This is a genomic window from Proteus columbae, from assembly GCF_002777965.1.
Lineage (GTDB): Bacteria > Pseudomonadota > Gammaproteobacteria > Enterobacterales > Enterobacteriaceae > Proteus > Proteus columbae.
On the sequence record NZ_NGVR01000023.1, the window covers coordinates 1 to 57,671 of the forward strand.

Annotated in this window: 52 protein-coding genes; 9 read left to right on the forward strand and 43 right to left on the reverse strand. The window is 38.8% G+C overall.

Annotated elements, in window-relative coordinates:
• Window positions 1-116: 116 nt before the first annotated feature.
• From CBE70_RS11030 to CBE70_RS11045, 4 genes are all read right to left on the reverse strand, one after another.
• Window positions 117-464, reverse strand: a complete 348-nt coding sequence (locus CBE70_RS11030) for a YfiM family lipoprotein (protein WP_100159388.1) — start codon at window positions 462-464, stop codon at window positions 117-119.
• 129 nt (window positions 465-593) lie between these two features.
• Entirely contained in the window at window positions 594-1,952 is a 1,359-nt protein-coding gene (gene pssA / locus CBE70_RS11035; protein ID WP_100159389.1) for a CDP-diacylglycerol--serine O-phosphatidyltransferase, read from the reverse strand.
• 178 nt (window positions 1,953-2,130) lie between these two features.
• Window positions 2,131-4,800, reverse strand: coding sequence for a bifunctional acetate--CoA ligase family protein/GNAT family N-acetyltransferase (locus tag CBE70_RS11040; protein ID WP_100159390.1), 2,670 nt, complete (start codon window positions 4,798-4,800; stop codon window positions 2,131-2,133).
• Between the two features lie 28 nt (window positions 4,801-4,828).
• Window positions 4,829-5,530 carry a tRNA-uridine aminocarboxypropyltransferase gene (locus CBE70_RS11045; protein ID WP_100159644.1) on the reverse strand — a complete coding sequence of 234 codons (702 nt, stop codon included), beginning with the start codon at window positions 5,528-5,530 and terminating at the stop codon, window positions 4,829-4,831.
• Window positions 5,531-5,761: 231 nt separating this feature from the next.
• Between CBE70_RS11045 and CBE70_RS11050 the strand changes: the two genes are divergently transcribed.
• A complete protein-coding gene (locus CBE70_RS11050) occupies window positions 5,762-6,925 on the forward strand; it encodes a tRNA/rRNA methyltransferase (RefSeq protein WP_100159391.1) in 1,164 nt (387 codons plus the stop codon).
• 97 nt (window positions 6,926-7,022) lie between these two features.
• On the opposite strand, the gene emrB is transcribed toward CBE70_RS11050, so the two are convergent.
• The 8 genes from emrB to CBE70_RS11090 all read right to left on the reverse strand — a co-directional run bounded on the left by emrB (window position 7,023) and on the right by CBE70_RS11090 (window position 16,576).
• Window positions 7,023-8,540, reverse strand: coding sequence for a multidrug efflux MFS transporter permease subunit EmrB (gene emrB / locus CBE70_RS11055; RefSeq protein ID WP_100159392.1), 1,518 nt, complete (start codon window positions 8,538-8,540; stop codon window positions 7,023-7,025).
• A gap of 15 nt (window positions 8,541-8,555) precedes the next feature.
• Window positions 8,556-9,734, reverse strand: a complete 1,179-nt coding sequence (gene emrA / locus CBE70_RS11060; protein ID WP_100159393.1) for a multidrug efflux MFS transporter periplasmic adaptor subunit EmrA — start codon at window positions 9,732-9,734, stop codon at window positions 8,556-8,558.
• Window positions 9,735-9,926: 192 nt separating this feature from the next.
• The gene (gene mprA, locus CBE70_RS11065) at window positions 9,927-10,454 is read right to left on the reverse strand and encodes a transcriptional repressor MprA (RefSeq protein WP_023581117.1); all 528 of its coding nucleotides are present in this window, start codon (window positions 10,452-10,454) and stop codon (window positions 9,927-9,929) included.
• A gap of 491 nt (window positions 10,455-10,945) precedes the next feature.
• Window positions 10,946-12,154: an MFS transporter gene (locus tag CBE70_RS11070; RefSeq protein ID WP_100159394.1), complete on the reverse strand. Its 1,209-nt coding sequence runs from the start codon at window positions 12,152-12,154 to the stop codon at window positions 10,946-10,948.
• Window positions 12,155-12,320: 166 nt separating this feature from the next.
• On the reverse strand, window positions 12,321-12,728 hold the full coding sequence (locus CBE70_RS11075) for a hypothetical protein (RefSeq protein WP_100159395.1): 408 nt from the start codon (window positions 12,726-12,728) through the stop codon (window positions 12,321-12,323).
• Window positions 12,729-12,738: 10 nt separating this feature from the next.
• The gene (locus CBE70_RS11080; protein ID WP_100159396.1) at window positions 12,739-14,070 is read right to left on the reverse strand and encodes a phosphatase PAP2/dual specificity phosphatase family protein; all 1,332 of its coding nucleotides are present in this window, start codon (window positions 14,068-14,070) and stop codon (window positions 12,739-12,741) included.
• Window positions 14,071-14,174: 104 nt separating this feature from the next.
• Window positions 14,175-15,944, reverse strand: a complete 1,770-nt coding sequence (locus CBE70_RS11085; protein WP_100159397.1) for a bifunctional alpha/beta hydrolase/class I SAM-dependent methyltransferase — start codon at window positions 15,942-15,944, stop codon at window positions 14,175-14,177.
• On the reverse strand, window positions 15,941-16,576 hold the full coding sequence (locus CBE70_RS11090) for a CDP-alcohol phosphatidyltransferase family protein (RefSeq protein ID WP_100159398.1): 636 nt from the start codon (window positions 16,574-16,576) through the stop codon (window positions 15,941-15,943). The genes CBE70_RS11085 and CBE70_RS11090 overlap by 4 nt, the downstream gene beginning before the upstream one ends.
• Window positions 16,577-17,125: 549 nt before the next feature.
• Here CBE70_RS11090 and CBE70_RS11095 point away from each other — a divergent pair.
• On the forward strand, window positions 17,126-19,459 hold the full coding sequence (locus CBE70_RS11095; RefSeq protein WP_100159399.1) for a TonB-dependent hemoglobin/transferrin/lactoferrin family receptor: 2,334 nt from the start codon (window positions 17,126-17,128) through the stop codon (window positions 19,457-19,459).
• Window positions 19,460-19,564: 105 nt separating this feature from the next.
• Here CBE70_RS11095 and CBE70_RS11100 read toward each other — a convergent pair whose 3' ends face one another.
• The 8 genes from CBE70_RS11100 to nrdH all read right to left on the reverse strand — a co-directional run bounded on the left by CBE70_RS11100 (window position 19,565) and on the right by nrdH (window position 28,124).
• A complete protein-coding gene (locus CBE70_RS11100) occupies window positions 19,565-19,915 on the reverse strand; it encodes a ribonuclease G (RefSeq protein ID WP_100159400.1) in 351 nt (116 codons plus the stop codon).
• Between the two features lie 283 nt (window positions 19,916-20,198).
• Window positions 20,199-21,194, reverse strand: a complete 996-nt coding sequence (proX, locus tag CBE70_RS11105; RefSeq protein WP_100159401.1) for a glycine betaine/L-proline ABC transporter substrate-binding protein ProX — start codon at window positions 21,192-21,194, stop codon at window positions 20,199-20,201.
• Window positions 21,195-21,328: 134 nt separating this feature from the next.
• Window positions 21,329-22,528, reverse strand: a complete 1,200-nt coding sequence (proW, locus tag CBE70_RS11110) for a glycine betaine/L-proline ABC transporter permease ProW (RefSeq protein ID WP_100159402.1) — start codon at window positions 22,526-22,528, stop codon at window positions 21,329-21,331.
• The gene (proV, locus tag CBE70_RS11115; protein ID WP_100159403.1) at window positions 22,521-23,720 is read right to left on the reverse strand and encodes a glycine betaine/L-proline ABC transporter ATP-binding protein ProV; all 1,200 of its coding nucleotides are present in this window, start codon (window positions 23,718-23,720) and stop codon (window positions 22,521-22,523) included. The genes proW and proV overlap by 8 nt, the downstream gene beginning before the upstream one ends.
• 623 nt (window positions 23,721-24,343) lie before the next feature.
• Entirely contained in the window at window positions 24,344-25,312 is a 969-nt protein-coding gene (gene nrdF / locus CBE70_RS11120) for a class 1b ribonucleoside-diphosphate reductase subunit beta (protein ID WP_100159404.1), read from the reverse strand.
• 24 nt (window positions 25,313-25,336) lie between these two features.
• Entirely contained in the window at window positions 25,337-27,463 is a 2,127-nt protein-coding gene (nrdE, locus tag CBE70_RS11125) for a class 1b ribonucleoside-diphosphate reductase subunit alpha (protein ID WP_100159405.1), read from the reverse strand.
• A gap of 5 nt (window positions 27,464-27,468) precedes the next feature.
• Entirely contained in the window at window positions 27,469-27,888 is a 420-nt protein-coding gene (nrdI, locus tag CBE70_RS11130) for a class Ib ribonucleoside-diphosphate reductase assembly flavoprotein NrdI (protein ID WP_100159406.1), read from the reverse strand.
• A gap of 11 nt (window positions 27,889-27,899) precedes the next feature.
• Complete coding sequence (gene nrdH / locus CBE70_RS11135; RefSeq protein ID WP_023581131.1) at window positions 27,900-28,124, reverse strand: glutaredoxin-like protein NrdH; 225 nt, start codon at window positions 28,122-28,124, stop codon at window positions 27,900-27,902.
• Between the two features lie 283 nt (window positions 28,125-28,407).
• Between nrdH and CBE70_RS11140 the strand changes: the two genes are divergently transcribed.
• Together CBE70_RS11140 and cspE are read left to right on the forward strand one after the other, a co-directional pair.
• Entirely contained in the window at window positions 28,408-28,881 is a 474-nt protein-coding gene (locus CBE70_RS11140; protein ID WP_100159407.1) for a methylated-DNA--[protein]-cysteine S-methyltransferase, read from the forward strand.
• A gap of 197 nt (window positions 28,882-29,078) precedes the next feature.
• Window positions 29,079-29,288: a transcription antiterminator/RNA stability regulator CspE gene (cspE, locus tag CBE70_RS11145; protein ID WP_023581133.1), complete on the forward strand. Its 210-nt coding sequence runs from the start codon at window positions 29,079-29,081 to the stop codon at window positions 29,286-29,288.
• Window positions 29,289-29,387: 99 nt separating this feature from the next.
• On the opposite strand, the gene crcB is transcribed toward cspE, so the two are convergent.
• The 10 genes from crcB to rsfS all read right to left on the reverse strand — a co-directional run bounded on the left by crcB (window position 29,388) and on the right by rsfS (window position 38,303).
• Window positions 29,388-29,762: a fluoride efflux transporter CrcB gene (gene crcB, locus CBE70_RS11150; protein WP_023581134.1), complete on the reverse strand. Its 375-nt coding sequence runs from the start codon at window positions 29,760-29,762 to the stop codon at window positions 29,388-29,390.
• Window positions 29,763-29,775: 13 nt separating this feature from the next.
• Window positions 29,776-30,741: a lipoyl synthase gene (gene lipA / locus CBE70_RS11155; RefSeq protein WP_100159408.1), complete on the reverse strand. Its 966-nt coding sequence runs from the start codon at window positions 30,739-30,741 to the stop codon at window positions 29,776-29,778.
• Window positions 30,742-30,842: 101 nt separating this feature from the next.
• The gene (gene lipB / locus CBE70_RS11160; RefSeq protein ID WP_100159409.1) at window positions 30,843-31,487 is read right to left on the reverse strand and encodes a lipoyl(octanoyl) transferase LipB; all 645 of its coding nucleotides are present in this window, start codon (window positions 31,485-31,487) and stop codon (window positions 30,843-30,845) included.
• A gap of 160 nt (window positions 31,488-31,647) precedes the next feature.
• Window positions 31,648-31,911, reverse strand: coding sequence for a DUF493 family protein YbeD (ybeD, locus tag CBE70_RS11165; RefSeq protein WP_036912266.1), 264 nt, complete (start codon window positions 31,909-31,911; stop codon window positions 31,648-31,650).
• 200 nt (window positions 31,912-32,111) lie between these two features.
• On the reverse strand, window positions 32,112-33,323 hold the full coding sequence (dacA, locus tag CBE70_RS11170) for a D-alanyl-D-alanine carboxypeptidase DacA (RefSeq protein ID WP_100159410.1): 1,212 nt from the start codon (window positions 33,321-33,323) through the stop codon (window positions 32,112-32,114).
• Between the two features lie 122 nt (window positions 33,324-33,445).
• Complete coding sequence (rlpA, locus tag CBE70_RS11175) at window positions 33,446-34,441, reverse strand: endolytic peptidoglycan transglycosylase RlpA (RefSeq protein ID WP_100159411.1); 996 nt, start codon at window positions 34,439-34,441, stop codon at window positions 33,446-33,448.
• A gap of 10 nt (window positions 34,442-34,451) precedes the next feature.
• The gene (gene mrdB, locus CBE70_RS11180) at window positions 34,452-35,564 is read right to left on the reverse strand and encodes a peptidoglycan glycosyltransferase MrdB (RefSeq protein WP_100159412.1); all 1,113 of its coding nucleotides are present in this window, start codon (window positions 35,562-35,564) and stop codon (window positions 34,452-34,454) included.
• A 5-nt stretch (window positions 35,565-35,569) separates the two neighbouring features.
• On the reverse strand, window positions 35,570-37,465 hold the full coding sequence (gene mrdA, locus CBE70_RS11185) for a peptidoglycan DD-transpeptidase MrdA (RefSeq protein WP_100159413.1): 1,896 nt from the start codon (window positions 37,463-37,465) through the stop codon (window positions 35,570-35,572).
• Between the two features lie 38 nt (window positions 37,466-37,503).
• On the reverse strand, window positions 37,504-37,974 hold the full coding sequence (gene rlmH / locus CBE70_RS11190; protein ID WP_100159414.1) for a 23S rRNA (pseudouridine(1915)-N(3))-methyltransferase RlmH: 471 nt from the start codon (window positions 37,972-37,974) through the stop codon (window positions 37,504-37,506).
• Between the two features lie 2 nt (window positions 37,975-37,976).
• On the reverse strand, window positions 37,977-38,303 hold the full coding sequence (rsfS, locus tag CBE70_RS11195) for a ribosome silencing factor (protein ID WP_006537732.1): 327 nt from the start codon (window positions 38,301-38,303) through the stop codon (window positions 37,977-37,979).
• A gap of 559 nt (window positions 38,304-38,862) precedes the next feature.
• On the opposite strand from rsfS, the gene CBE70_RS11200 reads away from it, so the two are divergent.
• Entirely contained in the window at window positions 38,863-39,567 is a 705-nt protein-coding gene (locus tag CBE70_RS11200; RefSeq protein WP_232797393.1) for a YbgA family protein, read from the forward strand.
• A 10-nt stretch (window positions 39,568-39,577) separates the two neighbouring features.
• Here CBE70_RS11200 and nadD read toward each other — a convergent pair whose 3' ends face one another.
• The 8 genes from nadD to CBE70_RS11240 all read right to left on the reverse strand — a co-directional run bounded on the left by nadD (window position 39,578) and on the right by CBE70_RS11240 (window position 47,893).
• Entirely contained in the window at window positions 39,578-40,249 is a 672-nt protein-coding gene (nadD, locus tag CBE70_RS11205) for a nicotinate-nucleotide adenylyltransferase (RefSeq protein ID WP_100159416.1), read from the reverse strand.
• A complete protein-coding gene (gene holA, locus CBE70_RS11210) occupies window positions 40,242-41,276 on the reverse strand; it encodes a DNA polymerase III subunit delta (protein ID WP_100159417.1) in 1,035 nt (344 codons plus the stop codon). Before holA ends, nadD begins: the two co-directional genes overlap by 8 nt.
• Window positions 41,273-41,821, reverse strand: a complete 549-nt coding sequence (gene lptE / locus CBE70_RS11215) for an LPS assembly lipoprotein LptE (protein ID WP_100159418.1) — start codon at window positions 41,819-41,821, stop codon at window positions 41,273-41,275. Before lptE ends, holA begins: the two co-directional genes overlap by 4 nt.
• Before the next feature lie 12 nt (window positions 41,822-41,833).
• Complete coding sequence (gene leuS, locus CBE70_RS11220; protein ID WP_100159419.1) at window positions 41,834-44,416, reverse strand: leucine--tRNA ligase; 2,583 nt, start codon at window positions 44,414-44,416, stop codon at window positions 41,834-41,836.
• A gap of 326 nt (window positions 44,417-44,742) precedes the next feature.
• Window positions 44,743-45,468, reverse strand: coding sequence for an amino acid ABC transporter ATP-binding protein (locus tag CBE70_RS11225; RefSeq protein ID WP_099075883.1), 726 nt, complete (start codon window positions 45,466-45,468; stop codon window positions 44,743-44,745).
• On the reverse strand, window positions 45,469-46,143 hold the full coding sequence (gene gltK, locus CBE70_RS11230) for a glutamate/aspartate ABC transporter permease GltK (RefSeq protein WP_006537724.1): 675 nt from the start codon (window positions 46,141-46,143) through the stop codon (window positions 45,469-45,471).
• Window positions 46,143-46,883, reverse strand: a complete 741-nt coding sequence (locus tag CBE70_RS11235) for an amino acid ABC transporter permease (RefSeq protein WP_100159420.1) — start codon at window positions 46,881-46,883, stop codon at window positions 46,143-46,145. The genes gltK and CBE70_RS11235 overlap by 1 nt, the downstream gene beginning before the upstream one ends.
• 116 nt (window positions 46,884-46,999) lie before the next feature.
• On the reverse strand, window positions 47,000-47,893 hold the full coding sequence (locus tag CBE70_RS11240) for an amino acid ABC transporter substrate-binding protein (protein WP_100159421.1): 894 nt from the start codon (window positions 47,891-47,893) through the stop codon (window positions 47,000-47,002).
• A 365-nt stretch (window positions 47,894-48,258) separates the two neighbouring features.
• Between CBE70_RS11240 and CBE70_RS11245 the strand changes: the two genes are divergently transcribed.
• From CBE70_RS11245 to CBE70_RS11260, 4 genes are all read left to right on the forward strand, one after another.
• Complete coding sequence (locus CBE70_RS11245; protein WP_100159422.1) at window positions 48,259-48,648, forward strand: metal resistance protein; 390 nt, start codon at window positions 48,259-48,261, stop codon at window positions 48,646-48,648.
• A gap of 84 nt (window positions 48,649-48,732) precedes the next feature.
• A complete protein-coding gene (locus tag CBE70_RS11250; RefSeq protein ID WP_100159423.1) occupies window positions 48,733-50,772 on the forward strand; it encodes a protein-disulfide reductase DsbD family protein in 2,040 nt (679 codons plus the stop codon).
• Window positions 50,772-51,503 carry a DsbA family protein gene (locus CBE70_RS11255; RefSeq protein ID WP_100159424.1) on the forward strand — a complete coding sequence of 244 codons (732 nt, stop codon included), beginning with the start codon at window positions 50,772-50,774 and terminating at the stop codon, window positions 51,501-51,503. Before CBE70_RS11250 ends, CBE70_RS11255 begins: the two co-directional genes overlap by 1 nt.
• Entirely contained in the window at window positions 51,503-52,006 is a 504-nt protein-coding gene (locus CBE70_RS11260) for a protein disulfide oxidoreductase (RefSeq protein WP_100159425.1), read from the forward strand. Before CBE70_RS11255 ends, CBE70_RS11260 begins: the two co-directional genes overlap by 1 nt.
• 86 nt (window positions 52,007-52,092) lie before the next feature.
• Here the strand turns inward: CBE70_RS11260 and lnt are convergent, their stop codons facing one another.
• The 5 genes from lnt to miaB all read right to left on the reverse strand — a co-directional run bounded on the left by lnt (window position 52,093) and on the right by miaB (window position 57,560).
• Window positions 52,093-53,619, reverse strand: coding sequence for an apolipoprotein N-acyltransferase (lnt, locus tag CBE70_RS11265; RefSeq protein ID WP_100159426.1), 1,527 nt, complete (start codon window positions 53,617-53,619; stop codon window positions 52,093-52,095).
• A 7-nt stretch (window positions 53,620-53,626) separates the two neighbouring features.
• Complete coding sequence (gene corC / locus CBE70_RS11270) at window positions 53,627-54,508, reverse strand: CNNM family magnesium/cobalt transport protein CorC (protein WP_023581153.1); 882 nt, start codon at window positions 54,506-54,508, stop codon at window positions 53,627-53,629.
• Window positions 54,509-54,579: 71 nt separating this feature from the next.
• Entirely contained in the window at window positions 54,580-55,047 is a 468-nt protein-coding gene (gene ybeY, locus CBE70_RS11275; RefSeq protein ID WP_100159427.1) for an rRNA maturation RNase YbeY, read from the reverse strand.
• Window positions 55,040-56,101: a PhoH family protein gene (locus CBE70_RS11280; RefSeq protein ID WP_088493440.1), complete on the reverse strand. Its 1,062-nt coding sequence runs from the start codon at window positions 56,099-56,101 to the stop codon at window positions 55,040-55,042. The genes ybeY and CBE70_RS11280 overlap by 8 nt, the downstream gene beginning before the upstream one ends.
• A gap of 28 nt (window positions 56,102-56,129) precedes the next feature.
• Window positions 56,130-57,560 (reverse strand): tRNA (N6-isopentenyl adenosine(37)-C2)-methylthiotransferase MiaB, encoded by a 1,431-nt coding sequence (gene miaB / locus CBE70_RS11285; RefSeq protein WP_100159428.1) that lies wholly within the window; start codon window positions 57,558-57,560, stop codon window positions 56,130-56,132.
• Window positions 57,561-57,671 lie beyond the last annotated feature (111 nt).

Consider the following 57,671-nt stretch of genomic DNA (forward strand, 5'->3'; position numbering starts at 1 on the left):
CATGTGAGAGTAGGGAACTGCCAGGCATTAAATAAGACGAGAAAGCCAACCCACTGGGTTGGCTTTTTTGCGTTTGGGGTTCTATATCTCTATTTTACTTCTTGGGAAATAAAGCGCTATTTTAATTGCTGATAAAGCAATGAGCCCGCAGTAGCCCCTGCAACATCGTAAGCAAAATCATGCCAGCTCCAGCCTGTTCCTTCAGGCCTGCTATCGTAAAGTTCTTTTGCTACGCCTAAACTAATCGAAAATGATAGCCCAATTAATAAACCTTCTCTATGACCATAATTTTGATGATCCGCATAAGCGTTTGCCCCTGCAGATGTAGCCATAGAGAATAAAAAATGTTGAGCTTTATCTTTGCCTTGCCAATTATCATTGGCAAAATGAAAAGATTGGCATCCTGTTAAAGTCATTATTGAGAATACAATAATTGGAAAGCTATCTTTAAGCTTTAGTTTCATAAAAATAAAAGCCTTCTCACTGAAAGTTAATATTCTTAAATAAGATATATAGAGTATAGAAGTGGATTATTGATATAAAAAAGCCTTACTGATATTTAAGTAAGGCTTTAAGACAGGAAGTGTTAGCGTTTAAAGTATACGGCTAATTAGTCTATCAACACGAATACGTCGTAATCGTTTGATTAATTTCTTCACTTTTAGAGGATAAAGTTTAATACTTTCTAGATCTTGGTAATGTTTTACGACAATAGTATGTTGGCGAATACACGCTAACTCATTGTGTCGTTGCTCATGTAATTCATGTTTAGGATCATGAATTAATATGGCATTTTCTAAATCTAATCCCCATGCACGTGGATTAAGATTATTACCAGTAATTAATTGCCAGCTATCATCTACCCACATACCCTTTAAGTGATATGTATTATCGTTATCTTTCCATAGTCTTACTGTTAATTGGTCATTATCAATAAATCGTTGGAAACGTTGAGTAAATTTACGCAGATTGATCTCATAGAGATAAGGCAGAGCACCAATAATTTTAAATGGCTCTTCTGGTGGAATATAGAAGTCATTTGCGGTTTTATCACCAATAATAATTTCGACTTGCTTTCCATTTCTTAATAAATGACTGATTTGGCGTACAAGGATCGCAGGCAAATTAAAATAAGGTGTACAAATAACAAGCTTTTCTTCAGTCGAAGCCATAAGGTGAGAAATCGTCTTATTTAAGATATTTTTCTTACCTAAACCCATTAAAGGTGTTACTGCCAGCTCGTTGTTAGACGCATTGGCTTGAATATCATAGCCATCACGAGTGCGTAAATTGAAACGAAATTGGCGAATAGAGTTTTTAATTTCGGCACAACGAACTCTATCTTTGATATCCAATCGTTGAATTGCTTCTGATTGTAAAAGATCAGTCACAATAAATTGCTTCATTGTGGAGGCTAATTCATTATTTTGGATGATGTGGTATCTGTCATAACGATATTTATCTAGCTTGTGCAAGTAAACATTATTAATACTTGCGCCACTATAGATAACCGTATCATCAAAGATAAAGCCTTTAAGGTGTAATACACCTAATGCTTCACGAGTGTTTACGGGAATGCCGTAAATAGGGATCTCAACATCAGGATGTTGCTGTGCAACATGGTAGTACCAATCTGCATTCGTCGCATCAGCAGAGACACCAATACGCCCACGTTGAGCACGGTGCCAGTCAACAATAACAGTAATGGATAATTCAGGACGTTGTTGTTTTGCGCTGTAAAGCGCATCAAGGATCTCTTCACCAGCCTCATCGTGCTCTAGGTAAAGAGCCGTAATAAAGATCTCTTTCTTGGCTTGAGCAATATATTTCAATAAGGTGCTGCGAAACGCGGACGTCTGATAAAGCGTTTCAACATCAGCAACTGACTGAGCTAATTTAGGCAGTTGTGCAAGGTGTTGTTGATGCTTAGCAAGTTTTAGTTTAGACAACATCACAGTGCTTAATTCTCTTGTTTATGATGGCAGATGGAGCCATCGTCCATGTAGATTTTCTTTAACCGATCTTCTGATCATAACATTAGTTATATGGGATGTACGCATAAAATCATCATATATAGCTAATTTATCAAAGGATGCGTGAACAATCACATAAAGAAACTTTCTCTTATGATTATAGCATTGGGCTATCTTTTGATGACCCAAGCTGTAAATCAAGATTGACTATTCCTTCATCAAATTGTACTTCAACAGAAAATCCCAGTTTTTTCGCTAAACTTATCATATTGCGATTTTCAGGCATTGTTATCGCGGTTAAACGTTTGATGCCATGTTCTCTAGTATAGTTGATAAGTTTAGTCATAAGTTGATGACCTAAAGTATTTCCTTTTAAATCAGAACGCACAAGAATAGCAAATTCTGCATGCTGATTATCAGGATCCGCCATTGCACGGGCAACACCAATGATTTCAGGCTGATCTTCTGGATTTCGGATTGCAACAAAAGCCATTTCTCGATCGTAGTCAATTTGCGTCATATTAGCGAGATCGTCATGTGTAAACTCACTGATCTCACTAAAATAGCGATAATAAAGATCTTCTTTTGTTACTTGGTTTATAAACGTTTTCAGTAGTGGCTCATCTTCCGGCAAAATTGGGCGGATAAAGCAAGGATTGCTATCTCTTAGAAAGAAGGTTTCTTCTAATTCATTGGGATAAGGGCGAATAGAGAGTCTTTGATGAGGATCGCCTTGTAGAGGAGCTAACTCCATCGCGACATCGAGTAATGTAAAATCATTGCCTGAAGCCAGAAGAGGATGAATATCCAATCTGACAATTTGTGGACAATCTAGAAGTAAGTGAGAAACCTGCACCAAAAAATGACTTAGACTTAATATATTTAGAGGCTGTAAAGCGCTTCTAGGCTGTATCTTCCCACTTTTTATTGCATTAATAACTAGATAACGGGCAAGCGCCATATTAAGAGGTGGTAAAGCAACGGCAGCTTTAGTTTCTATTTGCCACTCAACTCCCCCTTCACCCAATACAATTAATGGACCAAAAATAGGATCTTGCTCTATCGCGACTCGTAATTCTTGAGAGCCCGCGCGATTTGCCATACTTTGCACCAATAAACCCTGAATTTGAGCTTGAGGATAGAGTTCTGTTACACGCTCTATAATGGCATGAGCTGCTGATGATACTTCAGTGCTGTCTCGAAGATAAAGCATAACACCTTGTACTTCGGACTTATGAGGGATATCAGGAGAACGTAATTTCAGTGCAACAGGATAGCCAATCTTTTCAGCAATATTGACAGCTTCTTGAGCATTATGGGCAATCCAAGTTGGAAGTGTATTAAAGCCATAAGCTTCCATAATTGGTTGAACTTGGTGTGTGTCTAATCGATATTGCTTATTTTTTAATGCCTCTTCAATGCAACGATGTGCTTGCTGAGTATTCATTTTTATATCTAAAGGCAATGCTGGCGTTTCTTTTAGCTGCTTCTGATTTCGACGATATTCCACCATATGCATAAATGCGGTGACGGCACCTTCAGGTGTTCGATAGGTGGGAATTCCGGCTTCACTAAATAATTTGCGTGATTGCTGAGAGGAATACTCACCACCCCAGTTAGTGAAAACGGTAAGCCATTTACGTCGAGGGTGTTTATTGATGGCTTCTATGACTCGTTGTGCAGTTTCAATGCTAGGAGCAATGGCACTCGGTGTGTGAATAAGGAGTAAAGCATCATGATCATGGCTATCTAACAAACAATTCAATGCCAAAATATAACGATCAACCGTAGTATCATCACCTAAGTTTAGCGGGTTACGAATAGAATTTTCTTCTTGAATAACACTTTGTAACTTTTGTTTTGTTTCATCTGTAAGTTGTGCGAGCTTTCCTGAATGAAAAAATAGCCCATCAACTGCCATCGCAGCAGGTGCAGAGCCATTACTCATAATCATTAATCTTTCGCCTTTTAAAGGCGTCATATAGCTAAGTGTTTCAACCGCAGAAAACATTTCATGGGTATCTTGTACTCGTAATAAACCCGCACGTTGAAAAGCTGCATCATAAGCCACGTCATAACTAGGTGTATCGCCTAATAACAGCTGAGCTTTTTGAGTACGACCACTTTTTATCACCAGAATCGGTTTGTTGCGTGAAGCGCTACGAGATGCAGACATAAAACGTCGTGCATCTTTTATATGTTCGAGATGCAATAAAATAGCACTGGTTTTACTGTCTCTTGCCAAAAAATCCAATAAATCATCGACTTGGATATCTTGATTATCACCTAACGCAATAAAATAGGAAAAACCGATATTACGATAATAAGCCCAATCTAAAATCGTGTTGGCGACAGCTGCTGATTGTGAAATAAAAGCTAACTTTCCTTTTTTAACCGGAAGAGGTGAAAAGCTGGCATTTAAGCCTTGCCATGGCGCTAAAAGTCCCAAACTATTTGGCCCAAGTAAACGGATATTATATTGCTGGCAAAGTAATTTTATTGGTTGAAATTGTTCAGGTTGTGCAGAAAGCACAATCACGGCTTTGCAACCAGATCCACCTAACTGTTTTAGTAGCTCAAGGTTGCGGCGATGATGTGTACAAATAATCGCGAGATCAGGAACTTGAGGTAATTTATCAATAGAAGGGTAAGTGAAAACACCAGAGACAGAGCCACGAGAGGGATTAATCGGAAACACTGGGCCATTAAATCCACCACTGAGTAAATTTTTCATCATGGTGGTTCCTGCTCGACCTAATTTTTCAGAGGCACCAATCACGGCGATAGATTTAGGACGTAATAGTGCTTCAAGACCTCGTTGGCTCATATCCACTCCAGAGTTTCATTATCAACTGCTATTCAATGTAGCTGATTTGCTCTTCTTTTGCCTGACTTCGGTCTGGTTTTCCAAGTAAATATTGTTGACGAAAGTAACTAAAATGAGAAAAAAGTTGTTGTGAGGCTTGAATATCGCCGACATTCTCTAAAATAGAAGCCGCAACTTCAGCTGTACAATGTTGGTCTTCTCTTGCTGCTTGGCGAAGTATGTACTCACATTTACTTGCCTCATTTAAAGAAAAGAGGGGTAATGAATTGAGATAGGGGCTTTTGCGAAACATTTTGCGTGCTTCACTCCAAGTACCGTCAAGAAGGATAAACAAAGGTGGTTTGCTATTTGCAGGGAGTTGGTTGTATACAACACGTTCACTTGATGCATAGCTTTCAGGAAAGACAACATAAGCTTGCCTATCTGGTGTATTGATTAGATCAAGCAAGGCCTGTTCAGGAGTGGTTCGGGACCACAAAAAAGCTTGCGTGTCTGGTAATACATCGGCAATTAATTTTCCCGTATTACTTGGCTTCATCACTTCAGTATCATACATCAATAAACAAAATTGGCTTTTTGCTGGTTGATTGACAATCGTGTCACAAAGACATTGTTTTTCAGGTAATAAGCAAAAAGTGCAACGTTTTGTACGAAAACCTCGCGCTTTAAAAGGGCGAGTTGAAATCGAAAGTCGATATTGACGAAGTCGAGAGACTGCATTGTCATGCATAACAGATTGACCAATACTCATAAAAAAGAATCGAATATTATCATGTTCAAAACGAACAAACTATTCTGTGTGTTTTTATCATTAAAATCATACTGATATATTGGTTATGTATGAGATGAAGTTAATTATCAATTGATCCTGATTAGTTTATCGGTTCCTGTGCGTGATTCTCTCGGTGACAGTTGCTAAACTATCATGTAATCTGCGCCCCTATTGCAGTTGGAGAGACAAATGAACGATTCTTATGAAGGTAAAAACGGCAAAGTAAAAGTGATGTATGTCCGTAGTGAGGACAATGCCGATAATAAACCTAAAAAACCATCCCGCCGTCCTGAAAATGGTCGTGGTGATAGCCGTGATAACAAACGCGGTGATAACCGTGATGACAAAAATCGTGATAATAGACGTGGTGATAACCGCGACGATAAAAATCGCGATAACAGACGTGGTGATAACAAATTTTCTCGTCGTGATGACCGCGGTGCAGGTAAGCCTTCAGGGCGTGGCGCATCACGTAATGAATCAAAACCTTCTCGCGATAGCGAAGGCGGAAGTTTTTCTCCATGGAAAACAGTTTCTCGCCCTGCTGGCGAAGAGGCAATTAAAGAACATGATGGCATTACCGGTAAGAGCCAAATCGATCCTGAACAGTTGCGTCGCCAACGTTTAGAAGAAACGCGCATCTATGGTGAAAATGCCTGTCAGGCAATGTTTAAAAATCGTCCTGATGCCATTGTTCGCGCTTGGTTTTTACAAGATGTGACACCACGTTTTCGTGATGCACTAAAATGGATGGCTGCAAATCGTAAAGCCTATCACGTTGTTGAAGAAGAAGAGATGGTCAAAGCCGCTCGTACCGATCACCATGGTGGCGTATGCTTCTTAATTAAAAAACGTGTCGGTCATGATGCAGAAACCTATTTGAAAGATGCACCTGAACATGATTGCGTTTTAGCACTTGAAGATGTGGGAAATCCACATAACGTCGGTGCAATTATGCGTAGTTGTGCGCACTTTGGTGTGAAAGGGGTTATCTCTCCTGATTCTGCTGTATTAGAATCGGGTGCTGCTGTTCGTACCGCAGAAGGTGGTGCTGAATATATCCAAGGTATTGATGCTGATAACTTTGCTCAAACTTTAGATAAATTTAAAAAAGCGGGTTATACGCTGGTGGCAACATCAAGTCATAAAGGCAGTGTGCCATTATCAAAAGCACAATTACCGGCGAAAATGGTACTTATCTTAGGTCAAGAGAAAGATGGCTTAAGTGAAAGCACTCTAAATCAAGGTGATATGAGCATTTACATCGGCGGTACTGGGCACGTTGAAAGCTTAAACGTCTCTGTGGCTTCTGGTGTGTTATTAGCAGAATGGTGGCGTCAGCACCAAGGCTAATCCGCTTTATTGCTTTAAAGAAATAATATAAAAAATCCCGCTTAATCATTATGATTTTTAAGCGGGATTTTTATTTATAAGATCTACGTTAATTACATTATTTTCCTGGTGAGAATGGCGGTTTAGCAAACCAAACCACAATCATCATGATAAGAAAAATACCTGCGGCTAACCAAAAAATCTCATTGGCTGAAATAATTAATCCCTGTTCTGTGATAGTTTTCGCTAAATACGCTGACGCTTGTTCATTTGAAAGACCAAGATCATTCATTTGTTGGTACGCCATTTGCGAATCAGGATCGAGTGGGTTAATTTTTTCTACAAAGGTTTCATGGTGAAGTGATTCTCTTTGTGTCCAAATTGTTGTGGTTAACGATGCGCCAATTGCCCCTGCCAATGTTCTTAAGAAATTCGAAAGACTTGACGCTGATGCCATTTTTTCTGGTGGTAATCCAGATAATGTCATTGTCGTTAATGGCATAAAGAAACATGCAACGGCTAAACCTTGCCAGAATTGTGGCCATGCCACAGTGGCAAAGTCCATTCCTGGTTCGAAGGTATAAGCTCGCCAATAAAAACACACAGAAAACATAATAAAGCTAAAGCTGATGATATAACGTAAATCCACTTTACCACCAAACTTACCTATAATCGGTGTGATAATTAAAGGTAATAAACCTACTGATGCTGATGCTAATCCAGCCCATGTTGCTGTATAGCCAAAGACTTCTTGTAAAAGCAGTGGCAGTAAAACAATAGTACCAAAATAGATCATATAGGCGAGGCTGAGCGTGACGCAGCCAATGGTAAAGTTTCGACTCTTAAAGAGTGAAAGGTCTATCACTGGATGATCGTCTGTTAACTCCCAAACAATTAAGAAGCTGAGTGCAACCACCGCTACAATGGTGAGGACTATAATTTCTGTTGAATTAAACCAATCTAGCTCTTTACCCTGATCGAGCATGATTTGTAAAGCACCGATACCAACGACGAGTAAAACAAGGCCAATGGTATCTATTGGTTTAATTTCAGTTTTTGTTTCGCGTCCCGCTAAGGTGTTCGATATACACATAATAATCAACACACCAAATGGAACGTTAATAAAGAATATCCATCCCCAATGATAGTTATCGCTGATATAGCCACCTAAGATAGGCCCTAAAATTGGCGCAACAACAATAGTCACTGACCATAGTGCAAGTGCCATATTTCGTTTGGCTGGTGGATAGTTATTCAATAACAAACTTTGTGATAAAGGAATAAGCGGCCCTGCTACTAAACCTTGAAGCACACGAAAGAAAATAAGCATTTCAAGACTTTGTGAAATACCACAAAGCCAAGAGGTTAGCGCAAAAAGTGCCGTTGACCACATAAAGAGTCGAACTTCACCAATACGTTTTGCTAACCAACCTGTAATTGGAATAGAAATAGCATTCGCTACACCAAAAGAGGTAATAACCCAAGTCCCCTGTGAGTTAGAGGCACCTAAGTTTCCTGCAATAGTTGGAATGGCTACGTTAGCGATTGTAGAATCAAGAACTTGCATAAAGGTTGCCAACGCAAGGGCGATGGTCATTAAGGCAAGTTTTCCTCCTTGTAATGGCTCTTTGATCACCTTTACACCTCGCCTTTATTGTCCTGCATTTTGTTCAATGATTTCATTGATCAGTTTATTAATCTCTGACATATCAATTGTTAAAGCATCAGTATGGTAAGCAGGTGTTTGGCGTTCGCTGTGTGATAATACTTTTCCATCAAGGTTAATCGTATCTACAGTCACTTCAGAAGAAAGACCAATACGCAGTGGTTTTTCCGCTAATTCTTTTTCATCTAATGAAATACGAACGGGTAAGCGTTGAACAACTTTTATCCAGTTACCACTGGCATTTTGCGCAGGTAATAATGAGAAAGCACTACCTGTTCCCATATCTAAACCTAATACAGTACCGTGATAGATTACTTTTTTGCCGTAAAAGTCCGTTGTGATCTTTGCTGGTTGACCAATACGCATATTGGCGAGTTGGGTTTCTTTAAAATTGGCATCAATCCACATACCCGTTACAGGAACAACGGCCATTAATGGTTTACCCGGTGAGACTTGTGCGCCAACTTGAACGCTACGACGTGAAACATAGCCATCTGTTGGGCTTAAAATTTTAGTACGTTCTAAGGCAAGCCATGCATTACGAACACCAGTTGATGCTTGTAAAACTGAGGGTTGTTTTGCAATTGGTGTATTTAAGATAATTGCCTGATTAGCATTATATTGCTCTCTTGCAACTTCTAAGGCCGCTCTTGCGGTGGAAACAGCTTCTCTGGCATGTTGAAGTTCTTCTTTACCAATAACGTTGCGTTCGCCTAAAACTTCACGGCGACGAAGATCATTTTGTAATTTAGTGAGCTCTGTTTCGCGCAAAACGATGTTTGCTTTTAACTGACGACCATTGATGATTTGCTGATGCATTTGGCGAACACTATTAGCTAGTGCTGTTTTTGCTTTTTCTAATGCCAGTTTTTCATCACTTGAATCTAATAAAACTAAGGGTTCACCCGCTTTTACAAAATCGGTGTTATCCACATAAACGGTGGTAACAGAACCAGAAATCTGCGGCATCACCATGATTTGATTGCCTGTTACATAAGCATTATCTGTCGTTTCATGATGTCTTAACACTATAAACCAATAAGCGGTGTAAGCTGCGCCAGCAACAATAAATAGGATAGTTAGCAACAGTAGAACATTTCGGCGAGTTCGTTTTTTATTGCGAATGGGAGCCTGAGGGGGGATATTTTCCTCATTAACACTCATTTAGAAGATCTCCATAAAACCAGAAAAACATCATTAGATATGTTTCCAGTATTAAAACTGGAAACATAATTATAAAGTCAATCTTAGAATAATTATTAGCGTGAAGGTAAATTATAAATGCTAATGGGTAAGTATGTTTGCCGATTTATGGCGTAAATAGGATTAGATCAATAAAACTATTTATTATGCTACTTATTCACAACCTTTTTCAGCCAAAGTATCTAATTGCAATAATAACTTACGCATTAGTGTTTCAAGCTGTCTTTGTTCAGATTGATCTAATACAGACCAGATTTGTTTTAAACACTGATGTTGTGGTGGTAATAAGCTATTTAAAAACTCTTCACCTGCATCAGTTAAATGGAGATGTAAACAACGGCGGTCATTATGACTTTCACGACGTTCAATCCAACCTTGCTTTTCAAGCTCATCAGCAATACGCGTTGCATTTGTTCTTGAAGAACCTAAAGCTGCACTTAATTCTGATGGTTGAATACTACGATTTTCTGTCGTATCTAAAATCATTAGTGCCATAAATAATGTCTCGTTAATGCCCTGAGACTTCAACATATTATTACGACTTTCAAGAAGTTTGCTTTGAACATGCATAGAAAGGCGAGTTAACAAAATTTCTTGATAAGGAATATCTTTGTTAAGCGATTTCTGTTGTGTAGCGCGAGTGTTTAGTAATTCTTCTGTTGGCGTAAATGAGCTTTCCATTTTTAGACACCTTGTTAGTTTCGAAAATTAGGATAATTCTGTTATCAACATGTTAAATGGTATATTAAACACACAATTTAGCAATTTTTATTATTTATAGTCACTATGTTTTTTTGATTATGTTACCTGATTCATAAATTTTCTGAATGATAACACAAAAAAAAGATAGGTACTTATCTCTTTGCAATAAGTTAATAAAATCAATTTATCACTTATCTGACAATGAATAGTAGTCTATTTGCGAAAAAAGGGATCATTTTTTACGATAAAACACGTAATAAATTTATTATCACCACCAATGGTTGCTATATTGATAGTATCGAAATGAAATTATTTATATGATGCTTTATTGGGGAGATTGATATAATTTTCTTAATAAAGAATGGGATGATGATATACATTAATAGTAATCACGCTGTTAAAACATTCACATTTTATTCTGATTAGCATGGGATTGAAGAAATAATATAACCCATCCTTGGGTCTGAAAATTATTCGGCGTGGATTATTGGATCATTTTTATAACCTAAAAACCAAACAATAAGACCGATAACACCAATGACTAATCCGGCGATAGAAACACCTGTCCATCCATATTGATGATAAGCATAGCCTGATAGTAAAGATCCTAATGCACCACCGATAAAATAGCTTGTCATATAAGCGGCTGTCAGGCGGTTTCTAGCATCAGGTAAAATACGGTATATGGTGCTCTGATTAGTGACATGAACACCCTGAACAGCTAAGTCTAGCAGGACAACGCCAATAATAAAGCTGATGAGACCAATCCAGTGATAATAAGGTGCAATAATGATAAAACCCCAAGAAAGAAAGAGGATGATTAATCCCACCGTGGTGGTTTTCCTGCCTTTTCCTTTATCAACTAATACACCGGCTTTTCCCGCCATTAATGCACCAGCGGCACCTACAAGACCAAATAAACCAATCACGGCATCTGAGTAATTAAAGGGATCAGAAGCCAATAAAAAAGCCATTGAGGTCCACAATAAACCAAAGTGAGCAAAAATAAGTGCACCAACGAATGAGCGAGTTCTTAAGACAGGAGTTGTTGCAAATAATTTGAAAATAGAACCTAGCAATTGGAAATAATTTAAGTTTGTTTCACTTTTATAAGTGGGCAAACAGCGCCATAAAGTGATTGCTAAAATCGCCAGAAAAATACTCGCTACCCAGAAAATACCCTGCCAATTAGTAAATGATGCCATTAACCCAGATGCGGTTCTTGCCAGTAAGATCCCGAGTAAAAGACCACTCATAATCGTTCCGACAGCCTTTCCTCGTTGATGTGGCGCGGCAAGCGTTGCAGCAAAAGGAACAAGAATTTGAGCCACAACAGAGAACATACCTGAGAGGGCAGTTCCTATTAACATCACCCAAATATTAGATGCCATCGCGGTAATTAATAGGCCACTGGCTGAAATTAATGTCATAGTAATAATGAGTGAGCGACGTTCAAAAATATCGCCAAGAGGCACTAATAACATTAACCCTACGGCATAACTTAATTGCGCGGTGGTGACAATAAATCCAGCTAAAGTCGCAGATATGTGGAAATAGTTTGCGATTGAATCAAGTAGAGGTTGTGCGTAGTAATTACTGGCAACAACCATACCCGTGGCAACTGCCATAAGTAAAATAAGGCCTTTGCTTAGTGATGTTTGTGGTGTGGTGTTTTCCATAATACTCATAACAAATAATTTGTAAGGTAAATGATAGTAACATGAGTCATTTTTTTGAGAAAAGAATTACTGTGATAGAGATGTTCAATTAATTTGATATAAACTCTTAGATTTTATTCTTATAACATATTGTTTTATATGATAAATAAGTGCTGTTTCTTGCTTATTAATAACTAAAAAGCGTAAAAAAGAGCATAGCCAAACACCATATCCATTGAATTGAAACGCCAATTACGGCAAAAGAAAATAAACGTTTAGTCCCTAGCCAGCGGGCTTCCATAGTCTGTTTTTGGGGACGTTTAGGAAATAATGTAGAGAGGCTTTCATCAAAGCTAACATCGTCTTGATAACGATAAAGAACCTGAAAAAAATGGCTATCAAGCCATAAACGAAAAAGGTGATATTGTGTAAATAAAAATAAAAGCGAAGCAACAAAGAAAGCCAATTTATTGTGAAAATGAAGGCTAAATACAGGCAATGTGCTTATATAAGGTAACAGTGATAACAGCAGTAAATAGCGCCAACTTTGAGTTAAAGACATAATGACTTTACCGCTAGTTTTTGTTGTCAGCATAGTTGCCTCGTTATCTATTTTGTTGGAAACGTGAATACCAAATTTGTAATGCCTCTTGTGTTTCCGAATTTAAAATCACTTGAGGGCGTGTTTGATACACCTGTTTTATTGCGTCTTCCAAAGTATCTACTGTGCCATTATAAACTAGCCATGCAACTGCAATAGTCGCACTGCGTGAATAGCCTAATTTGCAATGAATATAAACAGTACCTACTTGGCTAAGTCGTTCCATTGACAACATGGCTTTGCTGATATCGTCAGGAGATAATGGTAATAAATCGATTTGAGGTTGGGCTAAATAAAGCTGATTTTGGCTAAATTTGTTTCTTGGCCATTCACAGGTTAAATCAAAAACTGCATTCGCTTTTAATTTATAAAGAGGGCGTCCACCTAATAAAATACCTTCAGTCACTAAACTGGGTGTTTGGCAACGAGTTAAATAATAGCGATAAGTACACCAAGCAAAAAAGCGATAAGGTAATAGGATTATCTGTGCAGAAAGGGGGATTTCACCCTGTGCATTCTTTTGAAAAATAGAAGCTCCCGCCCCTAAATAACCTAAAGTCACAAAAGTTAATGTGATTGCAGGCCAGAGAAAAACCCAAAAGAAACCTTGTAAACCAAAAGATAACAGGTAGAACACTATTGCTGATAACGCATAGTTTTTTCCAATACGTAAACTGCGTTTGCTACCAGTAAAATGCCATTTCCATCGTGAATTTATTGGCAACAAATAACAGATAAATACGCCAACACCAAAGCCTGTAATAATATCAATAAAGTGATGTTGCCACGTTGTCAGTACAGAAACTGCAATAAGCAATGACCATAAATTTAAAAGCCATTGCCATGATTTAGGCGTATGTGCGCGAAAACGTAACCAAAGTATCCACAATAAAATAATGTGCAAAGAAGGCGCTTGGTTATAAGGTAAATCAAAACCTTCTAATTGGGTAAATAACCAACCAGAAAATCCTTCTGTTGTTGGGCGAATAAAACTAAATTTTAAAGGGAATAATAAAAAACCAGCACAAGCAATAAGAGAGGCAACAATTAAACGTAACCCATGTATAAATTGTTCTCTTAACGTTGTACAAATAATCAGTGAAATACCATAGGCAATATTCACACTCCAATAAGGAATGATTGTCCAAGGTAAAAAGGGGATCGCTTTTTCCCACGAATAAACAAAAGAAGGAACATCAGATAAAGTGGAAGTATAAGTGTTAACTTGCATATAAGTTAAATAGAAAAATGGGGCAAGAAACAACAGCCATACAATACCAGCAAGCCAGATACTTTTTCTCGATGATGTTATTTGAGTGTGTTGGGTTCCACCCATACTAAAATTCCTTTCTTTGTTTATGTTTCTATTTTTACAACGACTTAAAACTATCGCTATATGTTGCCATATAGCGATAGCTCGGTTATTGATAATGCAATCCGTTAGCGACGTTTTGCTATCGATACACTAAAAATACCCCAATGATCAATTTGTTGATCTAACTTCTCAAAACCAGCTTCATTAACCAAAGCATCCATTTCACCCTGACTACGGCAACGCATGATCCAAGGTTGCCCATTCTGGTGACTCGGTAATACACGCGCAATCATTTCAAGCTGAGGGTGCCAAGGTTGACAGGTATAAATCAATAAACCGCCACTTGGTATGGCTTGCGATAGTCCTTTTAAAGACTCTTTTAGCAGATGATTTTCAGGGAATAACTCATAGAGCCCACTGACAATACCTAAAGTTGGTGATGGCGAAACGGTACTCAAGCTTTCTGCATCAAAAGCATTACCTTCTTCAAAACGCACTTTATCTTCTAAGTGACGCTCTTTAATCGCCATTCTGCCTTGTTCGACGTTAATGGAGCTATAATCACGCATTAAAATCGAATCGACCTTACCATAATCATTTACAGCATCAAAAAGATAGCGACCTTGTCCTGCTGCGATATCCATAATATGTACAGGCATATTATTTTGTATTAATTGGCGAATTGCGTAGCGGATCGTATTTTCAATATTGATTTTACGTTGGCGAATGCCTTGCCAACCAATGCTATTTAAATATTGCCTATCAACAACACGACCAAATAATCCTTTTCCTTGGGGTTGATTGCGGTAGACATAATCCAGCGTTGATCCTGAATCAAAACCTTTATCGTAACCCAGAGCAACACCTTCAGACGCTTTACCTAAAGTGCTCATAGAACGGCTAAGTATTTTGTAATAAAGTCTTTTTGGACAATATTTAGGTAGAGGAGTTTGTAATGCGCGATAAACATCTGCACTATGGCTCCAAGTATCTTCATGTTGGTAATCATGTTGATAAAGGGGTTGTGCAAATAATTTTTCAATAAAACTGCGCATTTTATTGATAGGGATAACTCTCTCTTTTTCGCCTAATGTATCGTGGTAAAAGCCCGGCAAGACATGCTTTTCTTTGATTCGTGTATTTAAACGTTCATAGAAAAGATGTTGAGGTTTGGCGTGAACAACATGATCATTGCCTGAAATAAATAACTGTGTTGGTAAAGTAATTGCGTTTGCATCTTCAACAACACGATCTGCCGTTTTATAAAGCTCTAATAAAATATTGACAGCAATAGGGCGAGTTATCAGTGAATCTTGGTTAAAAGAGTCGATACGACTTTGGTCATGGGTTAGATATTTCGCTTTCACATATGAATTAACATAAAAAAGCCCACGAACTTTTTGCATTAAGGCAAGACCTGTACGTGCAAAAGGAACATATAATTTCACTTTAAATGCAGGAGAAGCTAGCACCATACCGCGAATTTTGGGCGCGTAATCGTGTACCCAACCGGTAACTAAAACGGCTCCTACACTTTGACCAACAACCAGAATATTCTCCATTGGAATATTATAGTTAGAAGAAACGTAATGAACGAATTCGTCTATATCTTTTATTGATGTTCCCATTGATGGGCTATAACCGCGAGCGCCTTCATTTTTACCATGTCCACGAGCATCCCAAGCAAACATTGAAAAATCAGGAAGATCTAACTCATCAACTAGATGAGCAACACGACCTGAGTGTTCATGTCCTCGGTGAAATAAAATAATTGCTTTTGGCTCAGTGGTAATTTGAGCAGGCCAATGGCGATAGAACAACGGTGTCTTATCGCTGGTGGTAAATTCAGACTCAATTATATTCCTTTGAGTTTGATATTGCGGCTGTTGATTCATAACGATGTATCCTTATCTTTATCTGTCATCGTTGCTTCTTTTAGTGCGCGATGAATTCGGTGATAACAAGTCAACAAAAGTAATAAATTAATAATAATAAAAAGATAATGTGTGTTGTCTGATAATGTCAGTGAGGGGAATAATCCGATAAAAAACGCAATAGCACCAAAAATAAAGGCTCTATCACTTTTTCCCATCGGGCCATCATAACGACGAGAAGCATGAATAGTTTGGGCAAGAACGCCTAAGAACTCAGTCATTATCATTAAAAAAAGTGCCAGCATGATCCACCAGTAGGCCTGTGGAAAAATAAAAGCAAAAGGTAGATAGAGTGCAATGTCTGAAATAACATCGCTGGCTTCGTTTAATATCGCCCCAAGCGCACTTTTTTGATTATGTTCTCGTGCAAGCATGCCATCTATGGCATTAAGCGCCATACGAAAAAAGAGGACAAAAGGGAGTAATAAAAATAAACGAGGGAAAGGATAAAGCAAAAGTAATCCACCAACGGCAATGGATAACAGTAAAGCAGAAAGTGTGACCTGATTTGCGGTGATCCCTTTTGTGAATAACTGTTCTACATAAGGGCGCAATAAAGATTGAAATTTGGGTTTTAGGTCATAAATTGTCATGACGCATCCTTGTGTTCAAAAGTGCGTATATTACCTCAAAATTATTATTTTATTATTAGCTGATTTTTATCCCATTGAATATCTTTATTTCAATGGTTTAATTTATTTAAGATTTAAACATAAAACTAATATCTGAAATTTACTTGAGTTAATAATTATTTAGCTCTTAAAAAAAAGGGATAGTAAGATACGCATAATTGTAATTATCAGACTGTTCCGTGTCTGTTTGATTCTTTTTATTTTAAGAATGATTAAATTTTCTTTAGTAATATATGCGTAATTATAATTAGAAAACTAAATAAGAGGAATGAAATAAGGAATATCAAATACCTTATAGTAACTAATGAAATTAGTTTAATTTATTGAAAATATTATTTTAGATAAAATTTAAATCCAACAAGAGTGTATCAATAGAGTAGTTATCTGTATTGAGTGATAAGTGTAAAAAAACTAGATAATGATAATTATTATCATTATCATGATTGGCGCTGTTAGTTACAGTTCTAATCATCTATCAAACTAATAACCATACAAAAAGATACTACTATTATGATCCATTTCTTAGCAAAAAATGATGCTTATCGTCAGGGAATTGGGATATTTTCATTTTCGTCATCAGCGATTGCATTATTATTGACTTCACTCACTTCGTTAAATAGCTATGCAACTGAAAGTGTAAAACCAGAAATAACGACATCTACAAAGTCGGAGAGTCCTGTACAACCAAAATCGCGTGAAAAGATTATTCTTGAACCTATCTATGTATCAGGTGAGCTTAATTCGAGTGTTGATGCTGGAAGTACCGTTCTGACATTAAAAGATATCGACAGAATTCAGCCTAATAATATTGCAGAGCTGGTGGATAAATTACCAGGGATTTCATCATCTGGCTCACCAAGACCGGGCGGTCAAACATTAAACATCTGGGGGATGGGGAATCCTGAAGATATTAAAATCACCCTTGATGGTACGCCTAAAACCTTTGAGAAATATCGCCAAGGTTCAATTTTTATTGATCCTGAATTAATACGTCGTATTGATGTTGATAAAGGACCTCATAATATTACTCAAGGAAATGGCGGGTTTGGTGGTTCGGTAAGAATTGAAACCAAAGATCCCGATGACTTATTATTACCTGATCAGAATATTGGGATGTTTTTAAAATATGGTCACCATACCAATGATAGACAAAATCGTTATAGTGGTGCGGTATACGGTAAATTACTTGATGGACAAGCGGACGGATTACTCTATTTTAACCGTCGTGAAAGTGATGATCTGCGACGCCCTGATGGAACTAAATTTGGCTATTCACAATCAGACCAAGATTCTTTTTTAATTAAAACGAATATCTATTTAACTGAAGCACAAACATTAACATTATCAGCATCACGATCAGAAAGTGACGGTTGGACACCTTGGGCGGCTAAACGTGATGAATTAGCTAAACCTAGTCAAGCTGAAGTAGATAAATATGGTTTTGATGCGGCGATGAAACGTAAATTAGTTTATCGTGATCAAAAAGATGACACCTTCAGCGTGAAATGGAATATTCAGCCAGTTGATTCTGATTTAATTAATTTAACGCTTACCTACGGTTATTCAAAAACTAAACAAAACGATAGTCGCCCTGAAACAGCAAGTTCCTATTTTAGTGGCAGCATGGGAAATCAAAGTTGGGTCGATTATCGAAATCATCAAATTGAAATTAAAAATGAAAGCACTGTTATGCAAGGTGCTTTAGAGCATAAGGTATTAGTGGGAACACGTTGGCATCGTAATGATCGTGATGTCTTAATGTTTACTCGTGATAAAGCTAAAAATCCAAATTATAACTATGGATATTATGCGCCTCCTTATATGCCAGAAGGTACGCAAACGACAACCAGTTTCTATCTTCAAGATTCGATGAGTTATAGAAACCTGACGATAACACCAGGTGTTCGCTACGATATCGTTAAAAATCAGGGCAAAGGAAGCCGAGCTATCACCTATCAACACCCTGATCCCTATTATGGTCATGATTATTCGGATGTAACTTATAGCGGGGCAACACCTCACTTAGGTTTATTATGGAAAATGAATCAGAATTTCAGATTCTTTGGTGATCTAACCTACACATGGCGAGCTCCATTAATTGATGAACAGTATGAAGTGCAAGGAACTGTTTCCAGTTTAACGGGAACAAGCCGTCACTTAGATAAAGAAACAGTAAGAGCTGCACGAATTGGTGCAATTGCAGACTTTGAAAGTGTTATTCAGCAAGAAGATCAACTGCAGTTAAGAACAACACTGTTTGATACTCGTGGTAAAGACGAAATCTTCCGTCGCCGGGGTGTCTATTGTGAAAGCCAAAAGGTGGATGGGCATAATGGAAATTGCCCGCCTTCAATAGGTAATTACCGTAATTTACCGGGCTATCATATTCAAGGGTTGGAAATTGAAGCCTTTTATAATAGCCCTAATGTATTCGGCCGTTTAGCGTATTCAACAATGAAAGGAAAACGTGACCAATCACCGCGTGATCCGTGGTTCGGTCAAAAAACATGGATTGCAGAGATCCAGCCTGACGCTTTACATGCCACACTTGGCGTAAAAGTACCAAGTATTAATGTCAATATGGGATGGACGGGTGATTTTATTGGCGCTCAACGCCGTTCGCCAATGGATGCTGATCCTGATGCGGGTTATTGGTCATTACCAAAAAGTAAAGGTTATGCAATACACGGTTTATTTGCGAATTGGGAACCTTCTTTTATAGATAACACTGAGGTTCGTTTTACAGTCGCGAATTTATTTAACCGCGATTATTACCCTTATTTAGGTGAATCAGTTTCAGGTGTTGGACGCGATTATCGATTTACTGTGGTAAAACGTTTCTAATATTACTGAAAATAAAAACCACGATCTTTGGTCACTTAAACAAATAAACCCCATAGATATTATGGGGTTTATTGTAATTTAGAGTTCAATATTCAATATATTGAATTAATAACCGTGTGATGCAGAAGTTGCAATCATTGCCATCATGGTTGTGAAGAAGAAAATAAAGAACAGAACAGCCATAACGATACTAATAATAAAGTAAATAAAGCCCGCTCTATTCCATGTTTCTTGCACTTTCATAAAGGTTTCAACAGAATCGTAATCACCACTTTTCCATGCCCATTCATTCCCTTTAATACCACAGACAAAGATCCAAACAAGATTAAGTAAAGGAACAAGTGCTAATAATGGAAGATAGGATTTATTACCAAAACCCCAAATAATATTAAACATGAAAGCACCCCAGTTCCAACGTTTAATTTCTTCAGGTACTGGTTTGTTAGTGTAAGACACAGTTTATTCCTTATTTAAAATAATAAATATAAAAATGAGAATGCCAAAATGGCAACTGGAGAAAGGAATAATCATAATTGAAGAAATGAGAGAATGAAAGAAAGGTATATCTTTGCCATTAATAAAAAGAATAATCTTAATAATAAAGTAGTATTACGATCTTTTAATTTTTATATAAACTCGTTTTACCTAATTACATGTAATTTTAGTTTTTTATAAATAAAAACAGGCCACAATCGTGTGACCTGTTTTGTGATAATTTTAAATTAAGATGATTTATTGATTACTTTGCAGCAGCCTGAGCTTGTTCAATCCAACCATCAAAGGTTTTTTGATGTGCTTTGATCCATGCATTCGCATGACGTTCAATATCTGCCTGTGATTTTTGACCATTATGCATACGTAAGTTTTGCGCATTAATATCGGCAACAGACACTTTCATGACTTCAAAGAGTTTTGCCGCAGCGGGATTTTCTTCAGCCCATTTTTTATTTGCTGCGATATGCATAGTACTTGGTGGAAAGCCGTAGTTTTTACCATTTGCTAATGTGGTATCGGTTTTATCATCACCTGGTAACGAAGAGAAGGGGACTTGTAACCAAACAACATCTTTACCCGGTTTTAATACATCACTTATCCAGTAAGGTGTCCATGTGTAATAAAAAATGGGTTTGCCTTCTTTATAGCGAGTAATGGTATCTGCCATCATTGCCGCATAATTGCCTTGGTTATGTGTGACTGACTTTTCTAATCCATAGGCTTTTAAGTGGTTGTTGATAGCTTCTTCACAACCCCAACCCGGATTGCATCCGGTTAAATCCGCTTTACCATCACCATTAGCATCAAATAATTTGGCAATGTTAGGATCTTTTAATTGCTCAATATTTGTAATGTTATATTTCTCTGCGGTTTTTTTATCAATTAAGTAACCTTGGGCTGCATTAACGACATAATCTCCTTTACGATAAAAGGTATTATCACCTCCCGCTGCTGCATATTGTGAATTATGAAGAGGAACCCAACTGACTGCCATAAAAGTTGCATCACCATTGGCGATAGAGGAGTAAGCAACGTTATAGTCAACTTCTTTAATTGGTTGAACAGTGTAACCTAATTGTTCTAGTGCTTTGTTGACGATTAAAGTTTGAAAGGTTTCTTCAGAAATCGTACTTTGCACAGGTTGAACCGAAATCCCTTTTCCAGGTAAATCAGCAGCGGATAACTGGGTGCTTATCAGTGTGGCAGACAATACTGTTGCCCAGAGAACTGGATTACGCATAGTTTTTCCTTCTGTTGTTATGGTAAGAGATAAATAGCGACAGCGAACTGTCGCTTCTATTTCTTATATTGATTGAACGAGATGTTCTTTATTGATTTTTAATACTGATTTTTAATAAATAGTGAAAATATTTATTACGATGCTTTTTTACTAAAGAGTCGGCAAATTAAGCCGATAGGTCCTGTCATATACCAGCATCGATTGCCTTTATGGCGGCTATTTTGACCTAAAGATTGTGTTAATCGATCAAGGATAATGGCTAGGATAACAATACCTGCGCCCCCCACGGCAGCAAGTCCCATATCAAGGCGACCTATACCGCGTAATACCATTTGACCTAATCCACCGACGGCTATCATTGATGCAATAACAACCATTGAAAGCGCTAACATCAGTGTTTGGTTTACACCTGCCATAATTGTTGGCATGGCGAGTGGTAATTGTACTTTAAACAGCATTTGGTGAGGGTTTGCACCAAATGATTGTGCGGCTTCAATTAAATCTTCAGGAACTTGTTTGATCCCTAAAATGGTTAATCTCACAATTGGAGGTAAGGCAAAAATAATGGTGACCACAACGCCAGGTACGTTACCAATACCAAATAACATGACGATAGGAACTAAGTAGACAAATGCAGGCGTTGTCTGCATTGCATCCAGTAAAGGCCGAACAATTTTTGATGCTCTATCGCTGTTAGCTAACCATATTCCTAATGGGAGTCCGATAATAAGACAAAACAGTAAGGAAGTGAGTACCAATGCAAGGGTAACCATGGCTTCAGACCAAGCACCAATCGCACCAATTAATATTAATGAGATAAAAGAAGTAACACCCATGACTTTGCCTGAAAGTTGCCATGCAATCAGAGAAAACAGAATAATGGCGATAGGTGCTGGCATTGAGGTTAAGAAATTTTCAAAACCACTTAATACCAAATCAACGGGTACACGAATGCCTTGGAAAACAGGGCGAAAGTGCAACACAATCCAGTCAATTGCCTCGGTAACCCATGAATCTAACGGGATCAGCGTATTATGAAACGGATCCATTAGATTGAATGAATCGGGTGTGATATCAGTCGGTGCTGCATCTAGCCAATCACTGCCAGCAGATGAGGTATCGATATTTTCAGTACCACTACCCGCACCCCATGGATCAGCATCTGTTGATGAACTGTCAGCACTACTCCAAGGATCGCTTTCTATTGCGCTCGTATCTGTTGTTGCCCAAGGATCATCATTTACGTTATTGGTTGTTTCTTGTGTAGTCTCGCTTGCGGTGATCCCTTGGATGTTTGTATCCAAAGTCGTATCTTGATCTGTTGTATTATTCATTTGGCGTCTCCTTATCCAGTGCTTGCAGTAACATTCCTTTAGAAATTAAACCGATATAACGGTTTTTTTCATCAATAACAGGGATCGCACAGGGAGATTGTGCAACAGTCGAAATCAGTTCGTTTAACGGTGTATCACCATTAATGGCACAAGGTTCAGGTAAAATAGCTGACTCAATAGGTTGTTTATTCTTGAGCGCCTCTTCAAGTGATGTGACGGAAACGATGCCAACAAATTTTCTTCCCCGTTCAATGAGATAGCCAAAGTTTCTATCTTCATCTTCAAGTACTTTTAATGCAGAGCGAGGACCAAAACCGGGCGCAACATGCAGTAAGGTTTCTGGGCGACGCTTGGCTATATCTTTTGCACTAAATACGTGGCTAATATCAACACCACGGAAAAACGTGCGCACATAATCATTTGCTGGATTGTTGAGTATTTCATCTGGTGTTCCCGTTTGAACAACAACGCCACCTTGCATAATGGCAATTCGGTCGCCGATACGCATAGCCTCATCCAGATCATGGGAGATAAATACAATGGTGCGCTGTTTATCACCTTGTAAACTTAATAATTCATCTTGCATTTCGGTACGAATTAATGGATCAAGTGCTGAAAAGGCTTCATCCATTAACAAAATATCTGGATCATTAGCGAGCGCACGCGCAAGGCCGATACGTTGACGCATTCCTCCAGAAAGTTCATCAGGCCAAGAGTTTGCGTAACTACCCAAGTTGACTTGCTCTAAGGCATCCATCGCTTTTTTATAACGCTCGTCTTTGCTTAATCCAGCGAGATCCATTCCGAACGCAGTGTTATCAAGCACGTTCATATGGGGCATCAATGCAAATGACTGAAACACCATACTGATTTTTTTTCGGCGTACTTGCCGTAATTCTTTATCTGACATGGTGGCAATATTTTCACCATCAATAAGCACCTCTCCCTTTGTTGGAGAGATCAGACGATTGAGAAGGCGGACTAGAGTGGATTTACCTGAACCAGATAATCCCATGATGACAAATATTTCGCCTTCTTCAATTGCCAGATTTGCATTTTGAACGCCCACCGTAAGCCCTGTTTTATCAAAAATCTGATCTTTATTCATACCAGATTCTAATAATTCAAATGCGCGTTTAGGGTGCTCGCCAAATACTTTGTAGAGATTTTTTACTTCGAGTTTAATTGCCATGCAATATATAGTTTCCTATTTAAATATTGAAAGGAATAAATTAAATATTAATAAATAAGTGTTGTTATTTTTCCTAAATAAGATTTTTAGTAAGGGAAATACCCTACCACAATGATTGAGTCTGACAACCCTATGTTAATTATAATTAATTAAATAATTTGGCTGTATTTTCTTTATTTTTAATATGATTAATAATTAAATAAAGTGAAATAAGTAAAATTTATTAAAAGATGTATTCTCTTCTAACTCACTGAAATAACTTTATTTTTAGAGATATTGTTATTTTGATTAGGATCTCAATAAAAATGAAAACTCAATATCAAAATAAAAGGGAAAAAGAGATGAAAATTAAATGAAAAAAAATCTAAATACATTAGTTAAATTAATGTTTATTATCTTATGATAAGGTCTATCTACTCAATATAAGCTAAAATCATTCGAAAAAAATTGATTTTTTGACAAGATTGAACGGCAAAAATCAATCAATTAGATTATTTAGTGAACAAATAAAAATACACCAAAAAATAGTCTATATTTTTCAGTGTATTATGTTTTATATGCGATACATAATTAAATTGAATGTATTATGTTGTTTCTCTTAACTTTAATTAGGCTAATAGATCTTAAAAATCCCAATCATCGTCTTCGGTGTTAATGGTTTTTCCAATAACATAAGATGAACCTGAACCAGAGAAGAAATCGTGATTTTCATTTGCATCTGGTGATAATGAAGAAAGAATTGCAGGGCTTACATCGGTTATTTCATCAGGGAATAATGCCTCATACCCTAAATTCATTAATGCTTTATTGGCATTATAATGAAGAAATTTTTTGACATCTTCAGTCCAACCTACTGTGTCGTAAAGATCTTCGGTATATTTCACTTCATTGTCATATAAATCTAATAATAATGAAAAAGCAAAATCTTTAATATCTTGTTGCTCTAATTCTGATTTATTTAATAACTGATTTTGAAATTTATAGCCAATATAATAACCATGAACCGCTTCATCCCTAATAATAAGACGAATTAAATCGGCTGTATTGGTTAATTTTCCTCGGCTTGACCAATACATTGGTAAATAGAACCCTGAATAAAATAAAAAGGATTCTAAAAATACGCTGGCGATTTTTTTCTTTAAAGGATCTTTATCTTGATAATAACGTAAAATAATTTCTGCTTTCTTTTGTAAGTAAGGATTTTCCTCACTCCAACGGTATGCTTCATCGACATCGATTGTTAAGCAAAGTGTGGAAAATATCGAACTGTAAGAGCGCGCATGAACCGCTTCCATAAAACAGATATTAGATAATACTGCTTCTTCATGAGGCGTGAGTGCATCTGGCATTAAAGTAGGTGCGCCTACGGTGTTTTGGATAGTATCAAGCAAAGTTAGCCCTGTGAAAACACGGATCGTCAGTTGTTTTTCAGCTTGAGTCAGTGTGTTCCATGAGGGAATGTCATTAGAGAGTGGAATTTTTTCAGGTAACCAAAAATTCATGGTTAAGCGGTTCCAAACTTCTAAATCTTTTTCATCTTCAATGCGATTCCAGTTAATTGCATTAACGTGGCTTAATAAAGGTGATGACATGCTATGTTCTCCTTATTGTTATTATTAAAGCGCGCACGAAACACAGCCTTTAATTTCAGTACCTGCTAATGCAGATTGTCTAATACGAATGTAATACAAGGTTTTAATACCTTTGCGCCATGCATATATTTGTGCTTTGTTGATATCTCTTGTTGTGGCTTCATCAGAAAAGAACAACGTCAGTGATAATCCTTGATCGATATGTTGAGAAGCCTCAGCATAGGTATCGATAATTTTTTCAGCTCCAATTTCATATGCATCTTGATAATATTGACGATTTTCATTGGTCATAAAGGGGGCAGGGTAATAAACTCGCCCAATCTTACCTTCTTTTCTAATTTCTATTGGCGCGGCAATAGGATGAATACTCGATGTAGAGTGGTTGATATAGGAAATAGACCCTGTCGGTGGTATCGCTTGTAAATTTTGGTTATAGATCCCATGCGTCATAATAGATTGCTTGAGAGTTTGCCAATTTTCTTGTGTTGGAATATGAACATTAGATTGACTAAATAGCTGCTGGACTTTTTGAGTTTTAGGCAACCACTGTTGTGATACATATTTATTAAAATATTCACCTGTTGCGTATTTTGAATTTTCAAAGCCTTTAAAGTGCTGCTTTTTCTCAATAGCTAATTGATTTGAAGCTAATAACGCATAGTAAGTGACGGTATAAAAATAGATATTAGTAAAATCTAATGCTTCTTCTGAGCCATAATAAATTCCTTCACGGGCTAAGTAACCATGTAAATTCATTTGTCCTAAACCAATGGCATGAGAAGCGAGATTACCTTTTTCAATAGAAGGAACGGACTCGATTTTCGTCATTTCAGAGACATTACTTAATGCCCTAATTGCAGTGCTGACGGTATGTGCAAAGTTAGGTGAGTCCATTGCCATAGCAATATTCATAGAACCTAAGTTACAACTGATGTCATGACCGATATGGCGATAACTTAAGTCAGGGTGATACTCACTCGCACTGTTGACTTGTAAAATTTCAGAGCAAAGATTGCTCATGTTAATTCTTCCAGCGATAGGATTGGCGCGATTTACTGCATCTTCAAACATGATATAAGGATAGCCAGATTCAAATTGAATTTCGGCAAGTGTTTGGAAAAACTCTCTCGCTTTAATTTTTTTCTTACGAATTTGCGCGTTATTCACCATTTCACTGTATTTTTCACTAATACTGATCTCTGACATAGGTACGCCATAAATACGCTCTACATCATAAGGTGAGAAGAGATACATATCTTCATTGCGTTTCGCTAATTCAAAAGTGATATCAGGGATAACAACGCCTAAAGAGAGGGTTTTTATTCGGACTTTTTCATCCGCATTTTCTCTTTTTGTATCAAGAAAATGGTAAATATCCGGATGATGAGCATGAAGATAAACAGCGCCAGCGCCTTGTCTTGCTCCTAACTGATTAGCATAGGAAAAGGCATCTTCAAGCATTTTCATAACAGGAACAACGCCAGAAGATTGATTCTCTATACGTTTTATGGGAGCACCAGCCTCACGTAAATTAGTGAGCAAAAATGCAACGCCGCCACCACGTTTAGAAAGCTGTAATGCGGAATTTACCGATCGACCGATAGACTCCATATTATCTTCTATTCGCAGTAGAAAGCAGGAAACCAATTCACCACGCTGTTGTTTCCCACAATTTAAAAAAGTCGGTGTTGCGGGTTGAAAACGACCACTAATGATTTCATCAACAAGATGAATAGCAAGATCAGTATTGCCCTGTGCAAGAGTGAGAGCGACCATGCAGACGCGATCTTCATAGCGTTCAAGGTAGCGCTCGCCATCAAACGTTTTTAAGGTGTAACTGGTGTAATACTTAAAAGCGCCAAGGAAAGATTGAAAGCGAAATTTTTTGCTATAAGCATGTTTAAATAGCTGTTTGATAAAGGTAAATTCATATTGCTCTAACACTTGGGCTTCGTAATAGTGTTGTTCGACTAAGAACTCTAATTTTTCTCTTAGATCATGAAAAAATACGGTGTTTTGATTTACATGCTGACGAAAAAAATGATGTGTTGCTAATTTGTCTTTATCAAACTGAATATTACCTTGCTCATCATAGAGATTTAGCATGGCATTTAATGCATGGTAATCCAGTTGTTCTGCTGATTGTATCATGTTGATTATCTCGTGACGCATTGGTCAGCAAGGCTTGACCAAAACGTGCTTAAACCTGTTTTTACGCGGTTTACATCTTCTGGCGTACCTAATAATTCAAATCGATACAAAAAAGGGATTTTGCATTTTTGTGCAATAATATCGCCCGCTAACCCGTAAGCTGTACCAAAGTTAGTATTTCCAGAAGCAATGACTCCACGTATTAATTGACGGTTTTCAGGGATATTTAAAAACTGAATAACCGCTTTAGGCACTGCACCTTTAGCACCACCGCCACCATAAGTTGGGCAAAGCAACACAAAAGGTTGCGTTGCAAGCAAGGTTTCATCTTCAATGATTCTGGTCGCCTTTAAATTGAGCTTTTGTACAAAGCGATGGCAGTTTTCAGAGCGACTTGAAAAATAAATCAAAGGTGCAGTTTGCATAAGATGCTCCTTTAGAGCGTGATCTGTCTGATTTTATCAGGGCAGAAACCCGACCAATGTTGTTCACCGTGAACGACAACAGGTACTTGGCGATATCCCATAGAAACAATGTGAGCGAGGGCTTGTGTATCTTTGGTGAGATCAACTGCAACAAACGGAATATTTTTCTGTTTTAAGGCGCGTTCTGTGGCACTGCATTGAACGCAATTCGGTTTGGTATAGAGGATAACAGACATAAAAATAACCCTTATAAAAATATGGATGCGTCTGTTTTCACATCCATAATGAGAAGTCCTTAAATACTATATATAGATTTATTTATTTTCAACCATACAATATATGGTGATTTTCATTTTTGATAATGATTATCATTAAAATTAAATAGTTAGTGAGTTAATTTTATTTTTAGATTGCTCGATTGATCAATTTTTATTAGATATACGAGTAATTAGATGATTGCTTTATCAATCAAGCATGATTTAATCTTGTCGCTAAAGACAAATCAGCAGAGAAAACATTATGTACCAAGACTATCTCGATGCACCTAAAGGCTTTCCAAAACCCTATATTTCTATCACTGCAAATGAAAAAGGGATCACGAGTCTCTATTTTGTGAATGACAAAGAGGTTGCTGTAAACTCGAGCCCCGTGATTAACCAATGTATACAACAATTAAAAGAGTATTTTGCGGGTAAACGCACGACGTTTTCAGTGCCATTAGCACCTGAAGGAACTGAATTTCAAAGCCGTGTTTGGAAGACATTACAGACAATCCCTTATGGTGAAATTTGGAGTTATAAAAAATTGGCGCTTACATTAGGTTCAATCAATTATTGCAGAGCGGTAGGAATGGCTAACTCACGCAATCCAATTTCTTTAATTATTCCTTGCCATCGAGTTATTGGTCATAACGGTAAGTTGGTCGGCTATACTGGCGGATTAGATATTAAGCGTTGGCTACTTCATTATGAAAAAGTAGAAATTGATGAATAGTTCAGATTGTAAGTATTAAGTATTGTTTCTTAAGTGAACTATGCATTAAGGCATGGGATTTGTCTGAATATTAATCATTTGGCAGAAAAAAAATGTGAGTTTCGTGATCTAGACTGTGGACAGGGAATCATCATTTTTGTTTTACTATAGCCAACGCAAAACGCTTGCGTTTATTTTCTATTTTAAAGGTAAACTTGATGTCTAAATTAAAAGGTAACGTTAAGTGGTTTAACGAAACTAAAGGTTTTGGTTTTATCACTCCAGAAGATGGCAGCAAAGATGTATTTGTACACTTTTCCGCTATTACATCAGAAGGCTTTAAAACCCTTGCTGAAGGTCAAAAAGTAGAGTTTGAAGTTACTGACGGCGCGAAAGGGCCATCTGCTGCAAACGTTGTCGCTATCTAATTAACGACTTCTTTGAGACAAGTAAAAACCCGTTGTTTAACGGGTTTTTATGTATCTAGAGCAAAGCCCGTTAAACAACGGGTTTTTATATTCTAAATATTACATCTCTCGTAATAACCAAAACGCAAATGCGGTCATTAAAAATGAACCCGCCAAGTTAGCGCCCATCGTACTTAATGCCCATCCTATCTTTCCCTCAGTTAAGAGTGCGACAACTTCGACAGAAAAGGTTGAAAATGTTGTCAAACCGCCACAAAAGCCCGTAGTTAGCATAATTTTCCAAATAGGATCAATATGTGGCGCTTTGCTAAACCAAGCGATACCAAAGGCAATAATAAAAGCACCAATACAGTTAGCAATAAAGGTGCCCGTAGCAAAATGAGGAAAAATAGAATTTAGGCGGTAGCTAATCAGCCAGCGCAATACGCTACCTAAACCACCACCTATAAATACAGCAATTGCAATGTTAAGCATGAGAGATTAATTGTTATTTAACCTCAATCCCCTGAGCTTGAAGATCAGCATGATAAGACGAGCGAACAAACGGCCCACAAGCTGCATGGGTAAAGCCCATCGCAATTGCTTGTTCTTTCATATATTCAAACTCGTCAGGACTGACGTAGCGTTGAACAGGAAGATGATGACGACTTGGCTGTAAATATTGCCCTAATGTCAGCATCGTTACCCCATGTTTACGCAGATCACGCATAACGTCAATAATTTCTTCGTTGGTTTCCCCAAGGCCGACCATTAAACCCGACTTAGTAGGAATATCTGGATGAGCTTGCTTGAAGCGCTCTAACAATGTCAATGACCATTGATAGTTAGCACCTGGACGCACTTGACGATAAACGCGAGGAACGTTCTCTAAGTTATGGTTGAAGACATCAGGTGGTGTGTCTGTGAGGATCTCAAGCGCTTTATCCATACGTCCACGAAAATCAGGAACTAATGTTTCAATACGGATTGTTGGATTTTTTGCACGAATTGCAGCAATACAATCAGCAAAATGTTGAGCACCACCATCACGTAAATCATCGCGGTCTACGGAAGTAATTACAACGTAGCGTAATCCCATATCTTTAATCGTTTGAGCGAGTTTTTCTGGCTCTTGTGGATCGGGGGCATTTGGGCGGCCATGAGCAACATCGCAAAATGGGCAACGGCGTGTACAGATTGCACCCAAGATCATAAAGGTTGCTGTTCCGTGGTTGAAGCACTCTGCAAGGTTAGGGCAAGAAGCTTCTTCACAGACGGAATGAAGACCATTTTTACGCATTGCTGCTTTGATACCCTGAATTTTACTTGAGTCAGCGGGTAACTTTATTTTCATCCAATCAGGTTTGCGTAGCAGTTGTTCACGTTCTGTAGCGACTGTTTTAACAGGAATAAGTGCCATTTTATCGGCGTCGCGATATTTAACTCCGCGTTCCATCTGAATAGGTTTACTCATAATTGTGCCAGTTCCAGTTATCTAGAGTGATTAACACGATGTGACTGAGGTAATCAGGGTTTTAAAAAAATATGACAAATGTTAAAAAAATTATAGCATTTTTATTGCTGTGGTTGAAATCCTAGTTGTGTACAAAAATGCTTAACTAATAACGGTGCTACCTGTGTCGTTGTCGTATTCGGTGCAAAATCAATTAACTGCGTCATTTTTAGATCAGAATAACCACAAGGATTTATTCGTGCAAAAGGGGTTAAATCCATATCGATATTGAGCGCAAGCCCATGAAAGGAGCAACCTTTACGAATGCGTAATCCTAAAGAGCAAATTTTATCACCCTTTACGTAAACGCCGGGTGCATCAGCACGAGCATAAGCTTCTACATTAAACTCAGCTAGCGTATCAATAACGGTGTTTTCAAGAGCGGTGACTAATTGACGAACACCCACATGATTGCGTTTTAAATCAATTAAAACATACATCACTTGTTGACCGGGGCCATGATAAGTCACTTGACCACCACGATCAGATTGAATAACAGGGATAGTCCCCGTATTTAATAAGTGTTCAGCTTTACCTGCTTGGCCTTGGGTAAAAACCTGTTCATGTTGAACGAGCCATATTTCATCAGGTGTGTGACTTTCCCGTTTTTCCGTAAACTGATGCATAGAATCAGAAACCGGTAAATAGGGTTTCACACCTAATTGGCGAATAATGATTGTCTTGTCTTGCACCGTGAAAATCTTCATTTGTAGCGTAATTGTGAAGAGCAGTATAACGCTCCAGTAAATGAACTACCAGATTGAGATGTTTTTTTTCCGCGGTAGGGTGAAAAATGTGGGAGTGTAAAATAAGAAAAAGCGCCTTAATGAAAGGCGCTTTTAAAAAGTTATCTATTAAAAGAAAAGATTACAGAACCATACGTACTAGTTCAAGCTCACCTAATTCTTTATATAATGTTTCTACTTGATCGATATGAGTTGCGTTGATGGTAATAGAAACAGAGTGGTAATTACCTTTGCTACTTGGTTTCACTGAAGGTGTGTAATCACCAGGAGCATGGCGTTGAATTACTTCAACAACTTGATCCACTAATTCTGGTTTTGCATGACCCATCACTTTATAAGTGAAAGAACATGGGAACTCTAACAGTTCGTTTAATTTTGTTTTCATCATAATGTAATTCCTTAAGACAACAGGTGCTGTTGTTTTAATAATTTATTTCTACACCTAATCTTAGCAAATAAAAAGCGCATTCCTTACATAATAAGGAATGCGATACTAGTAATTAGGGTAAATATGGGAATGGTAAATGTGTTTTTGCCAATATCTGTATAAAAGTTATATGTGGTCACATTTACCATTTTCAAGTCTTAGCCAAACCAGTGTGAGAATAATAATTTGATATAGTCGATAATACGGCTAAAGAAACCACCTTCTTTTACTTCATTCATCACAACAAGCGGGCGCTGCTCAATAACTTGACCATCAAGTTGGAAATTAATTGTTCCTACAACTTGGTTTTTAGTTACCGGTGCATGTAATTCTACATTATCAAGAACATAGCTTGCTTTTAAATCTTTTAAACGACCACGAGGAATAGTTAAATAAACATCTTTGTCTACCCCTAATTGTACTTTATCTGTTTCACCATACCAGATAGGCTCAGCCGCGAATTCTTTACCCACTTGTAATGGTTTTACAGTTTCAAAGAAACGAAAACCCCAAGTAAGTAGTTTTTTACTTTCTGCATCACGACCTTTAGATGAGTGACCACCCATAACCGCAGAAATTAAACGCATATCGCCTTCGGTTGCGGAAGCGACAAGGTTATAGCCAGCAGATGCAGTATGGCCTGTTTTAATGCCATCAACGTTTAAACTGGTATCCCACAACAAACCATTTCGGTTAGTTTGGCGGATATTGTTGTAGGTGTACTCTTTTTCTTTATAGATGGCATATTCATCCGGTACATCGCGAATTAATGCCGCACCAATTAGCGCCATATCGCGAGCCGAGCTATATTGTCCTGGAGCATCAAGGCCATGAACGGTTTGGAATTGTGTATTTTGTAAACCCAGTCGTTTAACGTAGTCGTTCATCATGGTTACAAACGTATCTTGGCTGCCCGCGACATAAGAGGCCATTGCAACACAAGCATCATTACCTGATTGTAAATTGATACCTCGCGTTAACTGTGCCACGGTAACTTGGTCACCCGGTTTTAAGAACATTAAAGAAGAGCCTCGAAAAACAGGATTCCCTGTTGCCCATGCTTCTTCACCAATGGGAACGATATCGCTATTAGAGATTTTACCAGCACGAATAGATTGACCGATTACGTAGCTGGTCATCATCTTGGTTAAACTTGCAGGATCACGGCGAACGTCGGCATTCATTTCAGCCAGTACTTTCCCAGAATTATAATCAATAAGAATATAAGATTCGGCTTCGATACTAGGAACAGCGGGTATCATTGTTTTTAGGGAATCTTCCGCAATACCTTGATGACTTACTGTGAGTAAAGCAAAAGTGGCACTTAATAGGCTTGTTCTTAGTAATTTTGCTGGGAGTATCTGTTTCATTCTGTTTGTTTAATCCGAAAATTCAGGGAAAAATAGGGACTGATAAATAAAATATCAGCAAACCCAGACGATTCTACGCTTGAATTTGCTGATATAAAAAGGATTTTACGTAATATTATCCTTTATTGGGTAATAATAAACCCAGTAATATCTTTAACTTGTTTTAGCTTGTTTTTTATCGTTTCGGCTTGAGCTTTAGATGAATAAGGGCCGAGTTGCACTTTATATAATCCATCTGTTTTATTGATCACACCTTGAGTGCTAAATAGTGACGATAAATCATTGAGCCAAAACTGTGCATTATTTTCGTTACTGAGAGCACCGACTTGAACATAAAAGCCTTGTGCTATGGAATTTGAGGATAATACTGGTTGTGGTGCTTTTGTTTCTGTCACCGCTGGAACTGGCGTTGGAGCTGGTAACGGAGTTGGTGTTTTTGCTGGAACAGGGGCTGGTGGATCAACTGGCACATTGTTGTTGATTGGCGTTGATGTTGTTAATGGTGTCGGCGTTGCTGGTTGAGCATTAAAATTAGGACGCTCAGGTAATGCCGTTGTTTTCTTCTCTATTTGTGCACCATGTGTACCAATACCACTCATATGGCCGGTTTGGTCAACAACAATTCCTTCAATAAGCAATGGGGTTGTCGGCATTAAACGTAAGCTATCAGAAACCGCTGGAGTGACTTGGATTTGTTTTCCATTGACGTAAGGACCACGGTCGTTAATACGTACAACCATTGTGCGCCCATTGAGCAAGTTTGTGATTTTCGCATAGCTTGGGATCGGTAATGTAGGATGTGCGACGGCAAACTCATAGGGATTAACGCGCTCACCAATGGTCGTTAATCGACTCATCGCTAAACTATCATAGACAATAGCTTCACCTTTCTCACTGAAATTGGCAGGATCAGTCACAATACGGTAAACCACCCCGTTTTTTCGGTAATCTTGATTTGCCGTAGGGTGATAAGGCTCGTAACGTGGCTCAGCACCAAGAACACGTTGAGCTGGCACATTGGGTAATGGTGCTGGCTGTTTATTGGTATTCGGCTTATCAATAACACACCCTGACAGTAGCAATGCACTGATACCAATCAAAACCCATTGCAGACGCATAAAAACCTCATTATAAACTTTTCGATAGTAGTTTTCGGTGTGTATGAATAGACATCACGATACCAAACCCTGCCATTAACACAATAAGGGCGGAGCCTCCATAACTCATCAGCGGTAACGGAACACCCACAACAGGAAGGATGCCACTCACCATTCCTATGTTGACAAAAACATAGACAAAGAAAATTAGCATTAACCCGCCAATCATTACTCTACCAAATGTATTTTGTGCTTTCGTTGCAAGGTAAAGGCCTCGCGCGATTAAGAGTATATAAAGAGTCAGTAGTATCAAAACACCAATTAATCCGAGTTCTTCAGCCAATACAGCAAAAATAAAGTCTGTATGGCGCTCTGGTAAGAATTCTAATTGAGATTGAGTGCCTTGTAACCATCCTTTTCCATGTAATCCGCCAGAACCGATGGCAATTTTAGATTGGATGATATGATATCCTGCGCCAAGTGGGTCTGATTCAGGGTCAAGAAGCATCATTACCCGTGCTTGCTGGTAATCATGCATGAGGAAAAACCAAAGTATGGGGATAAAGGCGGCAACAAGAATAATAGCCACCGTGATAAGGCGCCAACTCATTCCTGCTAGGAAAAGGACGAATAATCCGGAAGTAGCAACAAGAATAGAGGTTCCTAAATCAGGCTGTGCCGCAACTAATAAAGTTGGCACAAAAATAAGTACCAGAGCAATAGCAGTATTACGTAATGTCGGTGGACACACATCGCGATTCATAAATCGAGCCACCATTAAAGGCACTGCAATTTTAGCGATTTCTGAAGGCTGAAAACGCACAATACCTAAATCTAGCCAACGCTGTGCCCCTTTACTGATTTGACCAAAGACATCGACAAGAATAAGTAAAATAACACAGAAGAAATAGAGATGTGGCGCCCAGCTTTCATAGACTCTTGGTGGGATTTGCGCCATGACTATCATGATCATAAAACCCATTGCAATCTGCCCTAACTTACGTTGCATCATTTCAGGATCTTGCCCGCTGGCACTCCACATAATAAATGCGCTGTATCCTAATAAAGCAATAATACAAAGTAAGAATAGAGGGTCGATATGGATCCGTGTCCAGAAGGATTTTTTCTTATTATTTTCAGTCATGAGTATTATTCCTCTGAACCACGCGGTGCTGGTGGAGAAGCTGGTAATACAGTGTTGTTATCACCAAGGAGAATGTGGTCAAGAATTTGTCTTGTAATATCACCGACAGAAGGGCCTGCTCCACCATTCTCTAGGATAATAGAGATGGCGACGGTCGGCTTGTCATAAGGTGCAAAGGCAATCATCAATTTGTGGTCACGAAGATGTTCAGCCAATTGGCTTGCATTGTAGGTTTCGTAACTAAATACCTGTGCCGTTCCCGATTTTGCTGCGGCTTTATAAGGTGCATCAGCAAAACTTCGGCGACCTGTACCATTAGGGAAGTTAGCCACACCATACATACCGTGCTTTGCTAATTCCCAATAACCTGAGTTGATATCACCAATTTGGCGTGTTTCAGTATCAACATAAGGCAACATTTCATTGCCTAGTTTTGTACCGTAAAGTAGGTGAGGGGTTTTAACTTGGCCGTCATTAATCAATGTCATTAAAGCTTTCGCCATTTGAATTGGCGTTGCTGTCCAATAACCTTGCCCAATTCCTACGGGGATTGTGTCACCTTGATACCAAGGCTTTTTATAACGTTGCTGTTTCCACTCACGCGTTGGCATGATGCCATTACGTTCTTCGGATAGATCAATACCTGTATATTCGCCATAACCAAAGCGACTCATCCAAGTTGATATACGGTCAATTCCCATATCATAAGCAACTTGATAGAAGAAGGTATCCGCAGATTCTACGATAGATTTTGTAACATTAAGTTTTCCATGTCCCCAACGTTTCCAATCTCGATAACGTTTTTCTGAGCCTGGAAGTTGCCACCAGCCGGGATCGTGAATTGTTGTATTGGCTGTGATTACACCTTCACTTAATGCCGCAACAGACATAAACGGTTTTACGGTTGATGCAGGCGGATAAAGACCTTGGGTTGTACGGTTGATCAGTGGTCTATCTGGGTTGTTTAGTAATCCTTGATATTCGGTGTTCGAAATCCCACCGACAAATAAGTTAGGATCATAGCTAGGGTTCGATACAAGCGCTAAAATTTCACCATTACGAGGATCGGTTACTACAACCGCAGCTCGGCTTGTGGTGAGTAATGTTTCAATATAGGTTTGTAGTTCAAGGTCGATGGTAAGATAGATATCTTTACCTGCCTGTGGAGGTTGTTCGTGTAATTGGCGAATAACTCGACCACGACTATTAACTTCAACTTCTTCATAGCCTGTTGTACCGTGCAAAACAGACTCATAATAACGTTCGATGCCTAACTTGCCGATATCATGAGTCGCAGCATAGTTAGGTGATAAACCTTCTTTATCAAGTCGTTCAACATCTTTATCGTTAATTTTTGCGACGTAACCAATCACATGCGTTAATGCTGAACCATAAGGGTAATAACGACGTTGATAGCCTTTAATTTCTAAGCCGGGATAGCGATATTGGTTGATAGCGAAACGTGCGACTTGTACTTGGCTTAATGTTGTTTTTAAGGCAATAGAGCTAAATCGACGTGAGCGCTTGCGCTCTTTTTCAAATGCCGCAATATCTTCGTCTGTTAAGTCAACAACATCTCTTAAACTTTCAAGTGTTTCTTGTAAGTTTGTTACCTTCTCAGGCACAACTTCTAATTGATAGATAGTACGATTGAGCGCAAGAGGGATACCTTTACGGTCGTAAATAATGCCTCGGCTGGGTGCAATTGGTACTAATTTAATTCGGTTATCATTTGAACGTGTTTGATAATCATCATGGCGAGCGATCTGTAAGTGATTGAGGTTAAAAACCAAAACACCACTCAATATAATAATTACTGAAAATGCGACAATCACACGACGGATAAATAGCTTTGATTCCGCAGTATAATCTCGAAACGGGGTACGTTTTTTTCTTTTCATCCCATTTGACTTCACTTACTGACCCGCCAATTTATTGATTATTCACGATGATAAGGATGGTTTGTGGTAATACTCCATGCTCGATAAAGGCTTTCTGCAACCACGACACGAACAAGGGGATGTGGCATTGTTAAAGGAGATAAAGACCAGCTTTGTTCAGCTGCTGCTTTACAGGCGGGTGCTAATCCTTCGGGGCCACCAATGAGTAAACTGACATTTCTACCATCAAATTTCCATCGATCAAGTTGTTCTGCAAGTTTTGGCGTATCCCAGCGAGCACCAGGAATATCGAGAGTAACGATACGATTTCCTTTACCTACTGCTGCTAACATTTGTTCACCTTCTTTTTCGAGAATACGTTTAATATCCGCATTCTTCCCACGCTTGCCAGCGGGGATCTCGATAAGTTCTAAAGGCATGTCTTTGGGGAATCGATTAAGATAATCCATAAAGCCGGTCTGTATCCAGTCCGGCATTTTTGTACCAACGGCAATGAGCTGTAATTTCAAACTCAGCTCCAGAGTTTTTCAAGTTCGTACATACGGCGACTATCTTCTTGCATGACGTGTACCATGGCTTCACCAAGATCAACGACAATCCAGTCAGAAACGCCTTGACCTTCAACACCTAAAGGTTGTAACCCCGCTTCGCGACAATCATCAACGAGATTATCTGCAACAGACATTAGGTGCCTGCTTGATGTGCCCGTACAAATAATCATGTAATCAGTGACACTTGATTTTCCGCGGACATCTAATGCAATAATGTCTTGAGCTTTAGAATCTTCAAGTTTATCAATAATAAATTGCTGTAATTCAGAACCTTGCAAAAGGATCACCTTTAATCTAATGAGTTAATTCAATCGAAAAATAACATATTCGTGATACTTCAAGTTGCAGTGTTGTTGACTACACTTATTTAGCACTAGTTATATACTTGAGTATGTTCCTAGCGACTTGCTCCACTTGTTGTCTCACTGCGCTTCAAATTATTTAGAATATGAATGCTATTTTAAAGGAATTTATACCAATAAATCTATTTTACTGGATGATTAATTCCAGTTAGCAATAACAAGAACATAAACCTCATTTTCTTGTTTTTCGACGTTTGATTTAGAAAAATTCATATATGCCCATTAACTGCGTCATAATAAATAACAAAAAGAAGGCAGATAGGAACTTTTCCGTTTAGACGACAGTTTTACCTTACAGTTCCCTTAAGGGAACAGAGGGTGAGAATAACAGCTAAACCTCGTCTGTCAATGCTCATCAACCACCTAAATAGGTGTGTTTTTATTTTGTTGGGTTCAGATTATACAGACTAATACTCATACTTTTTAGTTAGAGAGAAAAAGAATGAAAAGAAAAGTGAATTATCTCGGGATATCTTCAGAAATTATGAGTAACAGCGATCGCCAATTACAAGAAAAGTTAGCGTTACTTTGTCATGTGGTGAAAGATGAAAAAATAGGCATTATGCAGATAGATCTCCAAAACAGAGAGCATCCGTTACCGATTTATGGTTATATCGGAAAAGAAGGGGACACTCTTGCTTCGTCATCAAATTTTATCTTACCTCAATTAAGTCTAGAGCAAATTTTACAGCCTATTTTTCTTGATCATTTTCTTACCCAATTTTTTACACTATTCGATTACCAACAACAGGTTAATCAATCATTAAGTAAAGGGGCTTTGATTAAATTCCATAGTCGATATAAATATTTAATTATGGCTTATTCGCAAGTGGCTTATCGAGAATTAGGGCGTTATATCGCGAACCTTTCTGACGAAATCCCCCTCGACGAAATGGCATCGAAATATCAACAAAAGCTAATGAAAGCATTAAGTGTTGCACCAAACCGAGAAGGGCAAACGAATGCATTAATGCATATGGCGGGATATTTTAAGCGAGTGCTGAATTCGCAACAGAGACAAGAAATGTCACAAACAATTTTGCTATATCGTCAAGGTATTGTGCCTTTTTCTAAGCCTTATGATTTACTTCAATATTGGCTAACTATTTATCCTGATGATTATTTGATTAACCAACGCTATTTTTCGCCTTATCCGTCAGCTTTTAATTACTTAAGATCTCAACTTTAGAATTAATACCTTATTTATAAAGTTGTTGCTGGCGAATATAGTCTTCAACGGAGTTGGGGAGTAAATCGTGACAATTTAGACCGGCTTTGTGACGAGCGCGAATGTCTGTCGCTGAAATATTATAAAGAGGAGTATCAGCCAGAAAAATTTTTCCTGAAGGTAAGCAATGAATATCTTCTTGCTGTTTTGTCTGATGCTGGGTTAGCCAAGTTTGCATTTGTGTGTTTTCAAAATGGGTTTGATAACCGGGACGGGCGCAAACTAGCAAATGGCATACGTTCAATAGTTCATTCCATTGATGCCATGTACTAATTGAAAGCAATGAATCTTGGCCAATAATAAAAGCTAAAGGTTGCTTATCGCCGATTTCTTTTCTGAAGTCTCTTAATGTCTCAATAGTATAAGAAGGTGTTGGTTTCTCAAGCTCTCGAACATCGACTTTAAATGAGGAATATGGTTCAAGAGCAAGACGCACCATCTCAAGACGTTGTTGAGAAGATGCCTCTGGTTGAGGACGATGAGGAGGAATATTGTTAGGTAACCAAATCACTTCTTTTAAACCAATTAATCCTGACAGTGCTTCAACAGGACGTAAATGCCCATAATGAATAGGATCAAATGTACCACCATATAAAGCGATGGCTTGGTTAATTAAAGGTGTTGAGCGATTGGTTCTAGACATGACTTACAAATCCTTCTGGTAATGCTTTTCCACAAAGTAATAAGCCCAGAGCACTGAGCGAGGGCCAAACTGTCTGTCCGTAATCTTGCTTAATAGTAATTTCAATTGTTGTAAGTAATCGTATTGCTGTTAGCAATTGGTGTTCAGATAAACGTTGTAGTGCCGCTGTGAATATTGGGCGTCGGTTTTGCCAAATTCGATGCTTATCAAAAATCGTTTTTAACGAAGCTGTTTTAGATTCACGATGTAGCGTAATCAACTGCATTAACTCACGTTGTAAAGTTCTGAGTAAAATAACAGGTTCAGAGTCTTCTCTTTTGAGTTGTTGCAAGATATGCCATGCACGTTGTGTTTTCCCTGCAAGTAATGCATCAACCCAGTGATAAGGGGTAAAATGTGACGCATCATTGACCGCAGCTTCTACTCTTGGGAGTGTGAGCTTACCATCAGGGTACAACAGAGAAAGGCGCTCGATAGCCTGTGCCAGTGCTAGTAAATTCCCTTCATAACAGTAGCAAAGTAATTGATTACCTTGTTCATCCAGCGCTAATCCTTTTTGTTTCGCCCGGCGCGCAACCCAATTAGGTAATTTATCAAGCTCAGGTGTTAGGCAAGAAACATAGGTTCCATGTTGGCTTAATGTTTTAAACCATTCACTGTTTTCTTGCGCTTTTGTGAGTTTATTGCCACGTAAAATCAGCAATAAATCTTGATGCAATTCTTGAGATAGACGAGTGAGTTTCTCTGACATCGCTGCATTAGGGCCATTTTCAGGTAAATGCAGTAAAAGAGATTGTCTTTGAGAAAAAAGGCTTAGCGATTGACAAAGCGAGTAAATTTCATTCCAGTCCGTATTATTATCAAGAGTGAATTGATAATGCTCGATAAATCCTTGGGATTTAGCAGCGGACTGAATAGCATCTTGAGACTCTTGGAGTAACAGAGGTTCATTACCCCAAAGTAGATAACTTTGGCGCAGCCCCTCTTGGAGCTGCGCATTCAGTTGTTCTGGATATAAGCGGATCATTTGGCTGGTGAGATTATCTGTTTTGCCTGCTCAGCCTGTGCGGCTTTTTGGCGTTCAGCGTTGTGAACAACCAATAATTTACGCACTAATATTGCTGTCGCTTGTTCACGCATCTCTTGCTTGATAATGTCATTTTCAGCATCTTTCGCTAATGCTTCTAATGGGTTATCGAAGAACGGACGTGAAACCTGTGATGAAATTGGGTAAATCGTACCATCAGGCATAATCACTTGCGCATCAAGCAAAAATGTTAACTGACGTTCTGCTGATTTACCGTCTTGATACACAGAAACGGTCTCTTTACTTTCTGATGAACCGACAATTTTAAGAATAGGGATATTGGCTGTTGGATTCTCAACAAGCTGAACACCACTAAGTCTAAGTTGTTGACGCATTACACGAGATAATGGGCCATAAGGGTCACCAGAGCTAAGATAAAGCGTTTTTAATTCTGCTGGAACCTGAGTTTTACCTTGAAGGTGAAAACCACAGCCAGCGGTGATTAACACCGCTAAACCGAAAAATAGCGAAAATAGATATCGCACTAGGCCTCCTTATCAGCCAACAACGATGTTCAGTAATTTTCCTGGAACATAGATGACTTTACGAATAGTCACATCTTCCAAGTATTTAGCAACACTGTACTCTTTTGTCGCCATTTCCTGAACATATTCTTTTTCTGAATTAGCCGGAACAGTGACTCGACCACGCACTTTACCATTCACTTGAACGATGATCAGCTTGGTGTCATCGACCATTGCTTCTTCATCAGCGACAGGCCATGGTGCAACATCAACATCCTCTTTTCCACCTAATGCTTGCCACATAACAAAACATGCATGAGGGATGATTGGAGAAAGCATACGAACAATGGCTTCTAATGCTTCTTGCATTAATGCACGATCTTGTTCTGTTTCTTGTGTTGCACGAGTTAATTTATTCATTAACTCCATAATGGCAGCAATCGCGGTGTTAAAGGCTAAACGACGACCTACGTCATCAGATACTTTCGCAATCGTTTTATGTAAGTCACGACGTAAATCTTTTTGTTCTTCTGTCAATGCAGAAAGATCAAGAGGCTGTGTCGCTCCTTTTTGAGTGTGCTCGTGAACTAAACGCCATAAACGACGTAAGAAACGGTTTGCACCTTCAACGCTAGACTCCTGCCATTCCAGTGTTAATTCAGGTGGAGCAGCAAACATCATAAATAAACGAACGGTATCTGCACCATAACGTTCAACCATTGTCTGTGGGTCGATACCGTTATTTTTAGATTTAGACATTTTGCTCATGCCAGCATAAGTCAATTCATGACCTTCGCTGTCAGTCGCTTTTATAATGCGGTTTTTCTCATCACGTTCAACAATAGCTTCAGCAGGAGATACCCAATGGCGAGCACCATCTTCACCTGTGTGATAGAACGCATCCGCTAATACCATGCCTTGACACAGTAAGCGTTTTGCAGGTTCATCAGAGTTCACTAAACCAGCATCACGCATCAGTTTATGGAAGAAGCGGAAATACATTAAGTGCATGATGGCGTGTTCAATTCCACCAATATACCAGTCAACAGGTAACCAATAGTTAGCAGCTTTCGGATCTAACATGCCTTTATCGTAATCAGGGCAGGTATAACGAGCGTAATACCAAGAAGATTCCATAAAGGTGTCAAAAGTATCCGTTTCACGCAGTGCTGGTTGACCATTGATTGTGGTTTTTGCCCACTCAGGATCTGCTTTGATTGGGCTGGTGATCCCGTCCATTTTTACATCTTCTGGCAGGATAACTGGCAGTTGATCTTCAGGTACAGGAACAACAGTACCATCTTCTAAAGTCGCCATTGGTATTGGCGCACCCCAGTAACGTTGACGAGAAACACCCCAGTCACGTAAACGGTAGTTAACTTTACGCTCACCAACACCCATTTGTGCCAGTTTATCTGCAATTGCATTAAAGCCAGTTTGGTTGTCTAACCCTGAGAATTCACCAGAGTTAATCAGGTTATTTTTCTCGGTTAATGCGCCTTCAGATAAGTCAGGTTGATTACCTTCAGCATCTGCAATAACCGCTTTAATTGGTAAGTTGTATTTAGTTGCAAATTCCCAGTCACGCTCATCATGACCAGGAACTGCCATAACTGCACCTGTGCCGTATTCCATTAATACGAAGTTAGCAACCCAAATAGCGACTTTCTCTTTCGTTAATGGATGAATTGCATAAAGGCCTGTTGCAATTCCTTTTTTCTCCATTGTTGCCATATCAGCTTCTGCCATTTTCATGTTACGGCATTCATCAATGAAGTGTTGAATTTCAGGATTGTTTTGAGCAGCTTTCTGCGCTAATGGGTGACCTGCTGCAACAGCAACGTAAGTGACACCCATAAATGTATCAGGGCGTGTTGTATAAACGGTCATTGTGTCGTTGCTGTCTGCAACATCAAACGTAATCTCGACACCTTCAGAACGGCCAATCCAGTTACGTTGCATGGTCTTAACTTGTTCAGGCCACTCATCTAACGTATCTAAATCGTTTAACAGCTCTTCTGCATATTCGGTAATTTTGATAAACCACTGTGGAATTTCTTTACGCTCAACAGGGGTATCACAACGCCAGCAGCAACCATCGATAACTTGTTCGTTGGCTAAAACTGTTAAGTCGTGCGGGCACCAGTTAACAGCAGAGGTTTTTTTATAAACTAAGCCTTTTTCATATAACTTAGTAAAGAACCACTGTTCCCAGCGATAATATTCTGGTGTACAGGTAGTGACTTCACGATCCCAATCGTAACCAAAACCCAGTTTTTTCAACTGGTTTTTCATGTAATTGATGTTTTCGTAAGTCCACGGTGCTGGCGCCGTGTTATTTTTTACTGCGGCACCTTCTGCTGGTAAGCCAAATGCATCCCAACCGATAGGTTGTAAGACATTTTTACCTTGCATACGTTGATAACGGGAAATCACGTCACCAATGGTGTAGTTGCGGACGTGTCCCATGTGTAGTCGGCCAGAAGGATAAGGTAGCATTGACAGGCAGTAATATTTTTCTTTGTTATTATCTTCTGTCACTTTAAATGTATTGTTCTTTTCCCAGTGTTCCTGGATAGTTTGCTCTATATCTTCGGGACGATATTGTTCTTGCATGGCACCGATAATCCTATGGTGAATTAATGGCTACCGGAGGGTAACCGCTATTATGAAATTAAGACTTGCATAGCATAGCTGATTTTGTCTAATAGCCACAACTATTGATCTCAATGAAAGTCACTGTTTGCATAACTTTTTCAATACAATTGCGAGATATCTTGGAAAGAGTTAAAGAAAAAAGATAATAAATGCGTATTTTTTGAAAAAATAATAGTGATATTGCGAAAAAGAAAGATTTTTTGATATTTAGTTGCGAGGTTAATCGAAATTATTATTTTGGGCTGACGTGCTATAAAAGCACGCCAGCGGAGGGGATGTAGGAATTAGTGCAGAATTTTAGCGAGGAAATCTTTTGCCCGCGCTGATTTTGGATTATCAAAAAAGTCATTTTTAGGTCTATCTTCTACAATTCGACCTTCATCCATAAAAATAATACGATCAGCAACTTTTTTAGCAAAGCCCATTTCATGGGTTACTACCATCATCGTCATACCTTCATTTGCAAGCTCTACCATTACATCAAGTACTTCATTAATCATTTCAGGATCAAGGGCTGATGTAGGTTCATCAAATAACATTGCAATCGGATCCATACATAATGCGCGAGCGATGGCGACACGTTGTTGTTGACCACCTGAAAGCTGAGCTGGATATTTGTTAGCATGGCTTGCTAATCCCACTCGTTCTAATAGCTTTAACCCTTTCTCTTTTGCAGCACCTTTCTCTCTATTCAGCACTTTAACTTGTGCCAGTGTAAGATTTTCAATAATAGAGAGGTGAGGGAAGAGTTCAAAATGTTGGAATACCATACCTACTTTTGCTCGTAATTTAGCAAGATCAGTATGCTTGTCATTTACTTTGATTTCATTAACAAGGATCTCGCCTTGTTGTATAGGCTCTAAGCCATTTACTGTTTTGATCAGTGTTGATTTACCTGATCCAGAAGGCCCACAGACAACAACAACTTCCCCCTTTTTAACTTCAGTGGAACATTCAGTCAGTACTTGAAACTGACCATACCATTTGGATACGTCTTTTAGGGAAATCATCTAGGTAGTCCTTTTTTTAAGAAAGTTTACTAACATCGAAGCAGCGAAGCTAATGACAAAATAAACAAAGCCAGCAAAGAGGATCATTTCAACTTGTGTACCATCTCGTTCTCCAATATTTGCCGCTGTTCTGAAAAAGTCAGTAAGACTTAAAACATAAACTAAGGATGTATCTTGGAATAATACAATTCCTTGGGTCAGTAAAAGCGGGATCATGGCTCGAAAGGCTTGAGGTAGGATCACTAAACGCATTGTTTGTGATTTGGTCATACCTAACGCGAGTGAGGCTGAAAATTGTCCTTTGCTAACACTTTGAATACCTGCTCTTATAATTTCAGAGTAATAGGCCGCTTCAAATAAAGAGAACGCTATCATTGCTGAAATTAAACGGATATCACTTTTCGGTGAAAGTCCTAGAACATTTTGTAATATGTTAGGCACAATTAAATAAAACCACAGTAATACCATGACTAATGGAATAGAACGGAAGGTATTAACGTAAGCGGCTGCAAACCAGCTAATAGGCTTAAAGGTAGATAGGCGCATAACGGCAAGCACCGTTCCCCATAAAATACCGACCACAATAGCAGTGATAGTGATTTTTAGTGTAATCGCCATTCCATCGACTAAAAATGGTAGGCTTGGAACAACAGAACTCCAGTCAAATTCGTACATTATTGACCTCCTGTTGTGCCGGGTAAGCGAACGCGTTTTTCAAGCCAATGCATTATTAGCATAATGATGACATTGATAAATACATAGGCAAGTGTGATTGCTGTGAATGACTCATATGCTTTTGCTGAATAGTCGAGGAGTTTATTCGCTTGTGCTGCCATATCAATAAGTCCGATAGTAGAGGCAATCGCTGAGTTTTTCACGAGATTGAGCATTTCGGATGTCATTGGTGGAATAATGACTCGGTATGCATTAGGTAATAAAACATAACGATAAGTTTGGGGTAAAGTTAAGCCCAATGCTAAGCCTGCGGCTTTTTGACCACGGGGTAATGAGTTTATTGCTGCTCTAACTTGTTCACACATACGCGCTGCGGTAAATAAACCTAAGCAGAGTGCTGATGAGATAAAAAATTGCACATTTGGCGCTAAGTCCATTTTAAACCAGTCGCCAATAGATTGAGGCAATAGTTCAGGAATGACGAGATACCACGTAAAGAATTGAACAATAAGAGGTACGTTACGGAATAATTCAACATAAACAGTGCCTAAGCTTGAAAGCCAGCGATTAGGTACTGTGCGTAAAATTCCGAATAAAGAACCAACAAGAAAGGCAATAACCCAAGCGCATAGAGATAAGGCAATGGTGACTTGAAAGCCAGAAATCAGCCATCCTAAGTATGTGGTGTTTCCGAAAGGGGCTTCTTGGAAGAATATCCCCCAATCCCAATCAATCGACATGATTTCACCTCCGGTGAAAAAAGAGGGGCAGGGAACGGCTGCCCCAAACTTCACTGATCTGTCTGTCCAACAGATACTTTATAATTATTTATTTTGCATCAATTACTTATGTTTTTTTAATTCAATGCCTTATCATTTGGTGATGCAAATAATGCTTTCATTTCATCAGAGATGGTGAATTCTAAGTTAAGATTTTTAGGTGGGATCGGTGCATTAAACCAACGACTGAAAGATTTTTCTGCTTCACCCGATTTTTGTGCTTTAGCAATAGTTTCATCAATTAACGTTTTGAATTGAGCGTCATCTTTACGCAACATACAACCATAAGCTTCTTCAGATTGTGGCGTTCCTACAATTTCCCACTCGCCTGGTTTTTTCGCTTTAGCTCGCTCACCAGCCAGTAATGCGTCATCCATCATAAAGGCAACAGCACGGCCTGATTCAAGTGTACGGAATGAGTCTCCATGATCTTTTGCGCTGATAATGCGCATATTCATCTTTTTCTCATCATTTAATTTGTTGAGTAACATTTCAGACGTTGTGCCTGATGTTACGACAACGTTTTTACCTGACAAGTCAGCAAAATCTTTAATTCCACTGTCTTTTTTCGCCAGTAAACGTGTACCTACGATGAAAATAGTATTAGAGAAGCTAGCTTGTTGCTGGCGAGCTTCGTTGTTGGTTGTTGAGCCACACTCAAAATCAAATGTGCCATTTTGTAATAATGGAATGCGATTCTGAGAAGTAATAGGGATGAGGCGAACTTGTAAGTTTGGTTTGCCTATTTTGTCTTTTACAGCTTGCACAATTAGGTTGGAATAGTCTTGAGAATAGCCAACCACTTTTTGTTGGTTATCATAGTAAGAGAAAGGAACAGAGGACTCTCTGTGTCCAACAATAATAATATCGTTGTCATTGATTTTCTTTAAGGTTCCAGTGAGTTCTTCTGCCTGCACAGCTCCTGCAGCCCCTAAAATCATTAATGATAATGCTAGTTTACGCATGCGCATAATAACTCCTGTCGTGGTGATAAGTGATATTGATGTTTTGCTTTGTGTTGCTTTTTTGTTTTAATTTGTTTTGATAATGTTAATAGATAGAACAAATAACATACTGTTGGGAAGTGCAATTTGTGAAATACGAGAGGTATCTCTCAATAAAAGAATGAAATCAAATATAGTTGATTATTTTTTTGGAAGTTGTTTTCAATATTTAAAATTATTGTAGTAGAAACCCTATAGAAATAAAGGTTAAAGATGAAAATTTGAGATAATGCGAAAAATAAACTAAGTAGGGATTTGTAAAGTTTGTCTTAAGGAGTTGTTTGTCTGTGGATTACCGTTAAGATAGCGGGTCATATTGATGAGGAACATCTATGAGTAATTGGCGGTCAGGTCGCTGGCTAGTGGTGATAACAGTTTTGCTGATCTTGTGTTGCATTGTTCAGCGTTCATTAGGTGCCCACATCATTAGTGAGCGCTTAGCAACGGCTGTTGCTCAAACACAATACCCACTATCAACGCCGATTGTTGATGAGAATAGCGCAACAGAGCACACTTATTCACTGTCTACCTGTGAATTAAGCGCTAAATCATTATTATCTGTTCCTCCATTAACAATAGAGCCATTTTTCCATTCATGGGCTGTATTGCTATTGTTAAGTATGGCTGCCATCTATGTGTCGCGTCAGCGTAATCAGAAAAAACACCATCATCCACCTCCACCAATCAGACTTCACCTTCATTATTGTATTTTGAGGGATTAGAAATTTCCTTTTAGCTAAAAGATTGCGCGTCTATTTTGGACGTGGCTCTATGTGTAGCGTTGTAGGAATTTTTAGGGAGTTGTTATGTTTCGTTCTTTTGTTATGGCGTTGATATTAACGCTATTTACTTTATCTACTTCTCAAGCAGCAGATACAGGCTGGTTAACTACGCCTGATAATTCTCATGCACAAGTTAGGGCGACAGCACAAAAGTCTCCAGCAGGTGACGTGAAAGTTTTACTTGAGGTACAGCTTGAGTCTGGATGGAAAACGTATTGGCGTTCTCCAGGAGAAGGCGGTGTTGCCCCTGAAATTAATTGGTCTCAAGATGTAAGCGCAATGATTTGGCATTGGCCTTCGCCTTCAGCTTTTGATGTAGCAGGTATTCACACTCAAGGCTATGATAAAAAAGTTATTTTTCCTATTGAGTTATCTACTGTTCACGCTGATCGTTTAACAGGGGTTTTAACGTTATCAACATGCAGTAATGTCTGTATTCTGACTGACTATACTTTAGATTTAGATCTTACCGAACCTGTGCCTGCTGATTTTGAATGGCAATATAATCAGGCAATGGCCAAAATTCCTGTTGGAACAGGATTAATATCATCAGTTTCTTCGGGTTATGACAATAGCCAACTCACTATCTCTTTACAAAGAGAGCAAGGTACTTGGGTTAAACCTAATATTTATCTCGATCCCCCTGAAGGTATGCTCTACGGTATTCCAAAATTAAATCATCAAGATAAAAACCTATTTGTCACGGTTGATGTGACAGATGATTGGGGCGATGCTGCCGGTGATATCTCAGGTAAGGTGCTTTCTTTTGTTATTACTGACCAAGATTTTTCTCGTCAAGTTAATGACACTATAGGGCATGGAAAAGAGGAGACTACTCCACCTTCTAATTCAGGTATTGGGCTTTGGGGTATTCTTGCTTTTGCACTATTGGGTGGCTTAATTCTGAATTTGATGCCCTGCGTATTACCCGTACTTGCGATGAAAATGGGGTCAATTTTGCATCTCGAAAATCGTGATAAAGGGGTAATTCGCAAACAATTTTCTGTTTCTGTTTTAGGTATTTTAGTCTCATTTTGGGCGCTAGCTCTGTTTATGACAGGCTTACGTTATAGCCAAGAAGCTTTAGGTTGGGGAATTCAATTCCAAAGTCCTTGGTTTATTGGCTTTATGGTATTAGTCACCGCTATTTTTACTGCAAATCTATTTGGATTATTTGAACTGCGTTTAAGTAGCAATATGAATACCAAAATGGCAACAGCAGGCGGACAAGGATATAGCCGACACTTTTGGGAAGGTGCATTTGCAACTTTACTCGCGACACCTTGTTCAGCGCCATTTTTGGGAACCGCAGTTGCTTATGCACTTATTGCACCTCTAAATGAGCTATGGCTTATTTTTACCGCTCTCGGGATTGGAATGAGTTTGCCTTGGATCTTAGTGGCAATATTCCCATCTATCGCCAAAGCGTTACCAAAACCAGGTAAATGGATGAATCGTCTAAGAGTGGTTTTAGGCTTTATGATGTTGTTGTCCAGTATTTGGCTAATTACATTACTTATTCCACACCTAGGAATGCCAATCGTTATGGCTATTTTTATTGCCATTACTTTGCTTTTATTGTTAGCGATTGCACGGCATTATGGCAAAAAAACGGTCTTTATTTCGGCTGTTATTGCGCTATTTTTAGGAGGAAGTACCTATCTATTTGTGGAGCAACCAGCAAGCCAAACACTTGCAGGTCAAGATACAATAAATTGGCAACCTTTATCAGAAGAAGCGATACACCAAGCATTAGCCGACAATAAACGCGTATTTATTGATGTAACCGCAGATTGGTGTGTAACCTGCAAAGCAAACAAATACAATGTATTATTGCGAGATGAGATCCAAGAGGCACTTTCAGCGCCAGATGTTGTCGCATTAAGAGGGGATTGGACGAAACCCTCTGAGAAGATCACTCAGTTTTTAAAACAACGTGGTCAAGTCGCAGTACCTTTTAACCAAGTTTATGGGCCTTGCCATAAAGATGGCGTGGTTTTACCCCCTATTTTAAATAAAGATTCAACATTGACAGTTCTTTCTGAGGCTAAAGGAGCCCAATAATGAAAAAAACATTTTCTGCACTGGTTATCTCTTCGTTACTTTTTGGTGCAAATGTGCAAGCTGCGGCGTTAAGTGCTGATCAGGAAAAAGAAGTTCGCGCGTTGGTTCGTGATACGTTAATCAAAAATCCAGAAATTTTGGAAGAAGCTATCACGGCATTACAAGCGCAAAAAGCAGATGAGCAACAAGCTCAATTCCGTACAGCATTAAATGCAGAACATGATGCATTATATAATGATGCTGCAAGCCCTCGTATTGGTGCAAAAGACGCTAAGTTAGTGTTGGTTTCTTTTACTGATTATAACTGCCCTTATTGCAAACGCTTCGACCCATTATTAGAACAAATCACAAAAGATTATCCTGAAGTTGCTGTGGTAATTAAACCACTGCCATTTAAAGGTGAAAGTTCGGCAAAAGCCTCTCAAGCTGTGCTTTCAGTTTGGAAAGAAGATCCAAAAGCATTCTTAGCATTACACCAACGTTTAATGCAGAAGAAAACAATGCTAGATAACGCAAGTATTGATGATGCAATGAAAACAACCAATACAAGTAAAGTGAAATTAACAGATGAAAGCTTAAAGGCGTTACAAAATAACTTAGATCTTTCTCGTAAGTTAGGCATTCAAGGTACACCAGCAACGGTTGTTGGCGATATGGTTATCCCTGGTGCTGTTGATTACGCTCAACTAGAAGTGATTGTGAAAGAGCAACTGGCTAAAGTGAAAAAATAATGCGTAGTCGCTTACGAAAGTGGAGTAAAGAACTGCTTGTTCTGGTTGTCATTTTCGTTATAGCTTCTTTTGCTATGGATTGGTGGCGACAACCTACGCCACCGTCTTTAACAAATTTACCGGAGCTTTATACTGTTGATAATAAAGTTGTTTCTTTAGCTGAATTAAGTGCTGAAAAGCCCTTATTAATCTATTTTTGGGCAACTTGGTGTGGCGTTTGTAAGCTAACAACACCCGCAGTAAATTCGTTAGCGCAAGATGGTTATAACGTGACATCTGTTGCGATCCGTTCTGGTGATAATGCAAAGTTAGAGCGCGGTATTCAGTCTAAAGGGCTGCTCTTTCCTGTAATAAATGATAGTCGAGGCGATATTTCTCAGCAGTGGGAAATTAGTGCAACACCTTCATTTGTTATTGTTTATAAAGGGGAAATGGTGGGCTTTACGAGCGGTTGGTCATCTTCGTGGGGATTAAAACTACGTTTATGGTGGGCGGGTTTTTGAACGGCACACAAGCAATCATTTTAAGCTTTAATCGTTTAAAAATAACGGAATTCATTACTCTATGAATTCCGTTATTTTATTTTGCTTTACTCAGCTCGGCGTTTAATAAAAGCGATGATAAAAAATAATCCAACCATTATCCACAATGGTGTATTACCCCACTTGTAATAAGGGGTTAACCCAGTTGTTGGTGTCATTTTTTCTGCTAAAGCACCTTCTTCAAACTGAGGAAGTTGAGAAATTACATCACCATTGGCTGCAATAAATGCGGTAATACCGTTATTCGTCGAACGTAATAATGGTCTTCCCAACTCAAGAGAACGCATTCTCGCCATTTGGAAATGTTGCCAAGGGCCAATTGAATTACCAAACCACGCATCATTAGAAATCGTTAATAAGAACCGTGTATCAGGTTTAAAATTAGCACGGACTTGTTCACCTAAAATAATTTCGTAGCAAATAGCTGCGGTTATTTTGGCATCATTGACAGTAAGCTGAGGTTGTACATATTCACCTTGGCTTAATGATGACATCGGTAAATTAAAGAAAGGTGCAAGTGGGCGTAATAGTGATTCTAATGGTACATATTCACCAAAAGGAACAAGGTGATGTTTGTTATAGCGATCTGTTGCTGGGTATTGATAAGCATAGTGTTCACCTAATGTGATGACACTATTATAGAAACGATAACCTTCTAATGTTGGTCGAGCATCAATAATACCTGTCATTAAATGGGTATCTTGTTCTCTTAATTGCTTATCTAATTCTGCTAAAAAGCTTTGTTGTTGAATTTCAACATCAGGGATCGCAGATTCAGGCCAAATAATGAGATTTGCATTACCAATAAAAGGACGGCTTAAGGTGAGATAGGTTTTTAATGTGCTCTCTAATGTGCCCGGTTCCCATTTTAAAGATTGTGCAATATTACCTTGGACTAATGCAATTTCTTGCGTTTCATCAGGCAAAGGTTGATACCACTGATAGGATTTGAAGCTGATAGGTAATATTAATAAAAGCAGTGCAACCACAAAGCTGTAAATTGATTTACGATAGATTGTAAATGCAATTAATCCACTAATAACGGTTAAGAGCAGCGTTATCATAGTGACACCAAAAATAGGTGCGATACCTTTTAATGGGCCGTCAATCTGGCTATAACCAAACTGCAACCACGGAAAGCCTGATAATACCCAACCCCGTAAAAATTCAGTGATTTGCCATAGTGCTGGGGCGGCAAATACAAACCGCCAGAGTGTTGGTTTTGGAAAAAATTTATTCAGTGATCCTGCAAATAACAGTGTGTAGAGTGATAAATAGAGTGCTAATAAAATCACTAAAAAGATATTTATCGCAAACGGCATACCACCAAAATCAGCGATACTGACGTAAACCCAATTTACACCGCTACCAAATAACCCAAATCCCCAAGCAAAACCAAGGAATGCACCTTGACGAGTTGTGCGGTGAGTGATTATCAGTAATAAGCCAAGTAGTGAAATTAACGCTGCTGGCCAAAAATCAAATGGCGAAAATGCTAATGTGCCAATGGCACCGAAAAAAACCGCCAGAAGGGCGCGAACCCACTGGCGGTTTAAGAAAGAGATCTTATTCATTGATATCCTATGCATCATTACCTAGTTCAGGAATTGGCGCATCATCGGGGATGTGCACGTAAACCTGAATGATCTTACGGCTATCTGCCATAACAACTTTAAATTGGTAATTATCAATGGTAATAGTTTCACCACGAGCAGGAAGGTGACCAAAGGCTTGCATGACTAAACCGCCAATCGTATCAACTTCTTCATCGCTGAAATGTGTACCGAACGCTTCATTGAAATCTTCTATCTGGGTTAAAGCTCGAACTGAGTAAGCGTGACGACTTAACGGACGAATATCAATATCATCCTCATCATCATACTCATCTTCAATTTCGCCTACGATAAGTTCAAGAATATCCTCAATTGTGACGAGCCCAGATACGCCTCCGAATTCATCGATCACAATCGCCATATGATAGCGTTGAGAGCGGAACTCTTTTAATAGGCGATCAACCCGTTTGCTTTCAGGCACAACAACAGCAGAGCGTAAGACTTTATCCATACTAAATGGCTCTGCGTCAGTACGCATAAATGGCAGTAGATCTTTTGCCATTAATAAGCCTTCAATATGATCTTTGTCCTCGCTAATGACTGGGAAACGGGAATGTGCTGAATCAATAATCACATCTAAACACTCATCAAGGGTTTGATTGCGTTTTAGTGTGACAATTTGCGAACGAGGGATCATTATGTCCCGAACGCGTTGTTCAGCAATATCCATTACCCCTTCAAGCATGTCGCGGGTGTCAGGATCAATTAATTCTTTCTGTTCAGAATCGCGGATAAGCTCCATCAGATCATCACGGTTTTTAGGTTCACCGTGGAACCACTGATTAAGCAGTGTGAGAAACCCTTTCTTAGGACCAGGGTTATCGTTACTCGAAGATTGGTCGTCGCTCATGGCGTTTTAACTATTTTTCCTCATTGAATGGTTAATTAGATATAGTATTTATCATAAAAATAAGAGAACTGTTACTCTTTTTCAATTAAATAGGGATCTGCATAACCTAAATTTTGTAAGATTTCTGTCTCTAAACCTTCCATTTCTTCGGCTTCATCATCTTCAATATGATCATAGCCTAAAAGATGCAGACATCCATGAATAACTATGTGTGCCCAATGTTCTTCGACAGTCTTACTCTGCTCAACCGCCTCTTTTTCTACCACTTGGCGGCAAATAATCAAATCACCTAATAACGGCAATTCAATTTCAGGCGGTGCCTCAAAGGGAAAAGAAAGCACGTTAGTCGGTTTGTCTTTTCCACGATAAGTAAGATTCAGTTCGTGACTTTCTGTTTCATCGACAATACGAATAGTCACTTCACTGACAGGTTGAAATTGCGGTAATACCGCTTCTAACCATGTCATAAATTGGGCTTCAGTAGGAAGCCCTTGCGCATTTTCACTTGCTACTTGTAAATCAAGGATAACTTCACTCATGATTTTCTCTCTGAAGCTTCTCTTTTTCTGCTTTGATAGCTTGGCGGCGTTTTTGATCTTCCGTTTCCCAAGCTTCATAGGCGATAACAATTTTGGCAACCACTGGATGACGAACAACGTCTTCACTGTGGAAAAAGTTAAAACTTAAGTCATTAACATCAGATAAAACTTCAATGGCGTGACGTAAGCCTGATTTATTGCCTCTTGGCAGGTCAATTTGGGTAATATCCCCAGTAACAACTGCTTTAGAGTTAAAGCCAATACGTGTTAAGAACATTTTCATTTGTTCGATTGTGGTGTTTTGGCTTTCATCAAGAATGATAAAGGCGTCATTTAATGTGCGTCCACGCATATAGGCGAGAGGTGCGACTTCAATGACATTGCGCTCTATTAGTTTCTCAACTTTTTCAAAACCTAACATCTCAAATAACGCATCATAAAGTGGTCGTAAATAAGGATCGACTTTTTGACTTAAATCGCCCGGTAAAAAGCCCAGTTTTTCACCAGCTTCAACCGCAGGACGAGTTAATAAAATACGACGCACTTCTTGACGTTCAAGAGCATCAACAGCGGCAGCAACAGCCAGATAAGTTTTCCCTGTACCAGCAGGCCCAATACCAAAGGTAATATCATGAGTCTGGATATTGGCAATATATTGTGCCTGATTCGGTGTACGAGGTTTTATCACACCTCGCTTAGTTCGAATATTGGTTGATTTCCCAAATTCAGGAACATGCTCATCACTTTGCTCAAGCACACGGCTTTCTTTGATTGCAAGGTGAATTTGTTCAGGGTCGATATCGGGGATCACGCCTTTAATTGGCGAGGTTTCCACATACAGGCGACGTAAAATTCCTGTGGCTGCATTGACACACAATGATTTTCCCGTGAGTTTAAAACGGTTATCACGATGGTTAATCTCGATACCTAAACGGCGCTCAAGTTGCTTAATATTATCGTCAAATGGACCACATAGGCTCATTAAACGGGCATTGTCAGCTGGCTCTAAGAAGATTTCTTGGGTCGCTACCTGTGCATGTGCTATTACTGTCACTGATTATCCTTTTGTTCAATCTGATCAATTAAGGTTGGTAAACACCTACCCCTAATTCATCTTCTTTACGTGTACGTGCAATGACGGATTCTGGAGATTCGTGAATACGTAAATCCATTTGGTCTTCTGTTCTAATAACTTTACCACGTAGTGAGTTGGCATAAACGTCAACAATCTCGACATCAACGAACTTATCAATCATATCTGGTGTACCTTCAAAGTTAACCACACGGTTATTTTCAGTACGACCAGAAAGCTCCATCACATTTTTACGTGAAGGCCCTTCAACTAGAATACGCTGTACAGTGTTTAACATTGCACGGCTAAAGTTCATCGCTTGTTGATTGATACGCTGTTGTAGCAGATATAAACGTTGTTTCTTCTCATCTTCACTGACGTCATCAGGTAAATCAGCAGCGGGTGTGCCCGGACGTGCTGAATAGATGAAACTAAAGCTCATATCGAAATTAACATCTGCAATTAATTGCATGGTTTTTTCAAAGTCGTCTTGGGTTTCACCCGGGAAACCAATGATAAAGTCTGAACTTATCAGAATACCAGGACGTGCTTTGCGTAGTTTGCGAATGATGCTCTTATATTCAAGCGCAGTATGGTTACGCTTCATTAATGTTAGAATGCGGTCAGAACCACTTTGCACTGGCAAGTGTAAATAGCTGACTAATTCTGGAGTATCTTCATAAACCGCAACAATATCGTCAGTAAATTCGATAGGGTGGCTGGTAGTAAAGCGAACGCGGTCAATGCCATCAATTGCGGCGACTAAGCGAATTAATTCAGCAAAGCTACAGATTTGACCATCAAAAGTGGCACCTCGATAGGCGTTAACGTTTTGACCTAACAAGTTTACTTCGCGCACACCCTGTGCCGCTAATTGAGCAATTTCAAATAGCACATCATCACAAGGGCGGCTAACTTCTTCACCGCGTGTGTAAGGAACTACGCAGAAAGAGCAGTATTTGTTACAGCCTTCCATGATGGAAACGAAAGCAGAAGGGCCTTCAGCTCGCGGCTCTGGCAAACGGTCAAATTTTTCGATTTCAGGAAAGCTGATATCGACAACTGGGCTTTTAGTCCCTTTAACCTGATTAATCATTTCAGGTAAACGGTGTAAAGTTTGTGGTCCGAAGATAATATCGACACACTGCGCACGTTGACGGATGTATTCACCTTCTTGAGAAGCAACACAACCGCCAACGCCAATGATAATATCGGGTTTATTATCTTTAAAATATTTCCAACGTCCTAACTGATGAAAGACTTTTTCTTGTGCTTTCTCACGGATAGAACAGGTATTTAGCAGTAGAATGTCCGCATCTTCGGCGACATCGGTTAACTGATAACCGTGGGTGCTTTCGAGTAGGTCTGCCATTTTGGATGAATCGTACTCATTCATCTGACAGCCCCAAGTTTTAATGTACAGTTTTTTTATCGTCGACATTGTGTAAATCCGGTATTTTCAGTGAGACAATAGCTAATCATTGGAAAACGTTGCGTGTAATAAGCCAATAAGGCGGTTATTGTAGTCATTTGTGTGGTCAGTGACTAGAGC

What these genes read in the sequence shown, in the direction of transcription:
- CBE70_RS11030 (WP_100159388.1), bottom strand. Translation starts at nt 464, where the DNA reads ATGAAACTAAAGCTTAAAGATAGCTTTCCAATTATTGTATTCTCAATA.
- pssA (WP_100159389.1), bottom strand. Translation starts at nt 1,952, where the DNA reads ATGTTGTCTAAACTAAAACTTGCTAAGCATCAACAACACCTTGCACAA.
- CBE70_RS11040 (WP_100159390.1), bottom strand. Translation starts at nt 4,800, where the DNA reads ATGAGCCAACGAGGTCTTGAAGCACTATTACGTCCTAAATCTATCGCC.
- CBE70_RS11045 (WP_100159644.1), bottom strand. Translation starts at nt 5,530, where the DNA reads ATGCATGACAATGCAGTCTCTCGACTTCGTCAATATCGACTTTCGATT.
- CBE70_RS11050 (WP_100159391.1), top strand. Translation starts at nt 5,762, where the DNA reads ATGAACGATTCTTATGAAGGTAAAAACGGCAAAGTAAAAGTGATGTAT.
- emrA (WP_100159393.1), bottom strand. Translation starts at nt 9,734, where the DNA reads ATGAGTGTTAATGAGGAAAATATCCCCCCTCAGGCTCCCATTCGCAAT.
- mprA (WP_023581117.1), bottom strand. Translation starts at nt 10,454, where the DNA reads ATGGAAAGCTCATTTACGCCAACAGAAGAATTACTAAACACTCGCGCT.
- CBE70_RS11070 (WP_100159394.1), bottom strand. Translation starts at nt 12,154, where the DNA reads ATGGAAAACACCACACCACAAACATCACTAAGCAAAGGCCTTATTTTA.
- CBE70_RS11075 (WP_100159395.1), bottom strand. Translation starts at nt 12,728, where the DNA reads ATGCTGACAACAAAAACTAGCGGTAAAGTCATTATGTCTTTAACTCAA.
- CBE70_RS11080 (WP_100159396.1), bottom strand. Translation starts at nt 14,070, where the DNA reads ATGGGTGGAACCCAACACACTCAAATAACATCATCGAGAAAAAGTATC.
- CBE70_RS11085 (WP_100159397.1), bottom strand. Translation starts at nt 15,944, where the DNA reads ATGAATCAACAGCCGCAATATCAAACTCAAAGGAATATAATTGAGTCT.
- CBE70_RS11090 (WP_100159398.1), bottom strand. Translation starts at nt 16,576, where the DNA reads ATGACAATTTATGACCTAAAACCCAAATTTCAATCTTTATTGCGCCCT.
- CBE70_RS11095 (WP_100159399.1), top strand. Translation starts at nt 17,126, where the DNA reads ATGATCCATTTCTTAGCAAAAAATGATGCTTATCGTCAGGGAATTGGG.
- proX (WP_100159401.1), bottom strand. Translation starts at nt 21,194, where the DNA reads ATGCGTAATCCAGTTCTCTGGGCAACAGTATTGTCTGCCACACTGATA.
- proW (WP_100159402.1), bottom strand. Translation starts at nt 22,528, where the DNA reads ATGAATAATACAACAGATCAAGATACGACTTTGGATACAAACATCCAA.
- proV (WP_100159403.1), bottom strand. Translation starts at nt 23,720, where the DNA reads ATGGCAATTAAACTCGAAGTAAAAAATCTCTACAAAGTATTTGGCGAG.
- nrdF (WP_100159404.1), bottom strand. Translation starts at nt 25,312, where the DNA reads ATGTCATCACCTTTATTAAGCCACGTTAATGCAATTAACTGGAATCGC.
- nrdE (WP_100159405.1), bottom strand. Translation starts at nt 27,463, where the DNA reads ATGATACAATCAGCAGAACAACTGGATTACCATGCATTAAATGCCATG.
- nrdI (WP_100159406.1), bottom strand. Translation starts at nt 27,888, where the DNA reads ATGCAAACTGCACCTTTGATTTATTTTTCAAGTCGCTCTGAAAACTGC.
- nrdH (WP_023581131.1), bottom strand. Translation starts at nt 28,124, where the DNA reads ATGTCTGTTATCCTCTATACCAAACCGAATTGCGTTCAATGCAGTGCC.
- CBE70_RS11140 (WP_100159407.1), top strand. Translation starts at nt 28,408, where the DNA reads ATGTACCAAGACTATCTCGATGCACCTAAAGGCTTTCCAAAACCCTAT.
- cspE (WP_023581133.1), top strand. Translation starts at nt 29,079, where the DNA reads ATGTCTAAATTAAAAGGTAACGTTAAGTGGTTTAACGAAACTAAAGGT.
- crcB (WP_023581134.1), bottom strand. Translation starts at nt 29,762, where the DNA reads ATGCTTAACATTGCAATTGCTGTATTTATAGGTGGTGGTTTAGGTAGC.
- lipA (WP_100159408.1), bottom strand. Translation starts at nt 30,741, where the DNA reads ATGAGTAAACCTATTCAGATGGAACGCGGAGTTAAATATCGCGACGCC.
- lipB (WP_100159409.1), bottom strand. Translation starts at nt 31,487, where the DNA reads ATGAAGATTTTCACGGTGCAAGACAAGACAATCATTATTCGCCAATTA.
- ybeD (WP_036912266.1), bottom strand. Translation starts at nt 31,911, where the DNA reads ATGAAAACAAAATTAAACGAACTGTTAGAGTTCCCATGTTCTTTCACT.
- dacA (WP_100159410.1), bottom strand. Translation starts at nt 33,323, where the DNA reads ATGAAACAGATACTCCCAGCAAAATTACTAAGAACAAGCCTATTAAGT.
- rlpA (WP_100159411.1), bottom strand. Translation starts at nt 34,441, where the DNA reads ATGCGTCTGCAATGGGTTTTGATTGGTATCAGTGCATTGCTACTGTCA.
- mrdB (WP_100159412.1), bottom strand. Translation starts at nt 35,564, where the DNA reads ATGACTGAAAATAATAAGAAAAAATCCTTCTGGACACGGATCCATATC.
- mrdA (WP_100159413.1), bottom strand. Translation starts at nt 37,465, where the DNA reads ATGAAAAGAAAAAAACGTACCCCGTTTCGAGATTATACTGCGGAATCA.
- CBE70_RS11200 (WP_232797393.1), top strand. Translation starts at nt 38,863, where the DNA reads ATGAGTAACAGCGATCGCCAATTACAAGAAAAGTTAGCGTTACTTTGT.
- nadD (WP_100159416.1), bottom strand. Translation starts at nt 40,249, where the DNA reads ATGTCTAGAACCAATCGCTCAACACCTTTAATTAACCAAGCCATCGCT.
- holA (WP_100159417.1), bottom strand. Translation starts at nt 41,276, where the DNA reads ATGATCCGCTTATATCCAGAACAACTGAATGCGCAGCTCCAAGAGGGG.
- leuS (WP_100159419.1), bottom strand. Translation starts at nt 44,416, where the DNA reads ATGCAAGAACAATATCGTCCCGAAGATATAGAGCAAACTATCCAGGAA.
- CBE70_RS11225 (WP_099075883.1), bottom strand. Translation starts at nt 45,468, where the DNA reads ATGATTTCCCTAAAAGACGTATCCAAATGGTATGGTCAGTTTCAAGTA.
- gltK (WP_006537724.1), bottom strand. Translation starts at nt 46,143, where the DNA reads ATGTACGAATTTGACTGGAGTTCTGTTGTTCCAAGCCTACCATTTTTA.
- CBE70_RS11235 (WP_100159420.1), bottom strand. Translation starts at nt 46,883, where the DNA reads ATGTCGATTGATTGGGATTGGGGGATATTCTTCCAAGAAGCCCCTTTC.
- CBE70_RS11240 (WP_100159421.1), bottom strand. Translation starts at nt 47,893, where the DNA reads ATGCGCATGCGTAAACTAGCATTATCATTAATGATTTTAGGGGCTGCA.
- CBE70_RS11245 (WP_100159422.1), top strand. Translation starts at nt 48,259, where the DNA reads ATGAGTAATTGGCGGTCAGGTCGCTGGCTAGTGGTGATAACAGTTTTG.
- CBE70_RS11250 (WP_100159423.1), top strand. Translation starts at nt 48,733, where the DNA reads ATGTTTCGTTCTTTTGTTATGGCGTTGATATTAACGCTATTTACTTTA.
- CBE70_RS11255 (WP_100159424.1), top strand. Translation starts at nt 50,772, where the DNA reads ATGAAAAAAACATTTTCTGCACTGGTTATCTCTTCGTTACTTTTTGGT.
- CBE70_RS11260 (WP_100159425.1), top strand. Translation starts at nt 51,503, where the DNA reads ATGCGTAGTCGCTTACGAAAGTGGAGTAAAGAACTGCTTGTTCTGGTT.
- lnt (WP_100159426.1), bottom strand. Translation starts at nt 53,619, where the DNA reads ATGAATAAGATCTCTTTCTTAAACCGCCAGTGGGTTCGCGCCCTTCTG.
- corC (WP_023581153.1), bottom strand. Translation starts at nt 54,508, where the DNA reads ATGAGCGACGACCAATCTTCGAGTAACGATAACCCTGGTCCTAAGAAA.
- ybeY (WP_100159427.1), bottom strand. Translation starts at nt 55,047, where the DNA reads ATGAGTGAAGTTATCCTTGATTTACAAGTAGCAAGTGAAAATGCGCAA.
- miaB (WP_100159428.1), bottom strand. Translation starts at nt 57,560, where the DNA reads ATGTCGACGATAAAAAAACTGTACATTAAAACTTGGGGCTGTCAGATG.